General features: G+C 32.9%; 52 protein-coding genes, 1 tRNA gene and 1 other RNA gene. 29 read left to right on the forward strand and 25 right to left on the reverse strand.

The window, feature by feature from the left end:
- Window positions 1-324: 324 nt before the first annotated feature.
- Window positions 325-993, reverse strand: a complete 669-nt coding sequence (locus tag WFZ85_RS08760; RefSeq protein WP_342695916.1) for a DUF4294 domain-containing protein — start codon at window positions 991-993, stop codon at window positions 325-327.
- An 81-nt stretch (window positions 994-1,074) separates the two neighbouring features.
- On the opposite strand from WFZ85_RS08760, the gene WFZ85_RS08765 reads away from it, so the two are divergent.
- Window positions 1,075-2,163, forward strand: coding sequence for a M42 family metallopeptidase (locus WFZ85_RS08765; RefSeq protein WP_342695917.1), 1,089 nt, complete (start codon window positions 1,075-1,077; stop codon window positions 2,161-2,163).
- A 68-nt stretch (window positions 2,164-2,231) separates the two neighbouring features.
- Here the strand turns inward: WFZ85_RS08765 and WFZ85_RS08770 are convergent, their stop codons facing one another.
- From WFZ85_RS08770 to WFZ85_RS08780, 3 genes are all read right to left on the reverse strand, one after another.
- The gene (locus tag WFZ85_RS08770) at window positions 2,232-2,702 is read right to left on the reverse strand and encodes a hypothetical protein (RefSeq protein ID WP_342695918.1); all 471 of its coding nucleotides are present in this window, start codon (window positions 2,700-2,702) and stop codon (window positions 2,232-2,234) included.
- Between the two features lie 363 nt (window positions 2,703-3,065).
- A complete protein-coding gene (locus WFZ85_RS08775; protein ID WP_342695919.1) occupies window positions 3,066-4,013 on the reverse strand; it encodes a phosphoribosylaminoimidazolesuccinocarboxamide synthase in 948 nt (315 codons plus the stop codon).
- 129 nt (window positions 4,014-4,142) lie between these two features.
- A complete protein-coding gene (locus tag WFZ85_RS08780; protein ID WP_342695920.1) occupies window positions 4,143-5,096 on the reverse strand; it encodes a PhoH family protein in 954 nt (317 codons plus the stop codon).
- A 124-nt stretch (window positions 5,097-5,220) separates the two neighbouring features.
- Between WFZ85_RS08780 and WFZ85_RS08785 the strand changes: the two genes are divergently transcribed.
- The 5 genes from WFZ85_RS08785 (at window position 5,221) to dnaN (ending at window position 10,018) form a co-directional block, all read left to right on the forward strand.
- The gene (locus WFZ85_RS08785; RefSeq protein ID WP_342695921.1) at window positions 5,221-6,045 is read left to right on the forward strand and encodes an SAM hydrolase/SAM-dependent halogenase family protein; all 825 of its coding nucleotides are present in this window, start codon (window positions 5,221-5,223) and stop codon (window positions 6,043-6,045) included.
- 6 nt (window positions 6,046-6,051) lie between these two features.
- A complete protein-coding gene (locus tag WFZ85_RS08790; RefSeq protein WP_342695922.1) occupies window positions 6,052-6,348 on the forward strand; it encodes a putative quinol monooxygenase in 297 nt (98 codons plus the stop codon).
- A 38-nt stretch (window positions 6,349-6,386) separates the two neighbouring features.
- Entirely contained in the window at window positions 6,387-7,112 is a 726-nt protein-coding gene (gene gldF, locus WFZ85_RS08795) for a gliding motility-associated ABC transporter permease subunit GldF (RefSeq protein ID WP_342695923.1), read from the forward strand.
- Window positions 7,113-7,150: 38 nt separating this feature from the next.
- Window positions 7,151-8,794 carry a gliding motility-associated ABC transporter substrate-binding protein GldG gene (gldG, locus tag WFZ85_RS08800; protein ID WP_342695924.1) on the forward strand — a complete coding sequence of 548 codons (1,644 nt, stop codon included), beginning with the start codon at window positions 7,151-7,153 and terminating at the stop codon, window positions 8,792-8,794.
- 105 nt (window positions 8,795-8,899) lie between these two features.
- On the forward strand, window positions 8,900-10,018 hold the full coding sequence (gene dnaN, locus WFZ85_RS08805) for a DNA polymerase III subunit beta (RefSeq protein WP_342695925.1): 1,119 nt from the start codon (window positions 8,900-8,902) through the stop codon (window positions 10,016-10,018).
- A gap of 131 nt (window positions 10,019-10,149) precedes the next feature.
- Here the strand turns inward: dnaN and carB are convergent, their stop codons facing one another.
- The gene (carB, locus tag WFZ85_RS08810) at window positions 10,150-13,002 is read right to left on the reverse strand and encodes a carbamoyl-phosphate synthase large subunit (RefSeq protein ID WP_342695926.1); all 2,853 of its coding nucleotides are present in this window, start codon (window positions 13,000-13,002) and stop codon (window positions 10,150-10,152) included.
- A 164-nt stretch (window positions 13,003-13,166) separates the two neighbouring features.
- Window positions 13,167-13,328, reverse strand: a complete 162-nt coding sequence (rpmH, locus tag WFZ85_RS08815) for a 50S ribosomal protein L34 (RefSeq protein WP_008464848.1) — start codon at window positions 13,326-13,328, stop codon at window positions 13,167-13,169.
- Window positions 13,329-13,484: 156 nt separating this feature from the next.
- On the opposite strand from rpmH, the gene WFZ85_RS08820 reads away from it, so the two are divergent.
- The gene (locus WFZ85_RS08820) at window positions 13,485-14,000 is read left to right on the forward strand and encodes a DUF2892 domain-containing protein (RefSeq protein ID WP_342695927.1); all 516 of its coding nucleotides are present in this window, start codon (window positions 13,485-13,487) and stop codon (window positions 13,998-14,000) included.
- Window positions 14,001-14,118: 118 nt separating this feature from the next.
- Here WFZ85_RS08820 and WFZ85_RS08825 read toward each other — a convergent pair whose 3' ends face one another.
- Both WFZ85_RS08825 and WFZ85_RS08830 read right to left on the reverse strand, forming a co-directional pair.
- Window positions 14,119-15,012: a lytic transglycosylase domain-containing protein gene (locus WFZ85_RS08825; RefSeq protein WP_342695928.1), complete on the reverse strand. Its 894-nt coding sequence runs from the start codon at window positions 15,010-15,012 to the stop codon at window positions 14,119-14,121.
- Window positions 15,013-15,060: 48 nt separating this feature from the next.
- On the reverse strand, window positions 15,061-15,720 hold the full coding sequence (locus WFZ85_RS08830) for an alpha/beta hydrolase (RefSeq protein ID WP_342695929.1): 660 nt from the start codon (window positions 15,718-15,720) through the stop codon (window positions 15,061-15,063).
- Window positions 15,721-15,788: 68 nt separating this feature from the next.
- On the opposite strand from WFZ85_RS08830, the gene WFZ85_RS08835 reads away from it, so the two are divergent.
- Both WFZ85_RS08835 and WFZ85_RS08840 read left to right on the forward strand, forming a co-directional pair.
- Complete coding sequence (locus WFZ85_RS08835; protein WP_342695930.1) at window positions 15,789-16,100, forward strand: GNAT family N-acetyltransferase; 312 nt, start codon at window positions 15,789-15,791, stop codon at window positions 16,098-16,100.
- A 53-nt stretch (window positions 16,101-16,153) separates the two neighbouring features.
- A complete protein-coding gene (locus tag WFZ85_RS08840) occupies window positions 16,154-16,522 on the forward strand; it encodes a hypothetical protein (protein ID WP_342695931.1) in 369 nt (122 codons plus the stop codon).
- Between the two features lie 94 nt (window positions 16,523-16,616).
- Here WFZ85_RS08840 and mtaB read toward each other — a convergent pair whose 3' ends face one another.
- The 3 genes from mtaB to WFZ85_RS08855 all read right to left on the reverse strand — a co-directional run bounded on the left by mtaB (window position 16,617) and on the right by WFZ85_RS08855 (window position 19,684).
- Entirely contained in the window at window positions 16,617-17,945 is a 1,329-nt protein-coding gene (gene mtaB, locus WFZ85_RS08845) for a tRNA (N(6)-L-threonylcarbamoyladenosine(37)-C(2))-methylthiotransferase MtaB (RefSeq protein WP_342695932.1), read from the reverse strand.
- A gap of 155 nt (window positions 17,946-18,100) precedes the next feature.
- On the reverse strand, window positions 18,101-19,276 hold the full coding sequence (locus tag WFZ85_RS08850; RefSeq protein ID WP_342695933.1) for a GlmU family protein: 1,176 nt from the start codon (window positions 19,274-19,276) through the stop codon (window positions 18,101-18,103).
- 156 nt (window positions 19,277-19,432) lie between these two features.
- Window positions 19,433-19,684: a type B 50S ribosomal protein L31 gene (locus WFZ85_RS08855; protein ID WP_342695934.1), complete on the reverse strand. Its 252-nt coding sequence runs from the start codon at window positions 19,682-19,684 to the stop codon at window positions 19,433-19,435.
- Between the two features lie 215 nt (window positions 19,685-19,899).
- Here WFZ85_RS08855 and WFZ85_RS08860 point away from each other — a divergent pair, with 215 nt between their 5' ends.
- Genes WFZ85_RS08860 through WFZ85_RS08880 form a run of 5 tightly spaced genes read left to right on the forward strand, consistent with a single transcriptional unit; the run spans window position 19,900 to window position 25,486 of the window.
- The gene (locus WFZ85_RS08860; protein WP_342695935.1) at window positions 19,900-20,430 is read left to right on the forward strand and encodes a DUF4199 domain-containing protein; all 531 of its coding nucleotides are present in this window, start codon (window positions 19,900-19,902) and stop codon (window positions 20,428-20,430) included.
- Window positions 20,431-21,387, forward strand: a complete 957-nt coding sequence (locus WFZ85_RS08865; protein WP_342695936.1) for a glycosyltransferase family 2 protein — start codon at window positions 20,431-20,433, stop codon at window positions 21,385-21,387.
- Between the two features lie 44 nt (window positions 21,388-21,431).
- Window positions 21,432-21,923 (forward strand): ORF6N domain-containing protein, encoded by a 492-nt coding sequence (locus tag WFZ85_RS08870; protein ID WP_342695937.1) that lies wholly within the window; start codon window positions 21,432-21,434, stop codon window positions 21,921-21,923.
- A 6-nt stretch (window positions 21,924-21,929) separates the two neighbouring features.
- On the forward strand, window positions 21,930-23,657 hold the full coding sequence (locus WFZ85_RS08875) for a phospho-sugar mutase (RefSeq protein ID WP_342695938.1): 1,728 nt from the start codon (window positions 21,930-21,932) through the stop codon (window positions 23,655-23,657).
- On the forward strand, window positions 23,657-25,486 hold the full coding sequence (locus WFZ85_RS08880) for an ABC transporter ATP-binding protein (RefSeq protein WP_342695939.1): 1,830 nt from the start codon (window positions 23,657-23,659) through the stop codon (window positions 25,484-25,486). The genes WFZ85_RS08875 and WFZ85_RS08880 overlap by 1 nt, the downstream gene beginning before the upstream one ends.
- Window positions 25,487-25,507: 21 nt before the next feature.
- Here the strand turns inward: WFZ85_RS08880 and WFZ85_RS08885 are convergent, their stop codons facing one another.
- The 3 genes from WFZ85_RS08885 to WFZ85_RS08895 are packed head-to-tail and all read right to left on the reverse strand — an operon-like array spanning window position 25,508 to window position 30,447.
- Complete coding sequence (locus tag WFZ85_RS08885; RefSeq protein ID WP_342695940.1) at window positions 25,508-26,221, reverse strand: hypothetical protein; 714 nt, start codon at window positions 26,219-26,221, stop codon at window positions 25,508-25,510.
- Between the two features lie 41 nt (window positions 26,222-26,262).
- Complete coding sequence (locus WFZ85_RS08890) at window positions 26,263-28,740, reverse strand: TonB-dependent receptor (protein WP_342695941.1); 2,478 nt, start codon at window positions 28,738-28,740, stop codon at window positions 26,263-26,265.
- A gap of 9 nt (window positions 28,741-28,749) precedes the next feature.
- Window positions 28,750-30,447 carry a M23 family metallopeptidase gene (locus WFZ85_RS08895; protein ID WP_342695942.1) on the reverse strand — a complete coding sequence of 566 codons (1,698 nt, stop codon included), beginning with the start codon at window positions 30,445-30,447 and terminating at the stop codon, window positions 28,750-28,752.
- 188 nt (window positions 30,448-30,635) lie between these two features.
- Here WFZ85_RS08895 and WFZ85_RS08900 point away from each other — a divergent pair, with 188 nt between their 5' ends.
- The 4 genes from WFZ85_RS08900 (at window position 30,636) to rny (ending at window position 32,996) form a co-directional block, all read left to right on the forward strand.
- The gene (locus WFZ85_RS08900; protein WP_342695943.1) at window positions 30,636-30,926 is read left to right on the forward strand and encodes a hypothetical protein; all 291 of its coding nucleotides are present in this window, start codon (window positions 30,636-30,638) and stop codon (window positions 30,924-30,926) included.
- Window positions 30,927-30,929: 3 nt separating this feature from the next.
- Window positions 30,930-31,226: a cell division protein ZapA gene (locus WFZ85_RS08905; RefSeq protein ID WP_342695944.1), complete on the forward strand. Its 297-nt coding sequence runs from the start codon at window positions 30,930-30,932 to the stop codon at window positions 31,224-31,226.
- A gap of 51 nt (window positions 31,227-31,277) precedes the next feature.
- Window positions 31,278-31,384: non-coding RNA, 6S RNA (gene ssrS / locus WFZ85_RS08910), on the forward strand.
- A gap of 49 nt (window positions 31,385-31,433) precedes the next feature.
- Complete coding sequence (gene rny, locus WFZ85_RS08915) at window positions 31,434-32,996, forward strand: ribonuclease Y (protein ID WP_342695945.1); 1,563 nt, start codon at window positions 31,434-31,436, stop codon at window positions 32,994-32,996.
- A gap of 101 nt (window positions 32,997-33,097) precedes the next feature.
- Here the strand turns inward: rny and WFZ85_RS08920 are convergent, their stop codons facing one another.
- On the reverse strand, window positions 33,098-34,105 hold the full coding sequence (locus WFZ85_RS08920) for a 3-oxoacyl-ACP synthase III family protein (RefSeq protein WP_342695946.1): 1,008 nt from the start codon (window positions 34,103-34,105) through the stop codon (window positions 33,098-33,100).
- Between the two features lie 272 nt (window positions 34,106-34,377).
- Between WFZ85_RS08920 and WFZ85_RS08925 the strand changes: the two genes are divergently transcribed.
- Window positions 34,378-36,783, forward strand: coding sequence for a prolyl oligopeptidase family serine peptidase (locus tag WFZ85_RS08925; protein ID WP_342695947.1), 2,406 nt, complete (start codon window positions 34,378-34,380; stop codon window positions 36,781-36,783).
- Between the two features lie 52 nt (window positions 36,784-36,835).
- Here the strand turns inward: WFZ85_RS08925 and WFZ85_RS08930 are convergent, their stop codons facing one another.
- From WFZ85_RS08930 to WFZ85_RS08950, 5 genes are all read right to left on the reverse strand, one after another.
- Window positions 36,836-37,756 (reverse strand): ABC transporter ATP-binding protein, encoded by a 921-nt coding sequence (locus WFZ85_RS08930; RefSeq protein WP_342695948.1) that lies wholly within the window; start codon window positions 37,754-37,756, stop codon window positions 36,836-36,838.
- A 159-nt stretch (window positions 37,757-37,915) separates the two neighbouring features.
- On the reverse strand, window positions 37,916-39,226 hold the full coding sequence (locus tag WFZ85_RS08935; protein ID WP_342695949.1) for an ABC1 kinase family protein: 1,311 nt from the start codon (window positions 39,224-39,226) through the stop codon (window positions 37,916-37,918).
- Window positions 39,227-39,251: 25 nt separating this feature from the next.
- Window positions 39,252-39,920 carry a TetR family transcriptional regulator C-terminal domain-containing protein gene (locus WFZ85_RS08940; RefSeq protein WP_342695950.1) on the reverse strand — a complete coding sequence of 223 codons (669 nt, stop codon included), beginning with the start codon at window positions 39,918-39,920 and terminating at the stop codon, window positions 39,252-39,254.
- 144 nt (window positions 39,921-40,064) lie between these two features.
- The gene (locus WFZ85_RS08945; RefSeq protein WP_342695951.1) at window positions 40,065-40,760 is read right to left on the reverse strand and encodes an OmpA family protein; all 696 of its coding nucleotides are present in this window, start codon (window positions 40,758-40,760) and stop codon (window positions 40,065-40,067) included.
- A gap of 5 nt (window positions 40,761-40,765) precedes the next feature.
- Window positions 40,766-41,242, reverse strand: a complete 477-nt coding sequence (locus WFZ85_RS08950) for a lipocalin family protein (protein ID WP_342695952.1) — start codon at window positions 41,240-41,242, stop codon at window positions 40,766-40,768.
- A gap of 165 nt (window positions 41,243-41,407) precedes the next feature.
- Here WFZ85_RS08950 and htpG point away from each other — a divergent pair, with 165 nt between their 5' ends.
- From htpG to WFZ85_RS08970, 4 genes are all read left to right on the forward strand, one after another.
- Entirely contained in the window at window positions 41,408-43,309 is a 1,902-nt protein-coding gene (gene htpG, locus WFZ85_RS08955; RefSeq protein WP_342695953.1) for a molecular chaperone HtpG, read from the forward strand.
- Window positions 43,310-43,459: 150 nt separating this feature from the next.
- Window positions 43,460-45,700 carry a M20/M25/M40 family metallo-hydrolase gene (locus tag WFZ85_RS08960; protein WP_342695954.1) on the forward strand — a complete coding sequence of 747 codons (2,241 nt, stop codon included), beginning with the start codon at window positions 43,460-43,462 and terminating at the stop codon, window positions 45,698-45,700.
- 11 nt (window positions 45,701-45,711) lie between these two features.
- Complete coding sequence (locus tag WFZ85_RS08965) at window positions 45,712-46,107, forward strand: DUF2721 domain-containing protein (RefSeq protein ID WP_342695955.1); 396 nt, start codon at window positions 45,712-45,714, stop codon at window positions 46,105-46,107.
- 68 nt (window positions 46,108-46,175) lie between these two features.
- Window positions 46,176-46,940 (forward strand): NYN domain-containing protein, encoded by a 765-nt coding sequence (locus WFZ85_RS08970; protein ID WP_342695956.1) that lies wholly within the window; start codon window positions 46,176-46,178, stop codon window positions 46,938-46,940.
- 40 nt (window positions 46,941-46,980) lie between these two features.
- Here WFZ85_RS08970 and WFZ85_RS08975 read toward each other — a convergent pair whose 3' ends face one another.
- Entirely contained in the window at window positions 46,981-47,814 is an 834-nt protein-coding gene (locus tag WFZ85_RS08975; protein WP_342695957.1) for a universal stress protein, read from the reverse strand.
- Window positions 47,815-47,957: 143 nt separating this feature from the next.
- Here WFZ85_RS08975 and mnmE point away from each other — a divergent pair, with 143 nt between their 5' ends.
- Complete coding sequence (mnmE, locus tag WFZ85_RS08980; RefSeq protein WP_342695958.1) at window positions 47,958-49,355, forward strand: tRNA uridine-5-carboxymethylaminomethyl(34) synthesis GTPase MnmE; 1,398 nt, start codon at window positions 47,958-47,960, stop codon at window positions 49,353-49,355.
- Here the strand turns inward: mnmE and WFZ85_RS08985 are convergent, their stop codons facing one another.
- A complete protein-coding gene (locus WFZ85_RS08985) occupies window positions 49,356-51,305 on the reverse strand; it encodes an endonuclease (RefSeq protein ID WP_342695959.1) in 1,950 nt (649 codons plus the stop codon).
- A 244-nt stretch (window positions 51,306-51,549) separates the two neighbouring features.
- On the opposite strand from WFZ85_RS08985, the gene WFZ85_RS08990 reads away from it, so the two are divergent.
- The 4 genes from WFZ85_RS08990 to WFZ85_RS09005 all read left to right on the forward strand — a co-directional run bounded on the left by WFZ85_RS08990 (window position 51,550) and on the right by WFZ85_RS09005 (window position 53,651).
- On the forward strand, window positions 51,550-52,281 hold the full coding sequence (locus WFZ85_RS08990; RefSeq protein ID WP_342695960.1) for a DUF4369 domain-containing protein: 732 nt from the start codon (window positions 51,550-51,552) through the stop codon (window positions 52,279-52,281).
- Window positions 52,230-52,709, forward strand: a complete 480-nt coding sequence (locus WFZ85_RS08995; RefSeq protein WP_342696011.1) for a TlpA family protein disulfide reductase — start codon at window positions 52,230-52,232, stop codon at window positions 52,707-52,709. The genes WFZ85_RS08990 and WFZ85_RS08995 overlap by 52 nt, the downstream gene beginning before the upstream one ends.
- Window positions 52,710-52,857: 148 nt before the next feature.
- Window positions 52,858-52,939, forward strand: a tRNA-Tyr gene (locus WFZ85_RS09000).
- 175 nt (window positions 52,940-53,114) lie between these two features.
- Complete coding sequence (locus WFZ85_RS09005; RefSeq protein WP_342695961.1) at window positions 53,115-53,651, forward strand: hypothetical protein; 537 nt, start codon at window positions 53,115-53,117, stop codon at window positions 53,649-53,651.
- Between the two features lie 77 nt (window positions 53,652-53,728).
- Here WFZ85_RS09005 and WFZ85_RS09010 read toward each other — a convergent pair whose 3' ends face one another.
- Both WFZ85_RS09010 and WFZ85_RS09015 read right to left on the reverse strand, forming a co-directional pair.
- Window positions 53,729-54,421 (reverse strand): SIMPL domain-containing protein, encoded by a 693-nt coding sequence (locus WFZ85_RS09010; protein ID WP_342695962.1) that lies wholly within the window; start codon window positions 54,419-54,421, stop codon window positions 53,729-53,731.
- A 50-nt stretch (window positions 54,422-54,471) separates the two neighbouring features.
- On the reverse strand, window positions 54,472-55,113 hold the full coding sequence (locus WFZ85_RS09015) for a rhomboid family intramembrane serine protease (RefSeq protein ID WP_342695963.1): 642 nt from the start codon (window positions 55,111-55,113) through the stop codon (window positions 54,472-54,474).
- Window positions 55,114-55,212: 99 nt separating this feature from the next.
- On the opposite strand from WFZ85_RS09015, the gene WFZ85_RS09020 reads away from it, so the two are divergent.
- Window positions 55,213-56,103, forward strand: coding sequence for a lysophospholipid acyltransferase family protein (locus tag WFZ85_RS09020; RefSeq protein ID WP_342695964.1), 891 nt, complete (start codon window positions 55,213-55,215; stop codon window positions 56,101-56,103).
- A gap of 8 nt (window positions 56,104-56,111) precedes the next feature.
- Here the strand turns inward: WFZ85_RS09020 and WFZ85_RS09025 are convergent, their stop codons facing one another.
- The gene (locus WFZ85_RS09025; RefSeq protein ID WP_342695965.1) at window positions 56,112-57,593 is read right to left on the reverse strand and encodes an aminotransferase class V-fold PLP-dependent enzyme; all 1,482 of its coding nucleotides are present in this window, start codon (window positions 57,591-57,593) and stop codon (window positions 56,112-56,114) included.
- Window positions 57,594-57,671 lie beyond the last annotated feature (78 nt).

Raw genomic sequence — 57,671 nt, forward strand, 5'->3', positions numbered from 1 at the left:
TATGTCTATGAACGTATTTTCTTGTTTTTATACCACTTTCATTCCCAAAGCGGGTGCAAAAGTAATCATTATTTTTTTCCTAACAAGCTTTTTTAAAATTATTTTTTAAAAATTATTTTGAAAATATAAACAAATATAAAAAATCAACACTGCACATAACCTTTTCCGCAAACGGCAAAAATAGAACAAGAAAGAGGTAACGAAAAATAAACAATTCTTTTTATACGATTATTGTTCGGTGATTTACATAAACTTTATTTACACTTTTAAAAAAAGCTTTACTAAATTTCATAAAAATATAAAAAATGTAATCCTCTGAGTTCATCATTTTGATGCCTTTCTTTGCCAAAAATCGGTCAAATCATCAATATCAACTGGATTAACCGAATTTTGACGAATAAGACGACCTCGGTTGAAGGCTCTATCTAAAATAGTTTCAATCAAGAAGTCTTCATTCTCTTGATAAGGTTCATACTTGGTTTTTAGATTGATATCAAAAAGTTTAGCTGTATTATTAGACCAAAATGCTTTCCAACTACTTTTGTAATCTTTTATAAGCTCAAAAGTTGTGAAGCCCGTTTGACGATGGATTAACTTAACTAATATCTGACCTTGTTTGCGGGATAACTTTTTTAATTGTCCTGTAAATTCATTCTCGATATAATTTTCAACTATCTTAAAGTACTTCTTCTTCTCTCGATTAGTTTTCATCTTACTTAAATTATTGTTTAAAATAGTTAAACGTTCAGCGGCTGTTTTTGCAAACGGATAAACTTTATATACTCTATTTTGCAGGAGAAGAAATTGCTTTTTCTCTTCTGCACTTAGTTTTTGTTTGTGTATAATTACCTCTTCCAGCTGTATTGGTTCAGTAAGAATAGTGTCGAGTTCTTCAAAACTAAGCACTTTTTTATAAACGGTATCAATTACAATTTGTGCACTGGAATTATTGGAAATTAATATTACAAAAACAAAGAGAAATAACTTTTTCATACATTATATTCATTAGTGTAAAAATATACAATATACTTAACAACTGTAATGCCAAATTTATATTTTAGCAAAAAATTATTTATGGGAACAAAATCAATACTAACTAAATCATCTCTTTCTTTTTTAGAAAGTTATTTAAATAATGCTTCACCTACAGGTTATGAAGTGAATGGCCAAAAGCTTTGGATGAACTATTTAAAGCCCTATATTGATACATTTATAACAGATACATATGGCTCAGCCGTCGGAATTATTAATCCCGATGCTCCGTACAAAGTTGTTATCGAGGGGCATTCAGATGAAATTTCATGGTATGTCAATTACATTACCGCCGAAGGTCTTATTTACGTTATCCGAAATGGTGGCTCTGATCATCAAATTGCTCCATCAAAAAGAGTCAATATACATACTAGACAAGGAATAGTGAAAGGCGTTTTTGGTTGGCCAGCTATTCATACAAGAAACCGTGGAAAAGAGGAAGCGGCTTCACTTCATAATATATTTATAGATTGCGGCTGTTCCACAAAAGAAGAAGTTGAAAAACTGGGAGTTCATGTAGGTTGTGTTATAACATATCCTGATGAGTTTATGATTTTAAACGATAATAAATTTGTTTGTCGCGCTATTGATAACCGAATGGGCGGTTTTATGATTGCAGAAGTAGCAAGATTGCTAAAAGAAAATAAAAAGAAATTACCTTTCGGCTTATATATAACAAATTCTGTTCAAGAAGAAATTGGACTCCGTGGTGCAGAAATGATTACAAACACAATAAAACCAAATGTAGCTATCGTAACTGATGTCTGTCATGACACCACAACCCCAATGATCGAAAAGAAAATTGAAGGTGATTTGCAAATGGGCAAAGGTCCAGTAATTGCTTATGCTCCGGCAGTTCATAATTCTTTAAGAGATTTAATAATAAATACAGCAGAAGAAAATAAAATTCCGTTCCAACGACATGCAACCTCTCGCGTAACTGGAACCGACACTGATGCTTTTGCGTACAGTAATGGTGGTGTAGCTTCTGCGTTAATTTCATTACCACTGCGTTATATGCACACTACTGTTGAAATGGTTCATCGGGAGGATGTAGAAAATGTCATTAAACTAATTTATGATAGCTTGTTGAAAATAGAAAACAATGATACTTTTTCCTATTTCAAGTAGATTAAAAAAGCATCCGCTGCGACGGATGCTTTTTATTTTAGTTCTTTTCTAATTAAATCTATTACTATTTACAACTTCAAATCTGTTGTTTTAATTGCATTGTTATTCATTTGAAAACAGTTTGGTGAGCAATTTATTTTTTCAAAATCCAAATAATATTCATCAGTGGTAAGCTGACTTTCAATGATACGATTGTTTTCATTAATTATATCTTCCACACTAAATTCAATCGAAAGCGGTTGATATTCTTCTTCCTGATTGTCAATAACAAGCTTGTTTTCCGCAATTACATCTTTTATTGTAATAACTTTATTACTATTTAGAACTGTATCTGGATAAAAGATAACACTTCCTTCGCTATCAGAAGTAGTTTTAGGCGATTTATTGAGAGCAACTAAGGATTTATTTTGCTTAAGACTGTCATCGTTGATTATTGTAATTTTTTGTTTGTCTAAACCTTGAAATTTGATTTGAGTAGCATTGCCCTTTGTAGTGAAAGCAATAATTGCAATTCCTAAATAAATAAATGTTGTTTTCATGATTGATGTATTTTTTATTAATGTTTTGCTTTATTTCTGATGTAAAATTATAATTGCTAGATTTCTAATAAAATTTAATATTTCTGAAATGTTGATTTTAATTGATGAACTGTTTTTTTTTATTGTTTTTTTATACTTATTAATATTCTATGCAAATATATATCCATAAACACATACCTTGTATTACATAGTACCTTTATTTAACAAATAATTAACTTTTTTTAACTTTTCACTGCAAAATATTTACCAACATGAGACAACTTTTACCTTATTTTGTTTCATCAAAAAAACAATTAACGTATTTATAAAAACAAAAAAAACCACGCCTATACGTGGTTTAAGCTAGTAAAAACAATAGTCGTCTTATTGTTTCAAAAACTGTAATACATTATGCTCGATCCGACTATTGATATTTGTAATATCTGCTTTTAAGAATTTTTCACCAAGAATATTTTCATATAATTCTTTATACCGGTCTGAAACCGTTTCGATATATGAATCAGTCATATTTGGTATATGCTGCCCTTCTTTCCCTTGAAAACCATTCTCTATTAACCAGCGGCGTACAAACTCTTTTGATAATTGTTTTTGTTCTTCGCCTTTATCCTGTCTTTGCTGATAACCTTCTGCATAGAAATAACGAGAAGAATCTGGCGTGTGAATTTCATCAATTAAAACAATAACACCCTCTTTAGTTTTTCCAAATTCATATTTAGTATCAACCAAAATCAAACCTCTACTAGCGGCTATTTCTGTTCCTCTTTGATACAAAGCTCTAGTATATTTTTCTATAACTGCATAATCTTCTTCTGAAACAATTCCTTTTGCTAAAATTTCTTCACTAGAAATATCTTCATCATGAGAACCATTGTCAGCTTTTGTAGTTGGCGTAATTATTGGCGTCGGAAATTTGTCATTTTCTTTTAATCCTTCAGGCATATTTACGCCACAAATGGTTCTTTTACCTAAGGCATATTCACGTGCTGCATGACCAGAAAGATATCCTCTAATCACCATTTCTACTTTAAACGGTTCGCAGAGATGTCCAACAGCAACATTTGGGTCAGGAGTTGCAATAAGCCAATTGGGAACAATATCGGCAGTTAAATGCATGAACTTCGTGGCAATTTGGTTCAAGATTTGCCCTTTGTAAGGAATTCCTTTTGGCATCACCACATCAAAAGCTGAAAGTCTGTCGGTAGCTATCATCACCAGTAACTCATCTTTGATATTATAAACTTCTCGTACTTTACCTCTGTAAACTGACTTTTGCCCAGGGAAATTGAAATTGGTAGTTGTAATTGTATTCATCTTGCTGTGTTGTTATAGTTGCAAAAATAAACATTTGAGATTACTTTTTTTTTAGGATTAACTTAAAATAAGAAATAAACCCTGTCATAAAAAACTATAACAGGGTTTGTTTACGGCGACTACAAATTTTTAATAATCATTATTTTCTATACTTTTATAAGCATCGATGACTTTTTTAACCAATCTGTGACGTACAATATCTTTATCATCTAAATAGATAATTCCGATACCATCAATGTCTTTCAAAACCAGAATAGCTTCTTTTAATCCTGAAATCGTTCGGCGTGGCAAATCTACTTGTCCTGGATCACCTGTAATAATAAACTTGGCATTTTTACCCATACGTGTCAAAAACATTTTCATTTGAGAATGGGTAGTATTTTGGGCTTCATCTAAAATTACAAAAGCATTGTCTAGAGTTCTACCGCGCATAAAAGCTAATGGTGCAATTTGAATAATTCCTTTCAAAATATAATCTTCTAATGTTTGAGGCGGAATCATATCGCGTAACGCATCATATAATGGTTGCATATAGGGATCCAACTTTTCCTTCATATCACCAGGAAGAAAACCGAGATTTTCGCCAGCTTCGACTGCAGGACGAGTTAAAATAATTCTTTTAACTTGTTTTTCTTTTAATGCTTTTACAGCCAATGCCACACCCGTGTATGTTTTTCCTGTTCCCGCAGGACCAACAGCAAAAACCATATCATTTTTGGCCACATAATCCACTAATTTTTGTTGATTAGGTGTCATTGCCTTTATCAATTTTCCACCAAGACCGTGAACTAAAATTTTATCTTGGTCTGGCATACGCTGTTCTTCATGAGAATTACTTTGTATAACTCTGTCAATAACATTGGCATCTATGTTATTGTAACGAGTAAAATGCAACATCAATCGATTAAAGCGATTTTCAAACTCGTCGAGTTCTTCTTTTTCTCCAAAAGCCTTGAGCGTTGTGCCTCGCGCCACAATTTTAAGTTTTGGATAATACTTTTTAATAGTTTCAAGGTGAGTGTCTTGAGCGCCCCAAAATTCTTTGGGTGCAATGTCGTGCAATTCAATGATACGTTCGTTCAAAAGCGGTAGTATTAAATTAAAATAATTCGCCAGATAATTATTAGCTTTGTATCCAAATTTAAACAAATTAGAGAATAGATTTTACAATTTAGAAATTCTATTTCCATTAAGTTATAAACAATTTATGTCAATAATTACCTTAACCACCGATTACGGATTAAAAGACCATTTTGTTGGAGCTTTGAAAGGTAAAATTGTATCTGAATTTAAGGACGCAACAGTAATTGATATTTCACATTATATCGATCCTTTTAATATTGCTGAAGCGGCGTATATCATTAGTTCCGCATATAGCAGTTTTCCTAAAGGAACTGTACACCTTATAGGTATTGACATCGAATTAAATCGTGAGAATCATCACATTGCTATGCAGTGGAATGATCAATACTTCATTTGTGCGGATAACGGTATACTGAGTATTCTTATCCAAAAAATTCTTCCACAAAAACTAGTAGCGATAAATATTCATGATCGTTTTCCCAGCGATGCTACCGATTTAGATATATTTGTTAAAGTAGCATGCCATTTGGCAAAAGGAGGACTACTCAATGTAATTGGCAAAGAAATAAAAAATATTAAAGAGGTTACTGAGATAAAAGCTATAGTGCAAGACAATCAAATAAGAGGATTTGTGATTTACATTGATCATTTTGGCAATGTAGTGACAAATATTTCTAAGCAACTTTTTTTAGAGGTTAGCAAAAGTAGACCTTATGAAGTACTTTTTAAAAGGCAAACCATTAAAACTATTCTTCCAAAATATTCCGATGTATGTAGTACTGAAAAATATCCTTTAAAATATTATGAAGGTGAAAGATTGGCCATATTTAATGAAGCCGGATTTCTTGAAATAGCAATTTTTAGAAGTAATCCCGAGACCGTTGGTTCAGCTAGTAGTCTTCTCGGGTTAAGTTATAGAGATATTGTAATCGTTGATTTTAAAAATTAAGTTCAAATGTTTATCAGAATAGTAAAAATGAGCTTTCATGAAGAAAATATTCCAATTTTTCTGGAAAATTTTGACAGCATCAAAGAAAAAATACGAAGTGCCGAAGGCAATAGATTATTAGAATTGTATCAGGACAAAAACAGTCCATGTATTTTCTTTACCTATAGTTATTGGGAAACCGAAGCCGATTTAGAAAATTATAGACAATCCAAATTGTTTGACGAAGTTTGGACGTTTACTAAAAAATTGTTTAACGACAAACCCGAAGCCTGGAGCATGGATAAATTGGTCAGTATTCAGTAATTAGTTTTCAGTAATACCATAAACAATAATTTTAAAGTATGAAATCAATCGCATTACGAGAAATAAAGTCCTTTTTTGGTTCACCTATTGGCTATTTGGTGATCGCGCTTTTTCTTTTACTCAACGGTTTATTCCTTTGGGTTTTTGATGGAGAATATAACATCTTGCAAAGCGGTTTTGCCGATTTAAGTCCTTTCTTCACCTTAGCGCCATGGATATTGATTTTCCTAATTCCAGCAGTTACAATGAGGAGTTTCTCTGATGAAAAAAAACAAGGCACTATTGAACTCCTGCTTACTAAACCATTATCAGTTTGGCAAATTGTAAATGGCAAATTTTTAGGAGCATTTCTTCTAATTGTGATTGCGTTGTTACCGACTTTAATTTACATATATGTGATTTCAAATTTGGGTTTGCCCGAAGGGAATATTGATTATGGAAGTACTATAGGCTCTTATTTTGGATTATTATTTTTAGTTGCGGCTTATACAGCAATTGGAATTTTTACCTCAACGCTTTCAGAAAATCAAATTGTAGCATTCTTACTTTCGGTGTTTCTATGTTTTACATTTTACTATGGTTTTGAAGGAATTGCCGCTGACATGCAAGGTTTTGAAGATGCAATTTCTAGACTCGGTATGGATTACCATTTCAAAAGTATGTCTCGCGGCGTTATAGATACTCGTGATGTTTTGTATTTTTTGAGTGTGGCATTTTTGTTTTTATCGGTGACCGTTTTTAAATTAAAATCTCTCAAGTCGTAATGAGTAACACAAAAAATAGCTTCAAAAAAATTCTAACTATGATTTTTATAATCGTAGTAATCAATTTTGCAGGTCATTTTGTTTTTGAACGTTTTGATTTGACTGCCGATAAAAGATATACCCTTTCGCAAACATCATTAAATATTGTTAACGAAGTTAAAGAACCTTTGTATATAGATATTTTTCTTGAAGGTGAATTTCCGGGAGAATTCAAAAAATTACAGACAGAAACCCAACAATTATTGGAAGAATTCAAATCAGAAAATCCAAATATAATTTTTCAATTTGTCAATCCATTAGCTGACGAAGAGCAAAGAGAAGCAACTATGCAATCTTTCATTGAACGTGGTTTAACCCCTGTTAATGTTACTGTAAATGACAAAGGAACACAAACTCAAGAAGTAGTTTTTCCTTGGGCTGTAGCTACATGTGGCAATCGTTCGGTCAAAGTTCCCTTGTTAAAAAATATGATGGGTGCATCAACTGCTGAAAAAGTGGTAAATTCTGTTCAACACTTGGAGTATGCTTTTGCGAATGCCATTAATTCGGTCGCCAAAGCAAAGCAAAAAAAAGTAGTTATTCTCAACGGAAATGGTGAGCTTCCCGACAGAAATATCGCCGATTTTATTCGATCAGTAAAAGACAATTACTACATTGGACCATTCACGTTAGACTCTGTAGCCAAAAGCCCAAATGAGACTTTAAAATTCTTAAAAAAATATGATTTAGCCGTTATCGCAAAACCAACGGAAGCTTTTAGCGATGAAGAAAAGCAAGTTTTAGACCAATTTATTATCAATGGTGGAAAAACACTTTGGCTGATTGATCCCGTTACTATGGAAATGGACAGTTTGTTTAATGAAACTGGTTCCAATTTGGCTTTTCCAAAAGATTTGAATTTGAATGACATGTTCTTCAAATATGGTATTCGATTGCGACCAGATTTGATTTTTGATTTACAAAACACCCCAATAGCTTTGGCAACAGGAGAACAAGGAAGTGGCACACAATACACCCAATATCCTTGGTTTTTTTCGCCAATGATTTATCCGATAAGTGATCATCCAATAGTGAGTAATTTAGATGGAATAAAATTTGAATTTACAAGCCCAATTGAACCATTAAAAAATGACATCAAAAAAACAATCTTATTACAATCCTCTAAATACTCAAAACTAATAGGAACACCTTCTGAGGTGAGTTTAACCATGGTTTCAGCACGACCAGAACCCAAAGATTTTTTGAATAGTGGTAATTTTCCCGTAGCCATATTACTTGAAGGAAAATTCCACTCTGCTTTTGAAAATCGTGTATTGCTTTTTAAAGACGATTTATTTCAAATCGCTGGAAAAAACAATAAAATGATTGTAATTTCTGATGGCGATGTTATTAAAAATCAATTGGATAAAAACGGACAACCATTGGAATTAGGTTATGACAAATGGACAAATAATTTGTATGCCAATAAAGAGTTTATGATGAATTGTGTAAATTATTTGTTAGACGATAATGGACTTATTAACATTCGAAGTAAAGAAGTTGATTTACCTCTGCTAGATAAAGAAAAAGTTTATGCAAATTATACAAACTCACAAGTCATAACTGTTGCAATTCCAATTGTAATTCTATTGCTTTTTGGCGTTGCATTTACCATTTTACGCAAGCGAAAATATAGCCGTTAATGTTAATAAAAAACTTTTTGAAATGGCTAAGTTTAAGATATATTTGTAAAAAATAAAGGAAGTGACATGTTTTGCATTTCAATTTCCAATAAATAAAAAAATCAAATGAAATTTATTGTATCAAGTTCCTATTTATTAAAACAACTACAAGTTTTAGGAAGTGTTATCAATAGCAGTAACACCTTACCTATTCTAGATAATTTTCTTTTTGAATTAGACAGTAAAACGCTCACCGTTTCTGCTTCTGATTTAGAAACAACCATGTCGGCTACATTAGAAATTGATTCTACAAGCAAAGGTAGTGTGGCTGTGCCTGCAAAGTTATTGCTTGATATTTTAAAGACCTTTCCTGAACAACCGTTGACATTTACAGTAGAGGAAAATAGCACCATTGAAATCAGTTCCAATTCAGGAAAATATGCTATTGCTTATGCTCCAGGAGAAGAATTTCCAAAATCGGTGAGTTTAGACAATCCGTCTTCTACAGTTGTGCCAGCAGATGTATTGGCAACAGCTATCAGTAAAACGATTTTTGCTGCTGGAAATGATGATTTAAGACCAGTTATGAGTGGTGTATTTTTTCAATTTTCGCCCGAAGGTTTGATTTTTGTAGCCACTGATGCGCACAAATTAGTGAAATATGCTCGTACTGATGTAAAAGCTTCTGAGGTTGCTGATTTTATTATGCCAAAAAAACCTTTGAATATTTTGAAAAGTATTTTAGGAACGTCAGAGTCAGACATAACAATCGAATACAATGACTCTAATGCAACTTTTAATTTTGATAGTTATGTTTTAACATGCCGTTTAATCGATGGAAAATATCCAAATTATGAAGCGGTAATTCCTAAAGAAAATCCCAATAAATTAATGATAAACAGAGTATTATTATTAAACTCTGTTCGTCGTGTTGCGATTTTCTCTAACAAAACTACTCATCAAATTCGTTTAAAAATAGCTGGTGCAGAATTAAATATTTCAGCAGAAGATATTGATTACTCTAACAAAGCAGAAGAGCGTTTAACCTGCGATTATCAAGGCGATGATATGCAAATTGGTTTCAACTCTCGTTTTCTTTCTGAAATGTTGACTAATTTAACATCTGACGAAATAATGCTCGAAATGTCAATGCCAAATCGTGCTGGAATTTTAACGCCAATTGACGGATTAGATGAAGGCGAAACCGTTACAATGCTTGTGATGCCGGTAATGCTAAATAACTAATTACAAGTTTTTTTTACAAACTAAAAGCGTCTCTGATGGAGACGCTTTTTTAGTTTAGTATAAAACCAATCCACTTTTCACCTGTAAAAAAGCTTTAAAAAGTATTTTGATTTGAAATTAAAAAGGCATTATTACTTGCTCAAATACATTTTTCTTCTACTGTATAATTCATAGAATTGATCGTCTTTTAAATCATCTATAAACAAAATACTTTCTCCGGTTGATTTCATTTCTGGCCCGAGTGCTTTATTCACATTTTGGAATTTACTAAATGAAAAAACAGGTTGCTTGATTGCATACCCTTTTAACTGCGGATTGAATGTAAAATCGGTTACTTTATTTTTGCCAAGCATTACTTTAGTGGCATAATTCACATAAGGTTCGCCATACGCTTTTGCAATAAAAGGAACTGTTCTCGATGCTCTCGGATTGGCTTCGATAATATAAACCGTGTCGTCCTTTATTGCAAATTGAATATTGATTAATCCAACAGTTCGTAAAGCCAAAGCGATTTTCTTAGTATGATCTTTAATTTGTTGCATCACAAATTCACCCAAATTAAATGGCGGCAATGTGGCATTAGAATCTCCAGAGTGAATACCACAAGGTTCGATATGTTCCATAATCCCAATGATGTATACATTTTCTCCATCGCAAATAGCATCAGCTTCAGCTTCAATTGCTCCATCTAAGTAATGGTCAAGAAGTAATTTATTACCCGGAATATTTTTTAATAAATCAATTACATGTTCTTCCAATTCTTGTTTGTTGATGACAATTTTCATTCCTTGTCCACCCAAAACATACGACGGACGAACCAGCAATGGAAAGTCTAAACTATCGGCTAATTTTGAAGCTTCATCAGCACTTTCAGCAATTCCGAATTTTGGAAAAGGAATATTTAATTCGGTTAATAACTCTGAAAAACGCCCTCTATCTTCTGCTAAATCTAGTGCATCGAATGAAGTTCCAAGGATTTTAATTCCGTATTTAGATAATTTTTCTGCTAATTTTAAAGCAGTTTGCCCACCAAGTTGAACAATAACTCCTTCTGGTTTTTCGTGACGAATGATATCGTAAATATGTTCCCAAAAAACGGGTTCAAAATACAATTTATCGGCTGTATCAAAATCGGTAGACACTGTTTCTGGATTACAATTAATCATGATGGTCTCATATCCACATTCCTTCGCTGCCAAAACACCGTGAACACAACTATAGTCAAACTCAATTCCCTGCCCTATTCTATTTGGTCCTGAACCTAAAACGACCACTTTCTTTCTATCAGTTACAATACTTTCGTTATGCACATATCTTTCGCCACTAGCCGTTTGAACTTCTGCTTCAAATGTCGAATAATAGTAAGGCGTTAGTGCTTTAAATTCGGCTGCACAAGTATCCACCAATTTATAAACACGTTTGATATTCATATCGTCACGCAATTTATAAACTTGACTTTCCAAACAACCCAACATATGTGCAATTTGTCTATCACCATATCCTTTTTGCTTTGCTTCGAGTAGTAATTCTTTTGGCAAAGTATCTATTTTATAGTTTGTGATTTCTCTTTCTAACAAATATAATTCTTCATATTGTTTCAAAAACCACATATTAATTTTAGTAATTTCGTGAATTCTACTCAACGGAATTCCCATGGCAATAGCATCATAGATTACGAAAACTCTATCCCAACTTGCGAAAGTTAACTTCTCAATAACTTGCTCGTAGTTTTTATAACCTTTTCCGTCTGCGCCAAGTCCGTTACGTTTTATTTCTAATGATTGCGTAGCTTTATGTAGCGCTTCTTGAAACGACCGACCAATTCCCATTACTTCACCAACGGATTTCATTTGAAGTCCCAAAGTTCTGTCGGCACCTTCAAATTTGTCGAAATTCCATCTTGGTATTTTTACGATTACATAATCCAAAGTTGGTTCGAATAACGCTGAAGTTGATTTGGTAATTTGATTTTGAAGTTCATCTAAATGATAACCCAAAGCCAGCTTCGAGGCTATTTTTGCAATTGGATATCCAGTAGCTTTTGAAGCCAAAGCAGAGGAACGAGAGACTCTCGGATTGATTTCGATAGCCACAATATCTTCTTTTTCATCTGGTGAAACTGCGAATTGAACATTACAACCGCCAGCAAAATTTCCAATACTTCGCATCATCAAAATGGCCATATCACGCATCTTTTGAAAAGTGGTATCCGATAAAGTCATTGCTGGTGCCACGGTAATAGAGTCTCCTGTATGAATTCCCATTGGATCCATGTTTTCTATCGAACAGATGATTACTACGTTGTCGTTTTTATCGCGTAAAAGTTCTAATTCATATTCTTTCCAACCTAACAATGCTTTGTCAATTAAGACTTCGTGAATGGGTGACATTTCTAAACCATAAGTAAGTTTTTCGTCAAATTCTTCTTTACTATGAACAAAAGCTGCTCCAGTTCCACCAAGTGTAAATGATGGTCGAATTACTAATGGAAATCCAAATTCTTGCGCTATTTCTTTTCCTTTTAAAAATGAATTTGCTGTTTTGGCAGGCGCAGCTGGAATTCCAATTTTTTCTAATAACTGTTTAAATTGTTCTCTGTCTTCAGTTATATTGATAGCATTTACATCAACTCCAATTAATTTTACTCCAAAATCCTCCCATATTCCTTTTTCATCGGCTTCTAAACAGAGGTTTAAGGCAGTTTGTCCGCCCATTGTTGGTAAAACAGCGTCAATTTGTGGATGTTCTTTTAAAATTTGAATTAAAGATTTCGTGGTAAGCGGTAATAAATAAACGTGATCGGCCATACTTGGGTCGGTCATGATTGTTGCTGGATTGGAATTGATAAGAATGACTTCAATTCCTTCTTCTCGAATAGACCGTGCCGATTGTGAACCGGCATAGTCGAATTCGCAAGCTTGCCCAATAACGATTGGACCTGAACCTATTATTAAAACCGATTTAATGGAGTTGTCTTTTGGCATTGTAGTGTGTTGTTTTTTGGTAGTTTATGTTGCGTGGTAAATGTAATTTGTTTGCTTTAAATGTATAAACTTGACTTTTGAAACTTATCAAAATTTATAAACAAGTTATAAAAAAAGCCGCTACTAATGAAAGTAACGGCTTGATATTGACTAAAAACTAATCATTATTTTTTATGTCTTGGTTCAGAAGATACTGTTAATTTGTGTCTACCTTTTGCTCTGCGACGCGCTAGAACTTTTCTTCCGTTTGCAGAAGCCATTCTGTCCATAAATCCGTGTTTATTTCTTCTCTTTCTTTTCGATGGTTGAAACGTTCTTTTGCTCATTGCTTTATGTCTTTAAAATCGTGTAATAATTTGTTTGATAAGACGGCTCTTTTAAACCGAGTGCAAATATACAAACCTTTTTTTTTCTGGCAAGTAGTTTTATGAAAATATTTCAGATTCCTTTTATTACCTTTGCACCACAAAAAAAATATAGTTATGTTTCACAGATTTTTTAAATTAATTATTGCTGCATTATTGATAGTAACAAGCATTTGGCAATTTACAGAGGGTAATATTGGTAATGGAATTTTTTTATTATTACTAACTGCTGTTCCCATTTTTCTTTATTACAAAAATGAATACATTCTTTTGGCTTTTTTAAAATTAAGAAAGCAAGATTTTGTTGGTGCCAAAATATGGTTAGATAAAATCAAAAACCCAGAGACAGCACTAGTTAGAAAGCAACAAGGATATTACAATTACCTTCACGGGTTAATGGTATCTCAAACTAACTTAACCCAAGCCGAAAAATATTTCAAAAAAGCGGTTGAATTAGGTTTAAGTATGGATATGGATTTGGCGGTTGCCAAATTAAATTTAGCAGGAGTTGCGATGTCTCGAAGACGAAAATTGGAAGCAACAAACTTATTAAACGAAGCTAAAAAACTAGATAAACAAGGCATGTTGAAAGACCAAATAAAAATGATGAAAGAACAGATGAAGAAGATATAGTATTCAGTGTTTAGTAATTAGTTGGCAGCTTTTATCATAAAGAAAACGTTCTGAAAATCTCAGGACGTTTTTTTTAAGTATTTTACTGAATATTAAAAAACTGAGCACTGAACACTTTTTAATAACCTTCTGTTGGAATTTCGATTTCGTATTTCTTTTTACTCGGGTTAACTAATTTTTTATCGCGCAACCATGGATTGTGTAATTTTAAAATTTTGTAATTAATACCTTGCGATAGAGCAAAACTTGATAAATTACTAATCGTACTATCAACTTCTATTTTTTTTGTTGGAATTGAAGTGTACAGATCACCTGGATTTAAATTAAAACCATATTTCACTGGCTGTTTCATAATTTCTTTCAAAGCTAAAATTCTGAAAACATAGCGAGATGTTTCTTCCGTTAAACCCAAATCGTAATAATTAGTAACTTTTTGCTCATCAATTTTTTTTGATATACCATTCATTCCGCCGTTGTATGATGCCGCGGCAAGAGTCCAAGAACCAAACTTTTCTTTAGCATTTAATAAATATCTACATGCAGCTTCGGTAGATTTTTCGAGATGATAACGTTCATCAACAAGTTCATTAACTTCCATTCCTTTTTCCTTTGCTGTATCTGGCATAAATTGCCAAATTCCTCTAGCACCAGCAGACGAAACGGCATTGGTCAAACCACTTTCTATAACAGCTAAATATTTAAAATCATCGGGTACATTATATTTTTTAAGTATCGGTTCAATAATAGGAAAAACTCGATTTGCACGCTTAATGATTAAAGTCGTTGTTGAATGTAGATTAGCATTAATTAATAACTCTCTATCCAATCGTTCTTTTACATCAGTTATCTGTAATGGCGCAACTTCACCAGCAAAATCTACACTTGCAGGAAAATACATTGCAGTTCCTTCTCTTTGTAGCAAGGTAGTTTTATCACCCGAAATGGCGAATATAAAAAACCCTGAGGTCAGAATTAAAAAGAGGATTACTACTTTATTTTTCATCGTTTGCATAGAATTATTTTTGGTTCTAATGTAACAAAAATTAAGCCTAAATTGTTATTATTCTAAAATTATTTTAGGAAGATTGTCATTTAACCACCGATACTTACTTAAAATCATGATGTGCGTACCACCTTTAACTGGAATATAACTTTTTATATATTTGGGTGGAAAAACTTCATCTGCATCACCATGAATATGAACTATTTCAGCATCAATTTCTGTGCGTTCCCAATTTATTATTTCATTAATTGCCCAATCCAAATAGCGCTTATCGCGAACCGAAAGATACTTTTCGTATAAAGATAACCGTTGCTTGATAAACGACGAACCGAATGTAAATTTAGCCAATAGTTCCACATTTTCGAATAGTTTAGTTGGAATAAGTTTATACGCTTTAGTTGTTTTCGCTATTTTAAATCGTCGGGGAAATTCGGTGTTCGATTTTACACTTGAAATGATGATTACTTTTTTGGGAGCTGTGAACAGTTTCATTTCTTGAACCAAAATTCCACCAAAGGAAACTCCAATTAAAACTGCGTTTTTATGCAACACGTTTTTTGACATTCGTTTAGCATAAGATTGTAAACTCTCGTCTTGAAGAGGAATTAGCCAGTCCAAAAGATGCATTTCAAAAATAGCATTCGGGAGTTCAATGCGTTCAAAAATTTTCGAACTTGCCGCCATACCTGGCATAAAATAAACATGAATTTTAGACATCGTTTAACTTGAAATAAGTAAAATAATAGTATTTTTGCATAAAATTAATCCTTTTAATTCACATGATTATGAACGATGCATTAATTTCGGAAAAAATGGAAATTAAAGACAATACTTTTGCACGTCAATTTGAAACATTAATCGATGGAAAAATGGTTTCTGTTGAATATTCATTTCAGGAAAAGAAAATCTTTCTTACTAGAATAAATACTTTTGATGGTTTTGATAATGATGAGTTTATAAATGATTTATTAAAAAACATTATGGAAATTGCCTATGAAAGAAAGTTGAAGGTTGTTCCTATTTTGCCCAAAATTGCTTTATTTTTCAGAAAAAACACAAAGTATAGAGATTTGCTTCCACCAGGTATAAAAATATAGTTTACAAACTAAGCCAATAATAAATTCCCAAATTCTAGTTATCTAAATTGAATTTGGGATTTTTTATATATTTTTATGCGATGATTTCTGATGAACTAAAAGCCAATATCATTACCTTTTTTGAAACCATAGACAAATATTATGGGAGCAAAACCGAAATTACTTCTGGATTATTTTCTAAAATGGATAATGTCAACGCTGCCTTAACAACGTGGAATTTATCTGAGTTTAACCTTATTCGCTCAGCATATCGAAACAATGGCGGGAAATTTATGTTTGAAGGAAATGGAAACTATTTTGAAATTGCCTCAGAAAAACTTATAGATTTCAAACATCCTGGACGACATAAATTTGAATTTATTGAACAGTATGGCGAAAATGTTTTTAGAATTACTAAGATTCGATTTCATTATAAGTATTAAACATTGATTTTACAGACTATAACAGGATAAATATTTTGAAATTTCTACTGAATGACAAGCTTGACTAGAGTTTGTCAGTCCATAGGATTTTTTTTTAAGCTTCAATATTCAAAAAATCCATTCGAACAGAACCATCTTCATCAATTCTAGTCAAATTAATATCATGTAATGTGTTCACTAATTCAGGATTCCAAGGTGTTTTTACTTTTACGTAATTTTCTGTAAATCCGTGAATGTAACCTTCTTTATTTTCACTTTCAAAAAGCACTGTATGGTTTGTTCCTATTTGACTTTCGTAGAAAGCTCGGCGTTTTTTAACCGATAATCCGCGAAGCATTTTACTTCTTTTGGAACGAACATTCATCGGAATTACATTTTCCATAGTTGCCGCTTCGGTGTTATCGCGTTCAGAATAAGTAAAAACGTGTAAATAAGAAATATCTAATTCATTTAAGAAATGATACGTTTCGAGAAAATGGGCATCAGTTTCACCAGGAAAACCTACAATTACATCAACACCAATACATGCATTAGGCATTACTTCACGAATTTTTAAAATTCTTTCGGCATACAATTCTCGTTGGTAACGGCGTTTCATTTTACCCAAAATTTCATTACTTCCAGATTGTAATGGAATATGAAAATGTGGTACAAACGTTCTGCTTTTTGAAACAAATTCAATGGTTTCGTTTTTCAACAAATTGGGTTCAATAGATGAAATTCGCAAGCGTTCAATTCCTTCAACTTCGTCCAACGCTTTTACTAAATCTAGAAAAGTATGTTCGTGTTTTTTGTTGCCAAATTCTCCTTTGCCATAATCACCAATATTTACTCCAGTTAGCACAATTTCTTTAATCCCTTGTTGCGAAATTTCGTAGGCGTTTTTCAACACATTTTCTAAAGCATCACTTCGAGAAATTCCACGCGCTAATGGAATAGTGCAATAAGTACATTTGTAATCGCAACCATCTTGCACTTTTAAAAAAGCGCGCGTTCTATCGCCAATAGAATAACTTCCTACGTAGAAATCAGCATCTTCAATTTCGCAGGAATGCACTTCGCTCCTATCGTTTTTTGTCAAATCATTGATATAATCGGTGATTTTGAATTTTTCTGTAGCACCAAGAACCAAATCTACACCATCAACCGCAGCCAATTCTTCGGGTTTTAATTGTGCATAACAACCCACGGCAGCAACAAATGCTTTGTCGTTGAGTTTCATGGCTTTTTTTACAATTTGCTTGAATTGTTTGTCTGCGTTTTCGGTAACCGAACAAGTATTGATTACATACATATCGGCAACTTCTTCAAAATCAACCCTTTCAAAACCTTCGTCTTGAAAATTTCTCGCGATGGTAGAGGTTTCGGAGAAATTCAATTTGCATCCTAAAGTGTAGAATGCAACTTTCTTTTTATTTTCCATAAGTAAACTCAACTAATGAAATCGTTGTCAAAAAATTGAGATTGCAAAATTACGCACAAAATTTCTATTTATAAAACGCTGAAAAACAAAAGACCGCAAATTCGCGAATTAATTATAAAATCTGCGAATTTGCGGTTACATAATTTTTACAAAAACTACTCTTTTCTATACTTCTTTGTTTCTTCAAAAACGTGTTCTAAAATTTTAGCATCTTGTTCTGAGAATTCTACATTTCTTCTTGCCATTACGATTTTTGCAGTTTGAAAAGCTTTGGAAGTCAAATAAGTTGTAAATCCGGAACTTCCACCCCAAGAAAAACTTGGAACAAAATTTCTAGGAAAACCTGCTCCAAAAATATTTGCAGAAACACCAACCACTGTTCCTGTATTAAACATAGTGTTAATACCACATTTAGAGTGGTCACCCATCATTAATCCACAGAATTGCAGTCCGGTTTTAGCGAAATTCTCGGTTTCATAACTCCAAAGTTTCACTTCTTCGTAGTTGTTTTTTAAGTTTGAATTATTACTGTCTGCGCCAATATTGCACCATTCACCAAGTACTGCATTGCCTAAAAATCCGTCGTGACCTTTATTAGAATAGCCAAATAAAACAGAATTACTTACTTCGCCACCAATGACGGAATGTGGACCAACTGTTGTAGCTCCATAAACCTTTGATGCTAATTTTACTCTTCCTGACTCGCATAAAGCAAATGGTCCACGAATGACTGAACCTTCCATAATTTCGGCATTTTTACCAATATAAATGGGTCCAGTTGATGCATTTAATGTCACAAATTCAAGCTTTGCTCCTTCTTCAATAAAAATATTTTCAGATGAAATTACATTAACCGATTTTGGGATAGGCTGCGATTTTCTGTCTTCGGTTACCAATTCAAAATCCTCTCGAAGAGCCGCATCGTTTTTGGCAAAAATATCCCAAGTATGTTCAACGGTGATGCAATCTTGATCAAAATCAATAATTTCATAATTGTCAAAATCAACTTCTTCCTGAGTATCATTAGTATAAAAAGCAATTACTGCATCACCTTGAAAAATAGCTTGATTTTTTTCGAGACTTTTGACCATTTCAGCTAAAATTGCATTAGGCAAATAAGCAGCGTTAATCATAACATTATTTTCCATTTCTACCATTGGATATTTATCGGAAAGGTATTCTTCGGTTACAGTGGTTGTAGTTGAACCTAAATATTTTTCCCATTTTTCGCGAATTGTTAGAATACCAATGCGAATATCGCCAACAGGACGAGTGAATGTAAAGGGAAGTAAAGCATTGCGTACGGTTCCGTCAAAAAGTATGTAATTCATTATAAAAGTTTAAGGGTTTAAAAGTTTAAAAGTTTAAGGTTCAACTCTTACTTTCAATCATATTTCAAAGTTACAAAACTTTGGTTCATAAAAAAACCTTCCATTAAAATGAAAGGTTTGTAAAAATTTGCAACACTTTTCCCGAAGGTTCGAAAATTATTTAGCGTGTTTCGCATATTTAGTTTTAAATTTATCAATACGACCTGCAGTATCGATAAGCTTAGATTTACCTGTGTAAAAAGGATGAGAACTTCTTGAAATCTCCATTTTAAAAACTGGATATTCAACACCTTCGTGCATAATCGTTTCTTTAGTTTCTACCGTTGATTTAGTAATAAACACATCTTCGTTAGACATATCTTTAAAAGCAACTAATCTGTAATTTTCTGGGTGAATTCCTTGTTTCATTGTGTAAATCTTTTATTTGTTATGAAGTAATTTGTTTTGAAGCTTTTCATCAAAAAAGGTATAAACAAACTACAACTTTTGTTAATAGTTTTAAATTTGAGTTGGCAAAAATACAACTATTTTATAAGAATCAAAGCGATATGTAACTTTTTTTAAATGTTTCCTACATACTATAGGAATTACATATATTTGTTAAATATTTAAAACTTAAAACTATGAATGAAATTATCAAGAAAAACGGAATTACTTTTGGAATTATCTTAGGATTATTTTCACTTCTAATCACTACAACAATTTACGCTGTTGACTTGCAATTATTTACAAGTTGGTGGATTGGCATAGTTGCGATTTTGGTTACTATTATCGTTGGTGTTGTATTAGTTTCAAAAACAAAAAAGCAACTAAATGGTGTTTTAGTTTTTAAAAATGCCTTTAAAGTTTACTTTATTGCAGCTTTAATTGGCTCATTTATTTCCAAAATTTATGAGTATGTACTATTCAATTTTATCGATCCACAAGCTAAAGAGACAATCAAAGAAATTACTTTGAAGTATACGTCAGATATGATGGAAAAATTTGGTGCACCACCAGCAGCAGTAAACGAAGCTATGCAAAAAGCAGCCGAAACTGATAACTATTCATTAGGTAGTTTAATGTTTGGCTTTGCCCTAGGTTTAGTTTTTCATGCTATTTTCGGTTTAATTTTAGCGGCTATTTTCAAATCAAAATCGGACGAAAGTTTATAAATGAATTTATCCATAATCATCCCGCTTTTAAACGAGCAAGAATCTATACCAGAATTACATCAGTGGATTGTCAAAGTGATGATAGCCCATAATTATACTTATGAAATTATTTTCATTGATGATGGAAGTACTGATAATTCGTGGACAATAATCGAAAACCTTTCACAAGAAAAATCTAACGTGAAAGGTATTCGTTTTATGAGAAATTTTGGTAAATCACAAGCTTTACATGCCGGATTTGCCAAAGCACAAGGCGATGTGGTTATTACAATGGATGCCGATTTACAAGATAGTCCCGAAGAGATTCCCGATTTATACGAAATGATAACCAAGCAAAAATTTGACTTGGTTTCTGGTTGGAAAAAGAAGCGTTATGACTCAGTTGTTTTTAAAAATTTACCCTCTAAATTATTCAATTGGGCAGCGAGAAAAACTTCTGGAGTGCAGCTCAACGACTTTAACTGTGGATTAAAAGCGTATAAAAATTTGGTAATCAAGAATATTGAAGTTTCGGGAGAAATGCACCGTTATATTCCAGTTTTGGCGAAGAATGCTGGTTTCTCAAAAATTGGCGAAAAAGTGGTCAAACATCAAGCTCGAAAATATGGCGAGTCGAAATTTGGTGTTAGTCGTTTCATCAACGGGTTTCTCGACTTGATAACAATTTGGTTTTTATCAAAATATGGAAAAAGACCCATGCATCTTTTTGGCGCTGGTGGTGTTTTGATGTTTATCATTGGGTTTTTAGCCACGGGGTTTATAATTTCTATTAAACTCATCAGACTATATTCGGGATATAAAACAGTTTTAGTGACCGAAAATCCTTTGTTTTATATCGCCTTAACTGCAATGATTATTGGATCTCAATTATTCTTAGCAGGATTTTTGGGTGAAATAATTCTTCGGACCAAAAATAATGAAGAACGTTATAAAATATCAAGTGAAGTGAATTTCTAGTTAAACTTGAGGTCACAATTTGCGTCCTCAAACATTTTAAAAATATGGAATTAGAAGTTATTCAAAATAAAATTCATGAAATTCGAGGTCATAAAGTCATGCTTGATTTTGATTTAGCTTTATTATATAATGTTGAAAACAAAAGACTTAAAGAAGCAGTTAGAAGAAACATAAATCGTTTTCCAGAAGATTTCATGTTTGAACTTACTGAAATTGAATTTAATAGTTTGAGGACGCAAATTGCGTCCTCAAACCGTGGAGGAATTAGATACATGCCCTTTGCCTTCACAGAACAGGGAATAGCAATGTTATCAAGTATTTTGAATAGTGAAAAAGCCATCGAAATAAATATTTCAATAATTAGAGCGTTTGTTACAATTAGACAATTTTCTTTAACTTATGCTGAACTTAAAACTAGAATTGAAGAAATAGAAAGTCAATTCCCCGATATTTATAAAGCTTTAAATTATTTGGTTGACAAGGATAAAAATGGAAGTTCCACCGCAGAAAGAAATAAAATTGGTTTCAAAAAATAATATAACATGCACATCGAAAAAAACATTTTAGACAAAGTAAATGAATGGTTGACACCTTCGTTTGACAAAGAAACACAAGACCAAATTGTAGAAATGATGACCACTTCACCAAAGAATTTGGAAGAGAGTTTCTATAAAAACTTGGAATTTGGGACTGGTGGAATGAGAGGAATAATGGGTGTTGGAACCAATCGTATCAACAAATATACTTTGGGCAAAAACACACAAGGATTATCAGATTATTTAAAAAAATCCTTCCCTGATGAACAATTGAAAGTAGTCATTGCTTACGACTGTCGTCACAATAGTGATACTTTAGCAAAAGTGGTTGCTGATGTCTTTTCGGCAAATGGTATTAAGGTATATCTATTTTCAGAAATGCGTCCGACACCCGAATTGAGTTTTGCCTTAAAATATTTGAATTGTCACGCCGGAATTGTTTTAACCGCTTCACACAATCCGCCTGAGTACAATGGTTACAAAGTATATTGGCAGGATGGTGGACAATTAGTGCCACCACAAGACGAAGAAATAATACAGGTAATTGAAAACTTGAAGTACAGTGAAATAAAATTTGACGCCAACGACAGTTTAATTGAATATATTGACATAGCCGTTGATAAAGCGTTTATAAATTCTACAATAGAAAATGCGAGTTTTAATACTTCGGCGAAAGCCAAAGAAAATTTAAAAATTGTTTATACTTCTTTGCACGGAACATCTATTAAATTAGTTCCCAATGTATTGGCAAACGCTGGTTATACTGATGTCAATATTGTTGCCGAACAAGCTGTTCCCGATGGAAATTTCCCAACGGTAAAATCTCCTAATCCCGAAGAACCAGAGGCGTTGACTATGGCATTGGCTTTATCCGATAAACTAAATGCTGATATTGTTTTTGGAACTGATCCTGATAGCGACAGACTTGGAGTTGCAGTTAGAAATAATGAAGGAAAAATGCAGTTACTCAATGGAAATCAAACCATGGTTGTCATGACGCATTATCTTTTAGAACAATGGAAAAAGTCAGGAAAAATCAATGGCAAACAATTCATTGGATCAACAATAGTTTCTACGCCAATGATGTTGGAATTAGCTTCCGCTTATAATGTGGAATGCAAAGTAGGTTTGACGGGTTTTAAATGGATTGCTAAGTTTATTAAAGATTTTCCTGATTTACAATTTATTGGTGGTGGCGAAGAGAGTTTTGGCTATATGGTTGGCGATGCGGTTCGTGATAAAGATGCTGTTGGTGCCGTTTTATTAATGTGTGAAATTGCAGCACAAGCCAAAGAAAAAGGAAGTTCAGTTTATGAAGAACTACAGCAAATCTATGTGGATTATGGTTTTTATAAAGAACATTTAATTTCGATTACTAAAAAAGGAATTGAAGGTGCCAATGAAATCAAGCAAATGATGGTTGACTTACGAGAAAATCCACTTTCAGAAATAAATGGTCAACGTGTAATTATGGTTGAAGATTATCAAAATTCAACCGCAAAAAATTTATTGACAAACGAAACTGAAACTTTAAACATTCCTAAATCAGATGTTTTGATTTACTATCTAGAAGATGGTTCCAAAATTTGTGCACGACCAAGTGGAACAGAGCCAAAAATCAAGTTTTATTTTAGTGTGAATACAAAAGTAATGGACATTTCTGAAATTCCATATGCAGAAGAATTATTAAGTTCAAATATCCAACAAATCATCAAAGAAATGCAACTCAACTAATGGATGAAAATTTAAAAAAAATAATTCCTTTTGCCTTAAAATTTAAAAGCAATGTTGTTTGGAATATCATTTTCAATGTGCTTTATGCTCTTTTTAGCACCTTGTCATTTGTGGCACTTTTTCCGTTGATGGAAGTGCTTTTTAAGATGAATAAAAAGATAAATGAATTGCCAAAATATAATGGTATCACTGAAATAGGGAGTTATGGCAAACAATATTTACAATATTATATTACCAAGTTATCCAACGAAAATGGTGTACAGTATGCTCTTTTATTAACTGTAGCTCTTGTTATATCGACTTTCCTATTTAAAAATCTTTTCAACTATCTCGCTTCACAACATTTAATGAAAATTAAAAATGGAGTATTAAGAGATTTAAGAGAAAAAATGTTTTCCAAAATAATTGATTTGCCTGTCTCCTACTATTCCGAAAAAAGAAAAGGTGACATTATGGCTCGAATGTTAGGAGATGTTAATGAAGTTAAAAATTCCTTCTTCGTAGTTTTAGAATTGATAATAAAAGAACCGTTAACAATAGTTTTTGCTATCATTGCCATGCTTAAAATAAGCTTTGAGTTGACGATGTTCGTTTTCATATTCATCCCCGTTTCAGGGATTGTAATTTCAAAAATAGGTAAGAGTTTAAGAGCCAAATCAAAAAAAGCACAAGAAGAAAATGGCTATTTGATTTCAACGGTAGAAGAAGCATTAACAGGACTGAAAGTAATTAAAAGCTATAATTCTGAAGGGTATTTTAAATCTCTATTCAACAATTCAATAAGTCGCTTAATGCGATTGGACAATAACATAGGTAAAAAAAACAATTTAGCCACACCATTGAGCGAATTTATGGGCATTATAGTCATCTCAATATTACTGTGGTATGGTGGGAATTTAGTTTTGGTTGATAAAAGTTTAAATGGTGCTTTATTTATTGTTTATTTAGGATTGGCCTATAATATTTTAACACCTGCTAAAGCGATTTCGAAAGCCTCTTTCATGGTAAAAAACGGATTGGCAGCTGCAGAGCGAGTTTTTGAAGTACTAGAAGTTGAAAACACTATTACAAATGCTCCAAACGCAATAAAAAAAGTAACTTTTGATGACAAAATAGTTATTCAAAACATCAACTTTAGATATGAAGATGAAAACGTACTGAAAGAATTTTCGCTTGAAATACCAAAAGGAAAAACTGTCGCACTTGTGGGTCAATCGGGAAGTGGGAAAAGTACGATTGCTAACTTACTAACCCGTTTTTACGATGTAAGTGAAGGTAATATCTCTATTGATGGCACAGATCTAAAAGGTATTGAACTGCAATCCTTGCGCGATTTGATGGGATTAGTTACACAAGACTCCATTTTGTTTAACGATACTATCAAAGCAAATATTTCATTAGGAAAACCAGAGGCGACGGATGAAGAAGTTATTGCTGCACTAAAAGTGGCAAACGCTTATGAATTCGTGAAAGATTTAACAGATGGAATTGAAACCAATATTGGCGATAGCGGAAACAAGCTTTCTGGTGGACAAAAACAACGATTATCTATAGCTCGAGCAGTTTTGAAAAATCCACCGATTATGATTTTGGACGAAGCCACATCTGCATTGGATACCGAAAGCGAAAGGTTAGTGCAACAAGCGCTGGAAAATATGATGCAAAATCGAACTTCTATTGTTATTGCACATCGCCTTTCAACGATTCAAAAAGCAGATGTCATAGTAGTTATGAAAAAAGGAAAAATTGTTGAACAGGGAACACACGAAGCCCTTTTAGCGCAAAACGGAACGTATTCTAAATTGGTTTCAATGCAGTCGTTTGAGTAGGTCAGATTTTTTTAATGAACACTAAACAGGCTTGTATTCTTGAACTTTCTTTTCTTTGTCTAAAAGATTTAAAAAGTAATAGTGTAGTTTATCTTCTTTATCAAATTCACCGTTTTTGTTAGAATCTTCGGTAGTTCTAAAATATAATCGCGCTTTGCTGTCTATTAATTTCCAGTCAATCAACTCTTGAAAATCAGGAGAAATTTTAATAAAGTCTTTTCCAGAAATAGCACTTAGATACAATGATTTCACATCATTTTCATCTATTTTCTTGTCCTTATTGGTGTCTAAATCAGACAATGTATATAACAATAATTGCAGTCTATTTTTATCGGCTATTGGTTTTAAATAGGTTGCTGTTTCAATAAAAATTGGCTTTTCACTTAAAGCATAAATACTGTCTTTACCTATTTCCTGAAACTTTAAATTTTTTAAAAAACCCGTAATTTGATATTCACCATAATTAGAAACCGTGTAACTTGTTCCTGCTTCGTAGGAAGATTTAGTACTTTTTCTATCGCTAACTACAGTTCCAATGGGGAAAATTAAATAATTTGTTCCTTCCATCAAAACAGGAAGATCGGCAATTTCAATTTGTGTTGTGTCTTTAATAACTTCGCCTTTTGTTTTTGAAAGATTATCATAAGTTACCTTCGGTTTAACTAGCTCTTCATTTTTACAACTTAAAAATGAAGATATGGTAAGTAAAGAAATAAACAGCAAAGATTTATTCATGGGAAAACTTTTTTAGTTAAGTCAAAAATAGTGAATAATATCTACAATTTAGCCGTAAATCTTATATTGAAAACGCGAGTTGTCATAAAATTGGGAATTGCATATTGGTTTTTAGTATATACATCGCGAACCCAAGTATTGGTTATCGCATTTTGATTGTTGAAAAGGTTGAAAATCTCAAAACCTAATGACAAATCTTGGAATTTACGCAACCAATGTCCTTCTGGTCTTTCATTATTTTTTTCAGTAAAAACATAAGAAAATCCAACATCGGCACGACGATAATCGCGTAAACGATTTTGGTACTCATAAGCATCAGCGTAAGAAGGCGAACCACCAGGCAAACCTGTGTTATAAACTAAATTCAGATACAATTTCATGTTAGGCAAATTCGGCATATAATCTTGAAACAATATACCAAACTTTAATCTTTGATCGGTTGGTCGAGCTATGAAACCTCGATTGTCTTGGTTTTCCTCGGTTTTCATGTAGCCAAAACTTAACCAAGACTCTGTTCCTGGCACAAATTCGCCATTTAATCTCATATCCAATCCGTAGGCATAAGCTTCGGCATTATTGTTAGCACGATAACGAATTCTAACATTTTCAAGTGTGTATGTATTTACATCTGTCATTGATTTATAATACGCTTCCGTGACCAGCTTAAAAGGCCGATTACTCATCTTGAAATTATAATCGTTACTCAAAACAAAGTGTATGGATTGTTGTGCTTTTACATTAGGATTTACAACTCCATCAAAATCTCTTAGCTCACGATATAATGGCGGTTGATGATAATATCCTAACGACAATCGAAACAACATGTCTTTGTCCCAATCGGGTTTTAAAGCAAATTGTGCTCTTGGGCTAAAAACAGTTTGTGCCTTTCCTCCCGAAATTCCTCGACCGGAAACCATCCAATGATGAAAACGAGCACCAGCTGTTATCCACAATTGATTATTGCCAAAAGAAGTTTTTGTATTCCACTGTGCATAACCCGAAAATCTATTGATGTCAATAAAATTGGTAGCTCTCACATTTTGAAATGGCGCTAAAGGTCCAGTGTAAGGTGTGTAAGGTTGGTCATTTGGAAAATCTAAAATTGGCGGATTAATAGAAAAACCAGCCGAGTCAATCACTTCCCACTCTACTAATCTGTCTCTAATATTTTCCCTAGTATATTTAAAACCCCAATCTATTTGATGTTTTTTGTCTTTTATGAAATGAGTTCCTTTGATTTCTGCATTTACAAATAAGGCATCTAAATCATTCCGGGCGTGATTTAATTGTGTTCCAATACCACGATTAAAAACAACATTTCCTAAATTTTCTGAACCAATATTACTATCGACTTCGCCTAAAAAATAGGCTGCAAAAATATCAAAATATTCCTGTTCTTTGGTATGATAAACAGAACCTATAAATTTGTAAATAGAATTTTCGTTGGCCGTGAAAGTACTTTTGAAAGCACCAAAAAGTGTTTGGTACTGGTCATTTTCTTGACCTTGATAAAAAACCTGCAATGCTATTGGTTCATCTATTGTACCAAAATTTGTTTGGCGTGTAAGCGGTTGATAGTTGTACACATTTTGGGATGCATTTCCAAGGAAACTAAACTGCCACTTTTTATTAGGAGTAAAATTGATATTGGCTTGTACATCAGCAAATGTAGGTCTAAAATTGGTTTGCGTTTCTTGACTGTTTACTAATAACGAGTTATCACGATAACGTATTCCGCCAATCGCAGACCATTTTTTGTCTTTAGAAACGCCTTCTGCCGTCACACTTCCACCAAGGAAACTTGCTTCAGCTGCAAGACCAAATTTTGTAGGCTTTCTATAGGTAATATCTAAAACTGAGGATAATTTATCGCCAAATTTTGCTTGAAAACCACCAGCCGAAAAGTCAACATTCTGAACCATATCGGTATTTGTAAAACTCAATCCTTCTTGCTGTCCGGAACGAATTAAAAATGGACGATAGACTTCAATTTCATTAACATAAACTAAATTTTCATCATAATTTCCACCACGAACGGCATATTGTGTACTCAATTCACTATTAGAATTTACACCAGCAAATGTTTTCAATACACTTTCAATTCCGGCATTGGCACTAGGATTTCTTCTGATTACTTCTGGTTGTATGGTAGTAATTCCTTGCACTCTTTTTCTGTCATTTGTAATAACGACATCATTCAATTGTTCTGCTTTGTCATTCATCACTACATTAAACTCAAAGTTTTCACCAGGTTTAAGTTGAATGGTGGCAGTAATACTTTTTAGAGAAATATGTGTAAAAACCAAAACTATTCGCTGATTGGCTGGCACTGTTAATTCATAAAACCCATCTGCACTTGTAGTTGATGTCTTTGTTTGGTAACTTACATTAACATTTTCAACTGGTAAGTTGTTTTCGTCGAGGATTATACCTGCTACTTTCGCTGTTTGATTTTGTGCTAGTGTAATGCTACAAATTGCAAAAAAGAAGAAGATAAAAAAATATTTATTTGTTCTCAAATTATGAATTTAATGTTTTTGACTTCTAAAAAAATGTGTTTCAAAGATAGAAGAATTTCCAACATTATCAGTAACGACAAGTTTTAAATCATTCTTCCCATCAGTTGCCACACCATCACTAAAATGATGAACCAGTTTATTTGTCTTGCTATCATATTCCAATAAAATCCATTTCCCATTCAAATAGCCATCGTAACTTTTGATACCTGATAAATCATCGGAAATAGTAAATTGCAATTCGCTTTGTTTAGTAATCCATTTGCCTTCAATGCTTTTACTCATTTTAATTTTAGGTGCAATGGTGTCTTTAAAAAGCATATAATCTCCTAAATATTTGGTGTAAATGGTAAACGAGTTTTTAAATCGTTTAGTATTGTTGTAGTAAATTTTTTTGCCACTAATTGAACCTATAAATATTTTTTCGTGGTCGACGGCCGAGGAAATGCTATCTTCAAAAGTTATTTGAAAATTTTTAAATGCAGGAACAATATCGTCGTGAAGTTTTAGAATTCCATTACTAACCGCAAAATTCATTTTAAAATCGTCTAAAAACGTATTAGCCGGAATTGTAACAGTAACATTATCTGTAGCAAATATATTATCCTTACCAGCTTTGACTAGATATTTTCCGGGAGAGTCTTCCTCGAGTAATTTTGCCACTCGAGGCGAATATTCTATTGGTACAAATATTTTAGTGGTGTTGTTTTGAAAATCAGAAACTTCAATGCGGTACATTTGAGCTAAATCAGGTTTTAGTGATACAATGCCGTGCTGTTCATCTGATTTTATAATACTCAACGGATAAGGATTAGTCATGAACAACTTTTGCACACGCTGGCCTAACTCTTTGTATCGTTTATAATCAATTAAAGCATTTACATATCGAGTTTCATCAAACGAAAACGTGTCAAATTGATATTTGAAAGCCGATTTTCCATTTAAAAACGTTTGTATTTTAAAAATACTATTGGCGTTCCACGAAACATTATCAAAATCATAAGTAACGATACCAAAACCAATTTTTCCTGTAGCAAAAATTTTCTCAGCAATATAACTTCCGTCAGACTGCAATGATAAATTGACAGCAATTGGTCTTTTAGACTGGTTAACAATTGCTTTTTCGTCTAACGGATAAACCCAAAGACTATTTATTATTGGTGGCTTTTCATCAAGTATTACCTTGTCAAAACCAAAATACATCGGATTAATTATTTTTTCAGATTGCGTATCTCTGATTTCATAATGTAAATGCGGTCCATCAGAACCGCCTGTATTTCCAGAAAAAGCAATTACATCGCCTTTTTTAACCAATAAATCTGTAGGTTTCAAATAAATATCAATCTCGAATGATTTGGCCTTGTACTGTTCTTTTTTAATGAATTTTTCAATTTCTCCAAATCCTGATTGCAAATGACCATATACTGTCGTATAACCATTTGGGTGCGTGATATATATTGCTTGTCCATAGCCCGAAAAAGCAATTTTAATCCGAGAAACATAACCATCAGCAGAAGCGTAGACTTTAAAACCTTCTACTTTTTGTGTTTTAAAATCAAATCCCGCATGAAAATGATTGGGTCTTAATTCACCAAAATTGCCTGAGAGTTGCAAAGGAATATCCAAGGGTGAAAGAAAATAATCTTTTGGATGTAAATTCTGACCTTGAACGACTGTAGCAATTAAAAAAAATAAAAGAATTACTTTCATAATTTGATATTTATGCTAAGATAATGAATGTGAGTAAATAATTACAATAAAATTTATATTTTTATAATAAGCTAATAGACAAAACATTATCATTGCCAGCAAAAAGAGAAATAAATAATTAACAAAAAAATTGCGAAAACAAAATAGAATCCTAACTTTGTGAAGTGTGTAATGAATAATAAAAATTCATGAGTGAAATTGCCGAAATAATTAATTCTGTTGAAGATAGACTAGGAAAGCTTCTTATTATAATAGATAGTTTAGAGAAAAAGTCTATTCAACAATCGACCGAATTAGAAAAAGCTTTGGCAATCATTGTAAAACAATCTGACGAAGTTCAACAATTGAAATCGGAATGTAATTCACTCAAAATGGCAAATTCATTATTAGGCGGTGATGAAAATAAAAGAGATACAAAACTTAAAATAAATTCATTAATTCGAGAAATAGATTACTGTATTGCGCAGTTATCAGATTAAAGCATGAGTGAAAAGCTTAAAATAAAATTATCAATTGCAGACAGAGTTTATCCTTTAACAGTTGACATGTCACAAGAGGAAGGACTGCGAAGTGCTTCCAAAAAAATTGATGTAATGATTAAGCAATTTGAAGAGAACTATGCTGTTCGCGATAAACAAGATGTTTTAGCCATGTGTGCTCTGCAGTTTGCTTCACAAGTAGAGCAAAAGCAGTTAAGTAATGCCATCGATGGTACTGAAACTCTTGAAAGGTTGAAGAAAATTAATGATTTATTATTCGATTATCTCGAAAAAAAATAACGTTCTTTACATAGAAATACAACACTGCCTACATTAGATTTTAATTGGTAAACTCAACACTAACAATTTAAAATGAGCGAATCGTCGTTACTAAAGCATGCCACTATATCGTGGAAACTTGACCAACGAGTTAGCTCAAAACTTGTCCTTACGAGTTTATGCATTCACCTGATGTAGGCTTTTTTATTTATAATTAATACTAAAAAAATGGAAATTACATTTATAATAATTGCGTTAGTCGCAGGAATTGGCGGAGGTTTTGGCATTGCAAAATTCTTAGAGAAAAGCAATATCTCGAACATGGTGAAAAATGCAAAAAAAGAAGCTGCATCAATACTCAGAGATGCTAATCTTGAAGCAGAGAATATTAAAAAAGACAAACTTCTTCAGGCGAAAGAAAAATTTTTAGAACTAAAATCAGAACACGAAAAAGAGATTTTAAATAAAGATAAAAGAATTGCCGAAGTTGAAAAAAGAACACGTGATAAAGAATCACAAGTTTCCAGTGAATTAGCTAAAGCTAAAAAAATAAATGACGATTTTGAAGCTAAAACAACTGAGTATGCCGCTAAAATTGAGTTTTTAGATAAAAAACAACAGGAACTTGAAAAGCTTCACAAAAGTCAGGTTGAACAGCTTGAAGTGATTTCAGGTCTATCAGCAGAAGACGCCAGAGAGCAATTAATAGAAAGTTTAAAAGCAGAAGCCAAAACTAAGGCGATGTCTCACATCCAAGACACCATCGAAGAAGCCAAGTTAACTGCACAACAAGAGGCTAAAAAAGTAATTATTAACACTATTCAACGTGTTGGAACCGAAGAAGCAGTTGAGAATTGCGTTTCTGTTTTCAACATTGAGTCAGATGATGTGAAAGGCAGAATTATTGGTCGTGAAGGAAGAAACATTCGAGCCCTTGAAGCTGCAACAGGAGTTGAAATAATTGTAGATGACACACCAGAAGCAATTATCCTATCTTGTTTTGACCCAGTTAGAAGAGAAATTGCTCGTTTATCTTTACACAAACTAGTTACTGACGGTCGAATTCACCCAGCTAGAATTGAAGAAGTAGTTGCTAAAACAACGAAACAAATTGATGATGAAATTATAGAAGTAGGTAAACGCACCGTTATTGATTTAGGAATTCATGGTCTGCACCCAGAATTAATTAAGGTTGTGGGAAGAATGAAATATCGTTCCTCGTATGGACAAAATTTATTGCAGCACTCTCGTGAAGTAGCTAAACTCTGTGGGATTATGGCAGCTGAATTAGGTCTGAATGTTAAACTAGCAAAGAGAGCGGGATTGCTTCACGATATCGGTAAAGTGCCTGATACTGAAAGCGATTTGCCGCACGCTTTACTAGGGATGCAATGGGCAGAAAAATTTGGCGAAAAAGAAGAAGTATGCAACGCAATTGGAGCGCATCATGACGAGATTGAAATGAAGTATTTAATTTCTCCAATTATTCAAGTTTGTGATGCGATTTCTGGAGCTAGACCTGGCGCGAGACGTCAAGTTTTAGACTCTTATATTCAACGATTAAAAGATTTAGAAAATATTGCCTTTGGATTTAACGGCGTTAAAAATGCCTATGCCATTCAAGCAGGACGCGAACTTCGTGTGATTGTAGAAAGTGAAAAAGTAAGTGATGAATTGGCTTCCAGTCTTTCTTTTGAAATTTCCCAAAAAATTCAAACAGAAATGACCTATCCAGGACAAGTTAAAATTACTGTAATCAGAGAAACAAGAGCGGTGAATATTGCGAAATAGTATAACGATTTGCCAAAATTTAAAGTACTTTTTATCCTAAACTAAAAAAAGTTTTATGAAACCACTTCATAAAACTTTTTTTAGTTTATCAAAACGCTAAACTACCATTTGATTAATGCGCTTGCCCAAGTAAATCCACTTCCAAAAGCAGCTAACACTACTGTATCGCCTGATTTTATCTTTCCTTGTTCCCATGCTTCAGTTAAAGCAATTGGAATAGATGCTGCAGTGGTATTGCCATATTTTTGAATATTATTAAAAACCTGATCATCTGTCAATTTGAACTTTTGCTGTATAAACTGAGAAATCCTCAAATTAGCTTGATGCGGAATTAAAATATCAATATCTGAAACCTGTAAATTATTGGCCTGTAAAGCTTCAAAAATTACCTCACTAAAACGAACTACAGCATTTTTAAAAACAAACTGTCCGTTCATTCTTGGGAAATAACTCTCATCATTTACGTCATTATCTGCCACAATATCAGTGACCCATCTTCCACCCATTCCTGGCGCTAAAACAGCCAATTCTTCGGCATGTTCACCTTCTGAATGTAGATGCGTGGAAAGAATTCCTTTAGATAAATCTGCTTCTCTCGAAAGAATTGCTGCGCCAGCGCCATCACCAAATATGACTGAAACACTTCTTCCTCTATCTGTCATATCAAGTCCTAAAGACTGCAACTCTGAAGCCACAACTAATATGTTTTTGTACATGCCAGTTTTTATATATTGATCGGCAACAGACAAAGCATAAATAAAACCTGAACATTGATTTCGGATGTCTAATGCTCCTATTGTTTTCAAACCTAATTCTTTTTGCAAAGCAACTCCTGGACCAGGAAAATAATAATCGGGTGAAATAGTGGCAAAAACAATAAAATCTATATCGTCGTTAGCTAATCCTGAACGTTCAATTGCAATTTTAGCAGCTTTTACACCCATGGATGTTGTTGTATCTTCGCCACGTATGATGTGTCTTCTTTCTTTTATTCCAGTTCTTTCTTGAATCCATTCATCTGTTGTGTCCATAATTTTGGACAAATCATCATTGGTAATTATATTATCTGGAACATAAAATCCTAAACCATTTATTTTCGAGTGATACATTGTACATTTATTTAATTGATAAAAATCAGTTTCAAAAATAATCAACTTTTAAATACTACAGTATTTGTAGACACAAAAATTATCATCTTCATAAATATTATACCTTTTCTTTTAAAATGAAAATAAAGCATTTAGAAATTTGAAAAAGAGCACAGTTCGTTTTTACACGTTTTTATTTAAGATAGCGGATTAATCGTTAAGTACTATTTTTTTATTTTTTTTTTACAAAAGATAAAAAATCATCAGTAACTTTAAAGTCAAATTTAATCATTATGAAAAAAAATATTGCATTACTATTTCTCCTGAATTTATTTTTAGTTCAAGCCCAAGAGAATATCACTTACCAAAAACCTTCTGCTGAAATTTTAGCGCTTGCCGAGTATGAAAGAGCACCATCTGTTAGCATGGATACTAAAAAAGAATACATGCTGCTGAGCTACAGAAATACTTACAAAACGTTAGACGATTTAAACCAAGAAGAGATGCGTTTAGGCGGATTAAGAATCAATCCGATAACTAATATTTCAAGTACGGTTACTTACATCAATAATTTAAAAATTAGAAAAATTGCAGCAAAAGATGAAGTACAAGTTTCAGGTCTTCCTTCCAACGCCAGACTAACCAATATCTCGTGGTCGCCTGATGAAAAGAAAATTGCCTTCACCAATACTACAAATTCTGGTGTTGAACTTTGGTACATTGATGTTGCAACGGTAACAGCAAAAAAAATAACCTCTGACAATTTAAATGCTAATTTAGGCAGTCCATACAATTGGATGAAAGACAATGAAACCTTATTGGTTAAAGTATTGCCAAAAAACAGACCTGCATTAATTAATGAGAAAAAAGATTTACCAAAAGGACCAACAGTATCGGTTAGCGATGGTTCTAAATCTCAAAACAGAACCTATCAAGATTTATTGAAAAATAAAAATGATGAAGCTAATTTTGATGCTCTAGTAACATCAGAATTGTATAAAATTTCGCTCGCGGGAAATGCGGAGTTGTTCAAATCGGCTGCCATTTATGCGGGAGAAAGTTTTTCACCCGATGGAAACTATTTAATGCTTACAACCATACAAAAACCCTACTCGTATATTGTTCCAATGAGTCGTTTTCCGCAAAAAAGCATTGTTTATGATACTGCTGGAAGAGAGATTAAAGTAGTAAATGAAGTGCCACTAACCGAGATTATGCCAAAAGGTTTCTCCTCTGTGAGAAAAGGAAAAAGAAGCATGAGTTGGAGAGCTGATAAACCAGCAACTCTAGTTTTTGCAGAAGCTTTAGATGAAGGTGATCAAGCAAAAAAAGTGGATTTTAGAGATGAAATTTTTCAGTGGAACGCCCCGTTTGAAAATGCGCCTTCATCAATGATGAAAACACAACAACGCTTTGGCGGAATTAGTTGGGGTAACGATACATTTGCTATTGCCTATGATAGTTGGTATGACACTCGAAACACCAAAACCTATATGGTAAATCCTTCCAATCCAAATGAAACCCCAAAAATTATTTCAGATAGAAATTCCCAAGATATTTATTCTGATCCGGGGAATTTTGAAACTAAAAAAAATGAATATGGAACCTACGTCATCGCTACTGAAAATGGTAACGCTTTTTTAATGGGTGACGGATACACCAAAGATGGACAGTTCCCTTTTATAGACGAATTAAATTTAAAAACACTAAAAACAAAACGTTTATACACGTCAAATAGTAAAGACAAAAAAGAAGATTTACTTTCAATTGAAGATTTTAAAAAAGGTGATGTTTTAGTAATGATACAATCTAAAAATGATTATCCTAACTACTATTTTAGGAATATAAAATCGGGAAAATTAACTCCGATTACTACTTTTAAAAATCCATTTGAAAGTATTAAAAATGTATATAAAGAGGTCATTAAATACAAACGAAAAGATGGTGTAGACTTATCGGGAACGTTGTATTTACCTGCTAATTACGATAGAACTAAAAAAGAGAAATTACCTTTATTGATTTGGGCTTATCCAGCAGAGTTTAAGGATAAAAACTCAGCGGGACAAAGTGATAAAAATCCCAACGAATTTACATTTCCAAGCTATGGTTCATTTGTATACTGGGTAACCAAAGGATATGCAGTACTTGATGATGCGTCGTTTCCAATTATTGGCGAAGGCAAAACCGAACCCAATGATACGTTCATTACACAACTCATTGATGATGCCGAAGCTGCGATAAATGCAGTAGATAATTTAGGTTACATCAATAGAAAAAAAGTGGCAGTCGGCGGCCATTCCTATGGCGCATTTATGACGGCAAATTTACTTTCTCATTCGAATTTATTCGCCTGCGGAATTGCCCGTAGTGGTGCTTATAACAGAACATTAACACCTTTCGGATTTCAAAGTGAACAGCGCAATTATTGGGATGTTCCTGCTGTTTATAACGAAATGTCACCTTTTATGAATGCTGATAAAATGAAAACGCCTTTACTTCTGGTTCATGGTGATGCTGATAATAATCCTGGGACATTTACCTTGCAATCTGAACGCTATTTTCAAGCATTAAAAGGACTTGGTGCGCCAGTTCGATTAGTTTTATTGCCAAAAGAATCTCATGGATATGCAGCAAAGGACAATATTTTGCACTTGCTTTGGGAACAAGATCAGTTTTTAGAAAAATATTTAAAAAATTGATAGTTTTTTAAATAGTTGAAAATAAAATAGATTTTGAAAATTTATTCAAAGTCTATTTTATTTTCAAATAAACTTGTTTTCCAACACTAATCTCAACTTCATTATCAAAATACATAACAACATCATTATATTGCGATTCAATCAAATAATGACTGCCTTTAAAAAACGAATTGATTACTTCAACTTTTAAATCTGACTTTGCGGCAATTTTCAATTGGTGAGAATAAACTAAATTAGAAACACCTTCAATAACAATTTCATTTACCTCGCCAAAAAGAGTGGCAATGTATTTATTTCTTGGATTTTCATAAATATAATTTGGATTGCCTTGTTCTAAAATTTGTCCATTTTTTAGGATGATTACTTCATCGCAAAATGACAACACATCAGTACTGTCATGAGTGGCAATAATAGTAGTAATTTCCCTTTCTTTTAAATAAGCAAATAATTTTCTTCGTAAACTATTTTTCCTGAAATTATCAATATGACTGAAAGGTTCGTCTAATAATAGAACTTCGGGTTCGAGAGCTAAAACTTTAGCTAAAGCTACGCGCTGCATTTGTCCACCGCTCAAATTTTTCGCTATTACATTTGCATAATCAACCATTTCAACAATTTCAAGTAACTCTTGTATACGTTGCTCTTTTTTCTCTTTATCAATATTAGATAAATATTTACCCACATTTTCAGCAACAGTTATGTAGGGCATTAAATCAAAATCCTGAGCCAAGTATTTCATAAAATCCATACCTGGAATAAGATTAAATTTTGGTCCTAAAACTTCTTTTTCATTCCAAAGAATTTTTCCTTGTTCTAAATCATAAAGACCGTAAATCAGTTTTAACAATGTACTTTTTCCGCAGCCACTCTCACCTATAATAGCTAAATTTTTTCCTTTTGTGAGTTCAAATGAAATAGTAGCAATGACGACTTCGCTATTGTATGAAAAAATAATATTTTGAACTTGCAGCATAATAGATTAATGAAGTGCAAATTTATACCAATTAAGGTTAAATTATTAAGATAAAACAGCATCGGATTTGTAATTAAAGAAATATTCACCCAAAAAATAAGAGCAGAACCTGAAGAAAGGAAACTGCTCTTATCAACCTAACCAATAAACAATTCTTTATTAATTTATATATTTTGCAAAAGACCTAGTTTCGACTCTTGCTTTTAAATCGTGTAACAAATTATACAATCCGAAAAAGGTTCTATTGATGTATAAAAAGTGCTTCGAACCTCTATTTCCGTTCATTTTTCTAAGTTGTGTATCTTTGGCAAAATCTTCACCCATTTGAGCAATTTTTCCAAAAAAAACTTCATCAGAAAAATCAAAATTTTCGCCATGGAAAGGCTTAGTAAACAAACTTAACAATTCATGAAAAATCTTAGTAAAATATAGTATTTCTGATTTGCTGTCGTCGCTTCGCAAAATTTCCAACTCGTATAATTTTTCATTAAATAATTTCGGATTGTCAATAACTTCTGGTTTTGCTAATTCAAAGTACGGAACGTAAAACTCATTTGGCACATGCTTGATACAACCAAAATCAATAGCAACTAGATTACTATCTTTATCTATTAAAAAATTTCCAGGATGCGGATCGGCATGTACTTGCTTCAAATGATGCATTTGATACATATAAAAATCCCACAACGCCTGTCCTATTTTGTCCCCTTTTTCACGGTCTTTATTGTGTGCTGCAAATTCTGATAAATGCTCGCCTTCAATCCATTCCATCGTAAGGATTTTTTCAGAAGAAAATTCAGGATAATACTTTGGAAAACGCAAATTCTCAATATTTTTGCACCATTCAGAAACTTCTAAACTTTGCTTTAGTTCTAAAACATAATCTGTTTCTTCTAGTAATTTGTCTTCGACTTCTTTAAAATACTTTTCAGAGTCTTTACCTTTGATATTAAACATTCTGGTAGCAAAAGGTTTAACCAGCGCTAAATCAGAACTTATACTATCCGCCACTCCAGGATATTGGATTTTCACAGCAAGTTTTTCCCCATTTTTTGTAGCCTTGTGTACCTGACCGATACTGGCGGCATTTTTGGCATCTGGAGTGAACGAATCGTATAAATCTTCTGGGTATTTTCCCAAATATTTTTTAAATGTTTTTCTAACTAATGGCGCCGATAAAGGCGGAACAGAAAACTGTGATAGAGAAAATTTGTCAACATAAGCCTGTGGCATAATGCTTTTGTCCATACTCAACATTTGAGCGACTTTTAAAGCACTTCCCTTTAAATTTTTTAATCCATCATAAATATCTTCAGCATTACTCTCGTTCAACTTATCACGAGTTAAAGTAGGATTTACTATTTTCTCACCATAATAAGCTACATAGTTACTTCCTACTTTGATACCAGTTTTGACCAGCTGACCAGCACGTTCAATTTTCCCAGTAGGGATTTTATCTAAAGTTTTCATTTATAGCGAATTGTTTTTTTAACGTTTATTTTTTCTCCTTCCAAAGAAATTTTCCTAAATCAAATAAACTTTCTAATGGTTTGGTGTCCAATAAATCAACTACAGTATTCACTGATTTTTCAATCAATACGTCTGTTTTTTCAAAATTTTTCGATGTATCATCCATCCAAAACTTTAAAATAAACAGGAACTGTATCCACGCACCTTCTGAAAAAACTGGCTCTGTCACTCGAGAAAGTCTATCACTTTTTTCTTCGGGATTAGACTGAATTATTGAAACAATGAAATTTTTAAATTCTGTTCTAAAATGTTTTAAAACTTTTAGATTTTTTAATCCCTCTTTGTTTTCCTCTAGAGAATACAAAACGTAACTACGATTTAAAGTCAGAATTTCAAATAGCGTGAAATTCAGCGTCAATAACTTATTTTTATCAGTATAAGTTTCAAATGCCGTGTCTTTTTCTATAGTTGCAATAGCATTTTCAAAAAACTTGACCCAGATTTGTTGTTTTACCGCTTCAAACGATCCAAAAAATGAATAAAAATCACTTTCTTCGATAGCATTGTTTTTACAAAATAAATACACATTTTTAGGAACTTCTTGGTTCTCTAAAACAGTGTTCATATAAAGTGTGATAATATGATTATCATCAATAATGCTTTTGTTCGCCTTCGTTTTTTTTGTGGTTGCCATGTGGATGTTCAATTAAAGCGTAAAGATACAAAGTGTTTAATATATTTCAATTTTTATTAAACAAAATATTATGTTAAATTTTTTATAACAAAAAAAAGCTGTCTAAAAAAGACAGCTTTATGATAGTTTGAAGCTATTTTAAATTTATTTACCTGCTTCTTTTTCAGCTTCTTGAACCATTTTCTCATTAGCTGTAATAGCAAACTCTACACGACGATTTTGGCTTCGTCCTTCAGGAGTATCATTAGTTGCAATTGGATCAGCTATTCCTAATCCTGTGGTAACAAAACGCGACGCTGCTAATCCTTTACCGATTAAATATGTTCTTACAGATGCTGCTCTTTGTTCAGATAATTTTAGGTTATATTCAGCGGAACCTGTACTGTCAGTGTACCCATAAATTCTAATATTGGTATCAGGATAATGGTTAAAAGCATCTAATAATTTATCCAAATTTGCTCTTGCAGTTGATGTTAATGTTGACTTATTTGTATCAAAACGAACGGCGTTTTCACCTAAAACTAATCTAATTCCTTCACCAACTCTTTCTACTTGTGCTCCAGGTAAAGCTGTTTCAATTTCTCTAGCTTGCTGGTCCATTTTGTTTCCAATAACACCTCCAGCTACACCGCCAATAACTCCACCAAGAACAGCACCTAATGCTCCGTTTCCACCCTTACCCAAATTATTTCCTAAAATACCACCAATCACTGCGCCACCGACAGCTCCAATACCTGCACCACGCTGCGTTTTATTGGTGTTTTTAACTGCCTCGCAACTAGTAAAAATATTTCCTAAAGCTAAGATGCTAACAACTAAATAAATGTTTAATTTTCTCATTTTTGTTAATTTAATTTTTCAAATTGGTATACTACGTCAACAGATTTTCCTGCCACATTAATTTTTTCGGTCAATTGAAAAGAATTTTCGCTCTGATTTGCAACATTTAATACATAACCAGTTTTAACTGTTTTTGCTTTAGAGTCATCTAAAATTTTCATAACGAACTGCCCTTCTTTATTGATAAACCATGAAATCGGCGTACTATAACTAGTGCATTTCGCATTAGTTAAACTCATATTACCTTTGTTGTTATTAGAAATAAAATTCCATTTGCTTCCTACAAAACAATTGGAATCGGCTAAATCAAAAGAAGTGACTTTGATTACATTAGAGCCAGGATAAGTTACTGATGTGATTTCCCAGTTTCCTTTGATACCTCTTTCTGTCTTGTTATCTACAGATGTGTTAGTCGCCGAATTGGATTTACAAGCAGAAAGGGTGACCGACAGTGCAACAAATAAAATAATTTTTTTCATCATAATTCCTAGTTTTAATTTCTGAACAAATATACTACTAGTGGCAATTATAACATTTCAGAATAACATTTTTTTTATAAAATTTTTATATCAAGACAATTTGTCATTATGTACATAAACGGTACTCATTTTGAATACAATGTTTGAAGAAATTTTAAAAAAAATATTATGACAACAGGAAAAATTAACGTATCCGTAGAAAACATCTTTCCACTAATCAAAAAATTTTTATACAGCGATCATGAAATATTCTTACGCGAGTTAGTGTCCAATGCTACTGATGCTACTTTAAAGTTAAAGCATTTGACAAGTATTGGTGAAGCCAAAGTAGAATATGGAAATCCAATCATTGAGGTTAAAATTGACAAAGAAGGCAAAAAATTACACCTCATCGATCAAGGTTTGGGAATGACGACTGATGAAGTTGAAAAATACATCAACCAAGTTGCTTTTTCTGGTGCCGAAGAATTTTTAGAAAAATACAAAGACTCTGCCAAAGATTCAGGAATCATTGGTCATTTTGGTCTTGGATTTTATTCTGCATTTATGGTAGCTTCCAAAGTGGAGATTATCACCAAATCATATAAAGACGAACCAGCAGCACACTGGACATGTGATGGAAGTCCAGAGTTTACGCTTGTTCCTCATGACAAAACCGAAAGAGGAACAGAAATTATTCTACATATTGCAGAAGACTCATTAGAATTTTTGGAAGAATTCAAAATCCGTGAGTTGTTGACTAAATACAACAAGTTCATGCCAGTGCCAATTAAATTTGGAACTCGCAAAGAAAAAATTGAACAGAAAAAAGGAGAAAGTGTTGCCGAAGAAGATAAAGACAATATTTTCACCGAAGTTGAAGTGGACAATATCATTAATAATCCAAATCCGGCTTGGACAAAACAACCAGTTGATTTAACGGATGAAGATTACAAGAATTTCTACCGTGAATTGTATCCAATGCAATTTGAAGAACCTTTGTTCAACATTCATTTGAATGTGGATTATCCGTTTAACTTAACGGGGATTTTATACTTCCCAAAAATGTCTGCCGATTTGCAAATGCAAAAAGACAAAATTCAATTATACCAAAACCAAGTATATGTAACCGATAATGTAGAAGGAATTGTACCTGAATTCCTTGGCATGTTGAAAGGTGTCATCGACTCTCCCGATATTCCGTTAAATGTTTCGCGTTCCTATCTTCAAGCCGATGGAAATGTGAAGAAAATATCGAATTATATCACTCGTAAAGTAGCTGATAAATTAAAATCCTTATTCACAGAAAACCGTGAAGATTTTGAAAAAAAATGGAATGATATTAAAATAGTTTTGGAATACGGAATGCTTTCTGAACCAAAATTTTATGAAAAAGCAGGTGATTTTGTATTATATCCATCAGTAGATGACAAATATTACACTTTTGCAGAATTGAAAGAAGCTATAACTGCCAATCAAACCGATAAAAACGGAAAACTGGTTGTACTTTATACTTCAAATAAAGATGCTCAACACGGTTATGTTGAAATTGCCAAAGAAAAAGGTTATGAAGTTATTCTACTTGACTCTCCTATCGTTTCGCATTTAATTCAAAAATTAGAATCAGATAACCAGAACATGACTTTTGTTAGAGTTGACTCGGATCATATCGATAAACTAATTCAGAAAGAAGATACTCAAATTTCTAAATTGTCTGAAGATGAGTCAAATAAATTAAAAACTGTGGTTGAAGAAATTGTTCCAAAAGCAAATTATTCAGTGCAATTAGAACCAATGGACAGCAGTGCTGCACCATTTATCATCACACAACCAGAATTCATGCGACGAATGAAAGAAATGAGCCAAACTGGTGGCGGTGGAATGTTCGGCATGGGTAATTTCCCTGAAATGTACAATTTAGTGGTCAATACAAATTCTGACTTAGCTTCTACAATTTTGTATACTGATGATAAATCAGCGCAAGAAAGCTTGGTAAAACAGGCACTTGATTTGGCAAAAATCTCTCAAGGATTATTGAAAGGCGAAGAATTGACTGCTTTTGTAAAACGAAGTTTTGAGTTGATTAAATAAGAACTGTCCAGTAAATAAATTACGATAAAGACCTGCAAGCTAAAATTTGCAGGTCTTTTGTTTTCATTAATAAATATTTAGAACAAAAATTGACGAACTTTGCAAACTCAAAAATATAATCTCACTATCTAATACTTGAAAAATTTAAATATGTTAACGCAGTCATTATACAAAAAATTCGTTTTTACATTTTTACTTTCAGCGGTTTTCACAATTAGTTTAGCGCAAGAAAAACACCTTAAAAACATTCAAAAACTAACAAATGGTGGCGATAATGCTGAAGCTTATTTTAGCCCAAACAGTAAATTATTAACACTGCAAGTAAGCAATCCAAAAGCAAACATTCCCTGTGACCAAATCTATTTGTATGATTTGCAAAACAAAACTTATTCGTCAGACAATTTAAAACTAATTTCAACAGGAAAAGGTCGAACTACTTGCTCTTATTTTATGCCAGACGGAAAGCACATCCTTTATGCCTCAACTCATGCCGCTTCTTCCGAATGTCCAGCGCCACCAAAGTCAAAAGACGGAAAATACCTTTGGGCTGTTTATCCTGAATTTGATATTTATATGGCCGATTTAAATGGAAAAATCGTAAAGCAACTAACAAATTCCCCAGGTTATGATGCCGAAGCCGTGGTTTCTCCAGATGGAAAAAAGATTGCTTTCACTAGTTCTCGTAGCGGCGATTTAGAACTTTGGACAATGGATATTGATGGGACAAATTTGAAACAAATCACCAATGGTTTAGGGTATGATGGCGGAAGTTTCTTTTCACACGATAGCAAAAAATTAGTATTTCGTTCGTCGCGACCAAAAACGGAAAAAGAAATTGCCGATTATAAAGCACTTTTAAATGAAAACGTAGTTGCGCCAACCGAAATGGAAATTTATACCTGCAATGTTGATGGAACCAATTTAAAACAAATTACAAATTTAGGAAAAGCAAATTGGGCTCCATTTTTTCATCCATCCGATAAAAAAATAATATTTTCTTCCAATCATCATTCAACTCGTGGTTATGATTTTCAATTGTATATGATTGATAGTAATGGAGAAAATTTGGAGCAAATTACCTACGAAAGTGAATTCAATGCGTTTCCAATGTTTTCACCCGACGGAAAAAAATTGGTTTTCTCTAGTAATCGCCAACAAAGTGCAGCGCGTGAAACCAATGTTTTTATCGCAGATTGGATCGATACTGATGCTACTGAAATTGCAAAAACTGCCAATCTCAAAAAAAATATTTCATTCTTAGCTTCTGATGATTTAAAAGGAAGACTGACAGGTTCCAAAGAAGAGACTGTTGCTGCTAATTATTTAGTAAAACAATTTAAAAGCTTGAATTTAAAACCGTATGATGGTGCAAGTTACATTCAAGATTTTAGCTATAAAGTAAAATTAAATCCGCACGATACCATTGCCAATAGTGGTGTAAATAATACAGGCAAGAATGTGATTGCATTCCTAGACAATAAAGCCAATAAAACGATAGTTATTGGTGCTCATTATGACCATTTAGGTTTAAACGAGCATAACAATTCCAGTAAAGTTAATTCTGTTGGAGACATTCACAATGGTGCTGATGATAATGCGTCAGGTGTATCAGGAATTTTGGAATTGGCCCGAATGTATTCTCAAAATAAAACCATCGAAAACGTAAATTATATTTTCGCCCTTTTTTCAGGGGAAGAAGATGGTTTGATTGGCTCAAAACACATGGCTGAAACGTTGAAAAACAAATATCCAAATGTAATTTCCATGATTAATATGGATATGATTGGACGATTAAACGACAAAAAAGAATTGACCGTTGGTGGTATTGGGACGAGTCCAGAATTTAAAAATCTTGTTGAAAAAAATAAACCAGCAGGTTTTAATCTTACGTTGGACGAAAGTGGCATTGGTCCATCGGATCACACTTCATTTTATTTAAAAGATATTCCGGTGCTATTTTTCTTCACAGGAACGCACACTGATTATCACAAACCAAGTGATGATGAAGATAAAATCAATTATACAGGCACAAAAAATATTGTTGATTATGTTTTCAGAGTGTGTAATAGTATTGCAAATTTAGACAAAGTAGAATTTGTAAAAACCAAAAGTAATACCACAAAAAAAGGGGCAAAATACAAAGTCAGCTTAGGAATTATGCCCGATTATACTGATACTGGTGATGGTTTGCATGTTGATGGGGTTACTGATGACAGACCAGCACAAAAAGCAGGAATTGAAGCTGGAGATGTAATCATCAAAATTGGAACTTGCGAAATAAAAGAAGTGTATGGCTACATGGAATGTTTGGCAAAATTGAATTCAGGTGACGAAGTTCCAGTAACTTTTATTAGAAATGGTGAGAGAAAAACTGTCACCGTAAAATTTTAAATTCTGTAAAAATGACCCTCAACATAGAAACGCCTGCATTACTATTTTCTGCCACATCGTTGATTTTATTAGCATACACCAACCGATTTTTGACCATTGCACAAATAGTTCGTGGATTAAAAAAAAACTATGACGAGAAGCAAAACAAAAGCATTTTGATAGAAATTAAAAACCTCAACTTGCGATTAACACTCATTCGTTACATGCAACTTTTTGGTGTGCTCAGCCTATTTCTCTCCGTATTTGCTATGTTATTATTGTTTTTTGAACAACAATTAGTTGGCATTTATCTTTTTGGACTAAGCTTATTGAGTTTATTAATTTCACTAGGAATATCGTTTTGGGAAATCAGTATTTCAGTGAAAGCACTGCGAGTTCATTTGAGCGATATGCTCGAAGACAAATAGGCTGAAGAAATTATACTTACCTTTGATTTACGATAATTTAATTATTGCTTTTTAATTGTATACGAATTATGGAAATTAAGAAAGACCTAAAACTTGCTGTATTGATTGATGCTGATAATGTTCCTTATGCCAATGTAAAAGAAATGTTTGAGGAAATTGCCAAATATGGAACGCCAACTTTTAAAAGAATTTATGCCGATTGGACCAAACCAACCGTTTCTGGATGGAAAAATGTTTTACTCGAAAATGCCATAACTCCTATTCAACAATACAGCTATTCTACAGGAAAAAATGCCAGCGACAGTGCTTTAATAATTGATGCCATGGACATATTTTATACGGGAAAAGTTGATGGATTTTGTATTGTTTCCAGTGATTCTGATTTTACACGATTAGCCACTCGACTGCGAGAAGCGGGAATGAAAGTAATTGGTATTGGTGAGAAAAAAACATTAACACCATTTATTACCGCTTGTGACAAATTCATCTATATCGAAATTTTGAAAAAACAAGATACAGAAGTTTCTTTGGAGCCAAATAATAAAAAATCTTCCCAAAAGAATAAACCGCAAGCTAATATACCATTGAGCAAAATTGATCCAAAAATCATCAAACTTTTTGCCGATAGTATAACCGATTTAGAAGATGAAAACGGCTGGGCTTTCTTGGGCGATTTAGGCAATTTAATGCTAAAAAAGAAACCCGATTTTGACTCAAGAAATTACGGTTTTCCAAAATTATTATCCCTAATAAAAAGCATGAATCGTTTTGAAATTGATGAACGCGAAAGTGGTAAAAACAACATCAAACACATTTATGTTAGAAGAAAGTAATCGTAACTATAGCGAGACAAATCTTATTTGCGTTTAACAATTATTCATGAAAAGCCAAAATAGGTGTTCTCAAATGATAGGATAATTTTTGAGTGGTAGTGCTGGTGAAAAGTTCGACAAAAAAGTTTCTTTTATAGGTTAACATTGCCAATAAATCAATGTCCTGAGTTACCAAAAAATCTTCAATAGTTTCGGGAACTTCATCACTTGGAATGATGAAAAACTGTAAATTATCATCATCATCGAAATGAGCTTTCCATCTATTAATTGTATCAGTATTCACATCGGAATCTGAGGTTTTTACGTGTAAACATTTCACTTTAGCATGCAATTTTTTAGCAATGACTAAAACTTTAACCAACGCTTCGATGTCTTTTTTTCTGAATCGTGTGGTGAAGGCAATATTTTCAACTTTAGAAAATTTTGCATCAATGGGTACGCTCAAAACAGGAACCGATACATCAGAAATAACGGCGCTTGTATTGGTCCCAAGAAAAGAATCTAACCAACCTTCAGCACCTTTTGTTCCCATTACAACAAAATCGATGTTCTCTTGTTTTACTACTTTTTTAATATTGTAAATCAAATCGCCGTCCATCAGAATATGTCTCATAGCAATATGACCTAATTTTCGTTTATCAGCTATCGCATGCAATTTTGGCATATTTTCTTTAAAATGTTCAAAATTTGTTAACTCAATAGTTTCGTAAATCATGGCATAATTCAGCGGAAGCGATTGACTATCAACTATTGGCAATTCAAAAGTATGCAACAAAACCAACTCGGCTTTAAATAATTTCGCCATTTCGAGAGCATAAACAAAAGCATTGTCTGAAGTTTCAGAGAAATCAACAGGTAATAGAATTTTTTTCATGATGATAGAATTTAGTCTTAACAAATTTAGGTGTATTACTTCCATATAAAAATGATATTTATCAGATATTTATTTGATTATCATAAATTAATTTTACAAAAATATACTTGCTAAGTTTTAGTAACTTTGCCAAAAAATAATACATGATTTCACAAGAAACTATTGTTGCTTTAGCTTCACCATCTGGCGCTGGTGCTATCGCAGTGATTAGAATTTCAGGTGTAGCAGCTTTAACTATTGCTGAGCAAGTTTTTCAATCGGTTTCAGGAAAATCAATTACTAAACAAAAAACACATACCATTCACCTTGGACATATTGTTGAAAATTCAAAAGTATATGATCAAGTTTTACTTTCTATTTTTAAAAATCCACATTCTTATACTGGCGAAGACATAGTAGAAATTTCTTGCCACGGTTCAAGCTATATTCAGCAACAAATCATACAATTGCTTTTACGAAAAGGATGCAGAATGGCGCAAGCAGGCGAATTTACCCTACGCGCTTTCCTGAACGGAAAACTAGACTTATCGCAAGCAGAAGCGGTTGCCGATTTAATTGCATCGGATAATGAAGCAAGTCATCAAATTGCGATGCAGCAAATGCGTGGTGGTTTTAGTAATGAAATTGCAAGATTAAGAGAAGAACTATTGAACTTTGCTTCGCTCATTGAATTGGAGTTAGATTTTGCCGAAGAAGATGTAGAATTTGCTGACAGAACCCAATTCAAGGAATTATTAAACAGAATTGAGTTTGTTTTAAAACGATTGATAGACTCTTTTGCTGTTGGAAACGTTTTAAAAAATGGAATTCCAGTAGCAATTGTGGGTGAACCTAATGTGGGGAAATCTACTTTGTTAAACGCATTATTAAACGAAGAGCGAGCCATAGTTTCAGAAATTGCAGGAACAACTCGTGATACTATCGAAGATGAACTGGTTATCAACGGTATTGGATTTCGATTTATTGATACGGCCGGAATTAGAGATACAGAGGATGTTGTGGAAAGTATAGGCATAAAAAAAACTTTCGAAAAAATTGAACAAGCACAAGTAATTGTTTATTTAATAGATAGTTCACAATTGACGTTGGACAACAAAAATTTAAAAGAAGTTCAGGTTGAATTGGAAAAAATAAAAAATCAGTTTCCTTTAAAAGCATTACTTGTTATCGGAAATAAATCTGATAAATTAACGAAGGAAGGAGTTATAAATTTAACAACTCAAATTCCTGAAATTGAACTACTTTCTGCTAAAGAAAAACAGGGAATAGATGATTTAAAAAACAAATTGTTTTCATTTGTAAATACGGGTGCTTTGCGCAATAATGAAACTATTGTCACGAACACTCGCCATTATGACTCACTTTTAAAAGCTTTGGAAGAAATTCAAAAAGTGACGTTTGGCTTAAACAATGGGTTACCTTCTGATTTAATGGCAATTGATATTAAACAGGCGTTGTATTACTTTGGAGAAATTACTGGAGAAGTCACGAATGACGAACTTTTAGGAAATATTTTTGCTAATTTTTGTATCGGAAAGTAATTATTGAACTATAATTTTTCTAACAAGCTCTTTATTACCCGAAGTAATTTTTGCTAAATAAATTCCGGCAGCTAAATTGATATCAATAGCTACTTCTCCATTAATGTTTTTTTCAAATACTTTTTGCCCAATTGTGGAATAAATTTCAATAGTTCCCTCCGAAACACCAGAAATTACAAAGTTGTCTTTCATTGGATTTGGATACAGCACAATTTTACTATTATCAAAATTGTTATTTGAAAGCGTTGAAAACCATGGTTGTCCAAAATTAGCCCCAAAAACATAATCGGCCAAACTAGGATAATCTATAAACGGATTTCTATTTACTTGCCAAGTATAAATATAATTATTACGATTCATTTCGAAATCATCACTTGGATCTGTTTGATTCCATTGTAATAGTAATGCTAAATCTCCAATCTGTCCCACTGTAGTATTGGAAGGATTGCCGTTAACAACACTCAATGCATTGTATCGAACGGCCATATAAAAAAGCGATCTAGCAACGTCACCTCGCCAACTTCCTTGTGTACCAACTGGACCGAGATATTCACCATAATCTCTGTTGCCTCGCGAAGTATTCTCTGGTCCATCTTCTGCACGAAGGTGATGCGCATCAGCATGTCCAGCCAAAATATCATCAGCATTTGTAGGTAACCAAACATTTATTCCATCGGGAGTATCATCAGTCCCATTGGCAAAACCTCCGCGCGATTGCGGATAAATATGTTCTCTATTCCATTTGCCAGTGTTGATCCCTGTTTCTTGAAAATCTAATTTTGAACGAGGTTGTTCTACATACATCAGCCATACTTGATTACTGTTTAACGGATTTTGATCGGCAACTTTTAATATGGATTCTATGTCGCCATAATTATGTGCGCGAACTACCGTAGGGTTTGCAATAATATCCTGAATTGCTTGCTTTAAATCTAAGCCTGCTTTTCCTTCAAGAGAGTCATAATAACCTACTGGCGCTGTGCTTTGAACCACTCCATAAGTAGGATTTAAAGGCGTTCCCCATGTTGAAGTAGTAAAATCGTTATCAATAATTCTTAACTCAATATTGTCATTTACTCTATTGTATCCAAAGGGTAACGTCCCAAATCTTATTCTAGCAATCTCGTCGCCTTCATCATTAATATCGTCCACAAGTTGTATAGTGGAAGTGAAAGTATTCGATCCTATTGGAATAGTGACAGCGGTACTTCCAGTGAAATCTGCAGCATTAAAACCACTATTGGAAAGAGAGAAATTGAAGTTGAGATTGTTATCAGTAACTGCTGTTTGGGTTGTAAACGTTATAGTAAAAGCTTGTCCCTCGTTAAATTGAGTTGCTGTGGTTGAAATAGTAATGCCGCTGTAAATGAAACCTGTTCCATCGTTATTTGCACCTGGTGTTGGTGTGTTTGCTTCATAAGTTCCATCATTTTTTCGTTGAATTGATAAAGGAGAATTATTTGCCCCTTCACTAATTTGTTCCGTTTCTCCCAAAAGTGTCATCAATGCAGTAGCATCTGCATCATTAGTGTCATAAACTAGGGCATCAATTAAATTGGCTGTAGTAGCAACCGAAAGATTAGGAAAATCTGACGAACTTCCAAGATATAAAGCGACACCGTCGGGACCATTTTGAAAAATATTATCAGGCAAACTTCTATTGGGAACGGGAGAAACTAAGTTATTTCCAATTACGACAATGCCATTTATATCTGTGGTTAAACCGTCCAAATCAATAACATAGTAATTCAAATTAGCATTTGTTCCAGTTCCGTTATAAAGAACTAAAACATAACCATCTAACGGGAAATTTGGTGCTGTGGATTTCAATTCTATAAACTCTCGATCATCTGTGCTCGGTGTATCGCAGTCGAGTTCATTTATAAAAACTTGTGCATTAGAAATTGAAAAAACAAGAAGGAAAAGAAACGAGGAGATATTTTTAAACATTGACGTATAAAATTTGAGAGCAAATATATTTACACGCTTACAAAAACTGTCATAACCATTGATAAATTAACAATTTATTTACTTATTTGTAAATAAAGAACTTCAATTAAAAAGTAGCAACCGATTATAAATAGTAAAATCTAATTTCATTGTAAGATTGAAAATTACTAAAAAAAACAAAAATGTTATTTTATAAGACGGCAATTTAAATACATTTGCAATCATTAAAAAAGTAAATGAAAAAATGAAAAAAATTATTCTTTTAGTAGCTGTCGCAGTAACTCTATTTTCTTGTAACAATTTGGCCGAAGGTGAGTATATAATTTCAGGAACAATTAAAGGTATGAAAAGCGGTCTTGTTTATTTGGAAAAACAAAATCCAATGGGAATGGGAATATCTGCTATTGACACGGTGAAAATCGTTGATGGTAAATTTGAAATCAAAGGAAAAACGGGAGAGCCAGAAATTCATTTTATACAAGTTGATAAATTAGAAGGTAAAGTACCAGTGATTTTAGAAGGTGGAGAAATAACTGTAGAAGTTGATAAAGACAGCGTTTTTAAATCAAAAATGGGCGGGACTTATAATAATGATGAGTTTTCAAAATTTGGCTTAGAATCTAGCAACATACAGAAAAAACTTCAAAAAAATGTAATGGCTTTCCAAATGAAAAATAAAGCTATCATTGAAGAAGCTCAAAAAACAAATGACACCGTTGTCATGAATAAATTAAAATTAGAATATGATGTTATTCAAAAAGAGATGACGGATTATACTTTCAATTACCCTAAAACACACCCAAAATCTTTCATCAGTGTTTTGATTATTCAGGCAATGTTTAACAATAGAAACTTCACTGAGAAAGATATTGAAAAAGTATACAACTCACTGGATGAGTCTTTGAAGAAAACAAAACCAGGGAAATCTATACAAGAAAATCTTGCGCTGTCAAAAAAAAAGCCAACCCTAAAGTAAATGTTAGTGTTGGAGCTTTAGCGCCAAATTTTAAAGCACCAAATCCCGAGGGAAAAGTGCTATCGCTTAAAGAAAATCTTAGCAAAGTTACATTAATCGATTTTTGGGCCTCGTGGTGCAAACCTTGCAGAGAAGAGAACCCAAAAGTAGTAGCGCTGTATAACGAATTTCATAAAAAAGGATTAAATATTATAAGTGTTTCGTTAGATAAAAATGCTGAAGACTGGAAAAAGGCAATACAAAAAGACGGATTAACGTGGACACAAGTTTCGAATTTGAAAGAAATGAAAGATCCCATCGCTATCCAATATGGTATTACACAAATTCCGACAACATTTTTGTTGGATTCTAATGGAACAATAGTAGCAATAGATTTATATGGCGAAAGTTTGAAAACAAAGATTAACGAACTTTTGTCAAAAAAGTAAATTGTTTAAAACAACTATTTCTAAATCTCCCGTGGGAGAATTTTTATTTTATTGTAAACCAGAAGATTAAAAAAAGAGTTAGTGAAATAAAATAATTTTATTTGCGCACATCAAAAGTGTTTTTATATTTGCACTCGCACATAGCGATGGGGAGATACTCAAGCGGCCAACGAGGGCGGACTGTAAATCCGCTGATTACATCTTCGCAGGTTCGAATCCTGCTCTCCCCACTAACTAATGATATAGTAATAACAAACGCCAAATTACATTTGAGCGTTTTTTTATTTTAAATAATTACTTGAAAAACCAACAAAATCTTTAGTTCTTTAATAAATTATTTCCTTACCTATCGAATTTGCTCTTCTTATTAAAAAAAGTTACATTTGATAAATAAAAATAAATAGTATGAGATTAAATTTAATTTATAGGTCAGTTATAGCGCTAGCACTTCTATCAACTTCATGTAAAAAAGAAGAAGAAACAGTTAGTGAAACTGAGAGCGCTGCGCCAAAAGAAATAATTATGCCAAGAGTGCAAGCAATTCCTACACAATCGGGCGTGCAACAACCAACTTCACAAACTGTTGTTCCTACTCAAAATCAAATTGCTCCACAAAACATTCAAACGATGACGCCAAATCAAGCGGTAACAAAACCGGGAATGAATCCTCCTCACGGCCAAGCCGGACATCGTTGTGATATTGCTGTTGGTGCACCACTGAATTCTCCGGTGCGTAAACCAACTACTCCACCAACAAACGCGCAGCCCACAATTACTAGCTCAACAATTACTCCAGCTCAGACAACACCAGCCGCATCAGCGCCTGCAATTTTAAATCCAAATCAGACAACAACTACAACAGCTCCAGGTATGAATCCTCCGCACGGACAAGAAGGGCATGATTGTGCGGTTGCCGTTGGCGCACCACTTCCAAAAAAATAAAAAGAAACATAACAAATACCCTTTCCGAAATCTCAGAAAGGGAATTTTTTGTTTAAAACTAAGTACCGCTTTTTTAATTATTCCAAAGCAAATGTTACACTGACGTTAGTGTTAATTTCTATTTCACCCGCAGCTAACGTTTGTCTTGGCGTACTTTCATCAGATGCCATTGCCATCATATTTCCTTTATACTCAGGTTGAGGATAATACTGCTGTGAATTATCTGTAATCAACAATGCTTTACCAACTTTTTGATTTAAAACAGAAGCATAATCAGTAGCTTTTTGTTTAGCATTCAAAATTGCTCTTTTTCGTGCCTCTTTTTCGTGTTCCTCTATTTTAGAAGACTTGAATTCAACACCTTGAATAGAATTAACTCCAGCATCATTTAACCCCATCATAATCTCATCATATTTTGTTAAATCTTTGAGGGTTATACTCAATGTTTGATTGGCTTGAAAGTTATACTTCTTTTTCTCATAATCATAACTTTTGTACAAGCTCACGGCATTAGTTTTGTAATCTGTAGTTGGAATACCGCTTTTCTTCAAAAACTTTATTACTCTGTCAACTACTTCATCATTTAGTGTTTTAACTTCTTTGGCATCTTTTCCAGAATTTTGAAAACCAATCTTTATAATGGCTTGATCTGGCGTTACTTTTACTTTACCTTCACCGTTCACTGAAATTTGAGGAACTTGAGATTTCTGCTCTTGGGCTTGAATTGCGAAAGCGAAAATTAACGCTATCATCGTAACTACTTTTTTCATAATTTCAAATATTTTAGATTGTTATGCAGTAATTTCAAAAGTTGTGCCACTTATAATTTTCCCATCTTAGCCATTACGAAAAGAATAATTATTGGAATAGCTAATAATAATACCATCAATGTGTGCTCTTCAAAAAGCTGTGGTTCTTTTAACAAAGTTATAACGTAACCACCAATAGCACCGCCAAAATGCGCGGTATGACCTATATTATCATTTTTGGCTTTCATACCATATATTGAATATAACAAGTACAAAATTCCAAAAAGATAAGCAGGAATTGGAATAATAAAAAAGATTCCCAACATCATATTAGGTTGTAACAATATTGCTGAATATAAAACACCGGTTACTGCGCCAGAAGCACCAACGGCGCTGTAACTATAATCTTCTTTATGAAATAGCATGGTTAATAAACTTCCAAATATCAGGCTTCCAAAATAGACAATCACAAAAGAAGAATTTCCAAGAAAACTGTATACCACAGGAGCAAAAAACCATAATGTTAACATATTAAAAGCCAAATGAACAAGGTCAACATGCAGAAATGCCGATGATATCATTCTAATTTGTTCACCTGAGCGAATACTACCAACATGAAATTGATATTTTCTAAAAAAATACTCATCATTAAATCCTTTCATGCTAAATAATACATTGGCTAAAATTATTACCAATAAAAATAGATTGTCCATATTTAAATATTTCAGTAAAAATAATAATAGTTATTTGGGTTTTGAGACTATTAAAGCGTTAAAATAACTTTTACCTTTATATTTGCATAAAAATATTCAATGCAATTTGTCGTTTTTATTTTTCTTTATCCCTTAATTTGGCTTATATCGATATTGCCATTTAGAGTACTGTATATATTTTCGGATTTAATATATATAATTGTTTACTACATTATAGGATACAGAAGAAAAATCGTTCGTAGTAACATTGCTTTAGCATTGCCAAATTTATCTCAGAAAGAACAATTATCGATTGAAAAAAAATCATATCGACACCTGTGCGATATGTTTCTCGAAATGGTCAAAACCATGTCTATCTCCGAGAGAGAAATCGAGGAAAGATTTGTATTTACCAATTTAGAATTGTACCAAAACTTAGAAAAAGAGCAAAAAAGTATTGCACTGCTTGTTGCTCATTATGCTTCATATGAATGGATTATTTCTATGAACAGACATATAAAGTTTGAAGGTTTTGCGATTTATAAAAGGATAGCGAATAGATATTTTGACAAATTGGTGAGAGACATTCGTTCAAAATTTAAAGCTACTTTAATTACAACGAAAGAAACAATACCTACTATTCAGGAAAATGTTATCAAAGGTCATCTTGGTGTATACGGATTTGCAAGTGATCAATCACCACAATTGCACAAAACTTACCATTGGACCTCATTTATGGGAATAGAAACTCCTGTTCATACTGGTGCAGAAATGCTTGCCAAAAAATTTGACATGAATGTGATATTCCTGCGGGTAAAAAAGGTTAAAAGAGGTTATTATGAAGCTACTTTTGAACTGTTATGTGATAATCCTCAAACTGTTCCTGATTATGAAATTTCTGATGAATTTTTGAGAAGAGTTGAAAAACAAATTCATGAAGCACCCGAATTCTACTTATGGACACACAAACGCTGGAAACATAAAATAAATTCCAAAAGAAGAAAAAATTGAGTTAATGATTAAGAGAACCAACTTTCTACCATTTCTTTTTCTTGATGTTGCGCATTTTTGTGAAAAAACTCATTGGTGGTTGAGTTATAAACATATTCTTTTGCCCATTCCTCATGATTTTTAGCCAAGTCTATTATTGCGTTACAAACATATTGTACTTCTTTGTCCGCAGTGGTCGGGTGAATAGACATTCTAATCCATCCTGGTTTTTTGATTAGATCTCCTGAGGTAATTTGGCACACTAAATCTTTAGAGGTTTCTTGATCTACATGCAAAAGAAAATGTCCGTAAGTTCCCGCACAACTGCAACCACCACGTGTTTGAATTCCAAACCGGTCGTTTAAAATTTTTACACCCAAATTAAAATGTAACTCATCTATATAAAACGAAATTACGCCTAACCTATCGCGATGTTGTTGCGCTAAAATTTTAATATTTTGAATGTTTTCTAATCGTGAAAAAACAAACTCAACGATTTCATGTTCACGATTTAAAATATTTTGCACACCCATTTCTTCTTTCAACTGAATGGCTAGTGCTGTTTTTATCACTTGAAGAAATCCGGGTGTTCCACCATCTTCTCTGTCTTCAATATTGTCTATGTACTTATGTTCACCCCAAGGATTTGTCCAACTTACAGTTCCGCCACCAGGACAATCGGGAACATTATTTTTATACAAGTTTTTATTAAAAATTAATACTCCAGAAGTTCCTGGACCACCAAGAAATTTGTGCGGTGAAAAGAAAATAGCATCCAAATAACTTTCTTCGTCAGGGTGCATATTTATATCAACGTATGGTCCTGAACAAGCAAAGTCTACAAAACAAACGCCATTGTTGCTGTGCATAATTTTTGCCACTTCATGATAAGGAGTTTGAATACCAGTTACATTAGAACACGAGGTCATTGAAGCGATTTTAAAACTTCGATCTTTATATTTACCTACAATTTCTTTAAATTTTTCAATACAAAATAATCCTTCATCATCACAGGGTATAACTTCGACATCAGCAATAGTTTCCAACCACGATGTTTGATTAGAATGATGTTCCATGTGTGAAATGAAAACTATCGGTTTTAATTCTTTTGGAATTGTTGTAAACGACTTGAGATTTTCTGGAATTCGTAAACCTAAAATTCGTTGAAATTTGTTCACAACACCCGTCATTCCTGTCCCATCTGTAATTAAAACATCGTCGCCGCTCGCATTAACGTGTTTTTTAATGATTTTTCTTGCCTCATGATAAGCCATTGTCATGGCTGTTCCAGAGATTGTCGTTTCTGTATGCGTATTAGCTACAAATGGACCAAAAACATTCATCATTTTCTCTTCTATCGGACGATAGAGTCTTCCACTTGCTGTCCAATCGGTGTAAATAATTTTTTTATTTCCAAAAGGTGATTGAAATTCTTGATTAATACCGATAATGTTTTTTCTAAAATTATCAAAATACGACTCAAGTGATGTGTCTTTTTCTATTGCTATCATACCAAAAAATATAGTGAGCAAAGATACATTTTTTTGATTTATATCGTTTTCGTAAAAATTATTTTAACCCAATTTATA

Source organism: Flavobacterium aureirubrum (genome assembly GCF_038739835.1).
GTDB lineage: Bacteria > Bacteroidota > Bacteroidia > Flavobacteriales > Flavobacteriaceae > Flavobacterium > Flavobacterium aureirubrum.

Bases quoted from the DNA above. Each gene is read 5' to 3' on its own strand.
- WFZ85_RS08760 (WP_342695916.1), bottom strand. From the start codon at position 993: ATGAAAAAGTTATTTCTCTTTGTTTTTGTAATATTAATTTCCAATAAT.
- WFZ85_RS08765 (WP_342695917.1), top strand. From the start codon at position 1,075: ATGGGAACAAAATCAATACTAACTAAATCATCTCTTTCTTTTTTAGAA.
- WFZ85_RS08770 (WP_342695918.1), bottom strand. From the start codon at position 2,702: ATGAAAACAACATTTATTTATTTAGGAATTGCAATTATTGCTTTCACT.
- WFZ85_RS08775 (WP_342695919.1), bottom strand. From the start codon at position 4,013: ATGAATACAATTACAACTACCAATTTCAATTTCCCTGGGCAAAAGTCA.
- WFZ85_RS08785 (WP_342695921.1), top strand. From the start codon at position 5,221: ATGTCAATAATTACCTTAACCACCGATTACGGATTAAAAGACCATTTT.
- WFZ85_RS08790 (WP_342695922.1), top strand. From the start codon at position 6,052: ATGTTTATCAGAATAGTAAAAATGAGCTTTCATGAAGAAAATATTCCA.
- gldF (WP_342695923.1), top strand. From the start codon at position 6,387: ATGAAATCAATCGCATTACGAGAAATAAAGTCCTTTTTTGGTTCACCT.
- gldG (WP_342695924.1), top strand. From the start codon at position 7,151: ATGATTTTTATAATCGTAGTAATCAATTTTGCAGGTCATTTTGTTTTT.
- dnaN (WP_342695925.1), top strand. From the start codon at position 8,900: ATGAAATTTATTGTATCAAGTTCCTATTTATTAAAACAACTACAAGTT.
- carB (WP_342695926.1), bottom strand. From the start codon at position 13,002: ATGCCAAAAGACAACTCCATTAAATCGGTTTTAATAATAGGTTCAGGT.
- rpmH (WP_008464848.1), bottom strand. From the start codon at position 13,328: ATGAGCAAAAGAACGTTTCAACCATCGAAAAGAAAGAGAAGAAATAAA.
- WFZ85_RS08820 (WP_342695927.1), top strand. From the start codon at position 13,485: ATGTTTCACAGATTTTTTAAATTAATTATTGCTGCATTATTGATAGTA.
- WFZ85_RS08825 (WP_342695928.1), bottom strand. From the start codon at position 15,012: ATGCAAACGATGAAAAATAAAGTAGTAATCCTCTTTTTAATTCTGACC.
- WFZ85_RS08830 (WP_342695929.1), bottom strand. From the start codon at position 15,720: ATGTCTAAAATTCATGTTTATTTTATGCCAGGTATGGCGGCAAGTTCG.
- WFZ85_RS08835 (WP_342695930.1), top strand. From the start codon at position 15,789: ATGAACGATGCATTAATTTCGGAAAAAATGGAAATTAAAGACAATACT.
- mtaB (WP_342695932.1), bottom strand. From the start codon at position 17,945: ATGGAAAATAAAAAGAAAGTTGCATTCTACACTTTAGGATGCAAATTG.
- WFZ85_RS08850 (WP_342695933.1), bottom strand. From the start codon at position 19,276: ATGAATTACATACTTTTTGACGGAACCGTACGCAATGCTTTACTTCCC.
- WFZ85_RS08855 (WP_342695934.1), bottom strand. From the start codon at position 19,684: ATGAAACAAGGAATTCACCCAGAAAATTACAGATTAGTTGCTTTTAAA.
- WFZ85_RS08860 (WP_342695935.1), top strand. From the start codon at position 19,900: ATGAATGAAATTATCAAGAAAAACGGAATTACTTTTGGAATTATCTTA.
- WFZ85_RS08865 (WP_342695936.1), top strand. From the start codon at position 20,431: ATGAATTTATCCATAATCATCCCGCTTTTAAACGAGCAAGAATCTATA.
- WFZ85_RS08870 (WP_342695937.1), top strand. From the start codon at position 21,432: ATGGAATTAGAAGTTATTCAAAATAAAATTCATGAAATTCGAGGTCAT.
- WFZ85_RS08875 (WP_342695938.1), top strand. From the start codon at position 21,930: ATGCACATCGAAAAAAACATTTTAGACAAAGTAAATGAATGGTTGACA.
- WFZ85_RS08880 (WP_342695939.1), top strand. From the start codon at position 23,657: ATGGATGAAAATTTAAAAAAAATAATTCCTTTTGCCTTAAAATTTAAA.
- WFZ85_RS08885 (WP_342695940.1), bottom strand. From the start codon at position 26,221: ATGAATAAATCTTTGCTGTTTATTTCTTTACTTACCATATCTTCATTT.
- WFZ85_RS08895 (WP_342695942.1), bottom strand. From the start codon at position 30,447: ATGAAAGTAATTCTTTTATTTTTTTTAATTGCTACAGTCGTTCAAGGT.
- WFZ85_RS08900 (WP_342695943.1), top strand. From the start codon at position 30,636: ATGAGTGAAATTGCCGAAATAATTAATTCTGTTGAAGATAGACTAGGA.
- WFZ85_RS08905 (WP_342695944.1), top strand. From the start codon at position 30,930: ATGAGTGAAAAGCTTAAAATAAAATTATCAATTGCAGACAGAGTTTAT.
- rny (WP_342695945.1), top strand. From the start codon at position 31,434: ATGGAAATTACATTTATAATAATTGCGTTAGTCGCAGGAATTGGCGGA.
- WFZ85_RS08920 (WP_342695946.1), bottom strand. From the start codon at position 34,105: ATGTATCACTCGAAAATAAATGGTTTAGGATTTTATGTTCCAGATAAT.
- WFZ85_RS08925 (WP_342695947.1), top strand. From the start codon at position 34,378: ATGAAAAAAAATATTGCATTACTATTTCTCCTGAATTTATTTTTAGTT.
- WFZ85_RS08930 (WP_342695948.1), bottom strand. From the start codon at position 37,756: ATGCTGCAAGTTCAAAATATTATTTTTTCATACAATAGCGAAGTCGTC.
- WFZ85_RS08935 (WP_342695949.1), bottom strand. From the start codon at position 39,226: ATGAAAACTTTAGATAAAATCCCTACTGGGAAAATTGAACGTGCTGGT.
- WFZ85_RS08940 (WP_342695950.1), bottom strand. From the start codon at position 39,920: ATGGCAACCACAAAAAAAACGAAGGCGAACAAAAGCATTATTGATGAT.
- WFZ85_RS08945 (WP_342695951.1), bottom strand. From the start codon at position 40,760: ATGAGAAAATTAAACATTTATTTAGTTGTTAGCATCTTAGCTTTAGGA.
- WFZ85_RS08950 (WP_342695952.1), bottom strand. From the start codon at position 41,242: ATGATGAAAAAAATTATTTTATTTGTTGCACTGTCGGTCACCCTTTCT.
- htpG (WP_342695953.1), top strand. From the start codon at position 41,408: ATGACAACAGGAAAAATTAACGTATCCGTAGAAAACATCTTTCCACTA.
- WFZ85_RS08960 (WP_342695954.1), top strand. From the start codon at position 43,460: ATGTTAACGCAGTCATTATACAAAAAATTCGTTTTTACATTTTTACTT.
- WFZ85_RS08965 (WP_342695955.1), top strand. From the start codon at position 45,712: ATGACCCTCAACATAGAAACGCCTGCATTACTATTTTCTGCCACATCG.
- WFZ85_RS08970 (WP_342695956.1), top strand. From the start codon at position 46,176: ATGGAAATTAAGAAAGACCTAAAACTTGCTGTATTGATTGATGCTGAT.
- WFZ85_RS08975 (WP_342695957.1), bottom strand. From the start codon at position 47,814: ATGAAAAAAATTCTATTACCTGTTGATTTCTCTGAAACTTCAGACAAT.
- mnmE (WP_342695958.1), top strand. From the start codon at position 47,958: ATGATTTCACAAGAAACTATTGTTGCTTTAGCTTCACCATCTGGCGCT.
- WFZ85_RS08985 (WP_342695959.1), bottom strand. From the start codon at position 51,305: ATGTTTAAAAATATCTCCTCGTTTCTTTTCCTTCTTGTTTTTTCAATT.
- WFZ85_RS08990 (WP_342695960.1), top strand. From the start codon at position 51,550: ATGAAAAAAATTATTCTTTTAGTAGCTGTCGCAGTAACTCTATTTTCT.
- WFZ85_RS09005 (WP_342695961.1), top strand. From the start codon at position 53,115: ATGAGATTAAATTTAATTTATAGGTCAGTTATAGCGCTAGCACTTCTA.
- WFZ85_RS09010 (WP_342695962.1), bottom strand. From the start codon at position 54,421: ATGAAAAAAGTAGTTACGATGATAGCGTTAATTTTCGCTTTCGCAATT.
- WFZ85_RS09015 (WP_342695963.1), bottom strand. From the start codon at position 55,113: ATGGACAATCTATTTTTATTGGTAATAATTTTAGCCAATGTATTATTT.
- WFZ85_RS09020 (WP_342695964.1), top strand. From the start codon at position 55,213: ATGCAATTTGTCGTTTTTATTTTTCTTTATCCCTTAATTTGGCTTATA.
- WFZ85_RS09025 (WP_342695965.1), bottom strand. From the start codon at position 57,593: ATGATAGCAATAGAAAAAGACACATCACTTGAGTCGTATTTTGATAAT.